Annotated in this window: 53 protein-coding genes and 1 rRNA gene; 46 read left to right on the top strand and 8 right to left on the bottom strand. The window is 34.9% G+C overall.

Annotation, left to right across the window (positions count from 1 at the left end; genetic code table 11):
* The first annotated feature begins 178 nt into the window (after positions 1-178).
* From recA to OEV98_RS00160, 23 genes are all read left to right on the top strand, one after another.
* Positions 179-1,213 carry a recombinase RecA gene (gene recA, locus OEV98_RS00270; protein ID WP_263071126.1) on the top strand — a complete coding sequence of 345 codons (1,035 nt, stop codon included), beginning with the start codon at positions 179-181 and terminating at the stop codon, positions 1,211-1,213.
* A 720-nt stretch (positions 1,214-1,933) separates the two neighbouring features.
* Positions 1,934-3,493, top strand: coding sequence for a ribonuclease Y (rny, locus tag OEV98_RS00265; protein ID WP_263071125.1), 1,560 nt, complete (start codon positions 1,934-1,936; stop codon positions 3,491-3,493).
* Positions 3,494-3,817: 324 nt separating this feature from the next.
* The gene (locus OEV98_RS00260; protein WP_263071124.1) at positions 3,818-4,615 is read left to right on the top strand and encodes a TIGR00282 family metallophosphoesterase; all 798 of its coding nucleotides are present in this window, start codon (positions 3,818-3,820) and stop codon (positions 4,613-4,615) included.
* Positions 4,616-4,907: 292 nt separating this feature from the next.
* Entirely contained in the window at positions 4,908-5,168 is a 261-nt protein-coding gene (spoVS, locus tag OEV98_RS00255) for a stage V sporulation protein SpoVS (protein WP_019391885.1), read from the top strand.
* A gap of 364 nt (positions 5,169-5,532) precedes the next feature.
* Positions 5,533-6,138, top strand: coding sequence for a kinase (locus OEV98_RS00250; RefSeq protein WP_263071123.1), 606 nt, complete (start codon positions 5,533-5,535; stop codon positions 6,136-6,138).
* A 41-nt stretch (positions 6,139-6,179) separates the two neighbouring features.
* A complete protein-coding gene (locus OEV98_RS00245; RefSeq protein WP_263071122.1) occupies positions 6,180-6,605 on the top strand; it encodes a DUF1801 domain-containing protein in 426 nt (141 codons plus the stop codon).
* A 270-nt stretch (positions 6,606-6,875) separates the two neighbouring features.
* Entirely contained in the window at positions 6,876-8,423 is a 1,548-nt protein-coding gene (gene miaB, locus OEV98_RS00240) for a tRNA (N6-isopentenyl adenosine(37)-C2)-methylthiotransferase MiaB (RefSeq protein WP_263071121.1), read from the top strand.
* Entirely contained in the window at positions 8,424-8,855 is a 432-nt protein-coding gene (locus OEV98_RS00235) for a RicAFT regulatory complex protein RicA family protein (RefSeq protein ID WP_263071120.1), read from the top strand.
* A gap of 250 nt (positions 8,856-9,105) precedes the next feature.
* Complete coding sequence (locus OEV98_RS00230; RefSeq protein ID WP_263071119.1) at positions 9,106-9,870, top strand: metallophosphoesterase; 765 nt, start codon at positions 9,106-9,108, stop codon at positions 9,868-9,870.
* 299 nt (positions 9,871-10,169) lie between these two features.
* A complete protein-coding gene (cotE, locus tag OEV98_RS00225) occupies positions 10,170-10,709 on the top strand; it encodes an outer spore coat protein CotE (RefSeq protein WP_263071118.1) in 540 nt (179 codons plus the stop codon).
* A 268-nt stretch (positions 10,710-10,977) separates the two neighbouring features.
* Entirely contained in the window at positions 10,978-12,537 is a 1,560-nt protein-coding gene (mbcS, locus tag OEV98_RS00220) for an acyl-CoA synthetase MbcS (protein WP_263071117.1), read from the top strand.
* Positions 12,538-12,695: 158 nt separating this feature from the next.
* Positions 12,696-15,377, top strand: coding sequence for a DNA mismatch repair protein MutS (gene mutS / locus OEV98_RS00215; RefSeq protein WP_263071116.1), 2,682 nt, complete (start codon positions 12,696-12,698; stop codon positions 15,375-15,377).
* Positions 15,378-15,464: 87 nt separating this feature from the next.
* Positions 15,465-17,456: a DNA mismatch repair endonuclease MutL gene (gene mutL / locus OEV98_RS00210; RefSeq protein WP_263071115.1), complete on the top strand. Its 1,992-nt coding sequence runs from the start codon at positions 15,465-15,467 to the stop codon at positions 17,454-17,456.
* 728 nt (positions 17,457-18,184) lie between these two features.
* Positions 18,185-18,499, top strand: a complete 315-nt coding sequence (locus OEV98_RS00205; RefSeq protein WP_263071114.1) for a sporulation protein Cse60 — start codon at positions 18,185-18,187, stop codon at positions 18,497-18,499.
* Between the two features lie 578 nt (positions 18,500-19,077).
* Positions 19,078-20,031, top strand: coding sequence for a tRNA (adenosine(37)-N6)-dimethylallyltransferase MiaA (gene miaA, locus OEV98_RS00200; protein ID WP_263071113.1), 954 nt, complete (start codon positions 19,078-19,080; stop codon positions 20,029-20,031).
* A gap of 30 nt (positions 20,032-20,061) precedes the next feature.
* Entirely contained in the window at positions 20,062-20,286 is a 225-nt protein-coding gene (hfq, locus tag OEV98_RS00195; protein ID WP_263071112.1) for an RNA chaperone Hfq, read from the top strand.
* Between the two features lie 474 nt (positions 20,287-20,760).
* Positions 20,761-21,708 carry a stage V sporulation protein K gene (gene spoVK, locus OEV98_RS00190; protein WP_263071111.1) on the top strand — a complete coding sequence of 316 codons (948 nt, stop codon included), beginning with the start codon at positions 20,761-20,763 and terminating at the stop codon, positions 21,706-21,708.
* A gap of 254 nt (positions 21,709-21,962) precedes the next feature.
* On the top strand, positions 21,963-23,255 hold the full coding sequence (hflX, locus tag OEV98_RS00185) for a GTPase HflX (RefSeq protein ID WP_407676475.1): 1,293 nt from the start codon (positions 21,963-21,965) through the stop codon (positions 23,253-23,255).
* Positions 23,233-24,507 carry a methionine gamma-lyase family protein gene (locus OEV98_RS00180; protein WP_263071110.1) on the top strand — a complete coding sequence of 425 codons (1,275 nt, stop codon included), beginning with the start codon at positions 23,233-23,235 and terminating at the stop codon, positions 24,505-24,507. Before hflX ends, OEV98_RS00180 begins: the two co-directional genes overlap by 23 nt.
* A gap of 44 nt (positions 24,508-24,551) precedes the next feature.
* Entirely contained in the window at positions 24,552-25,217 is a 666-nt protein-coding gene (locus tag OEV98_RS00175; protein WP_263071109.1) for a DNA alkylation repair protein, read from the top strand.
* Positions 25,218-25,351: 134 nt separating this feature from the next.
* On the top strand, positions 25,352-25,753 hold the full coding sequence (locus tag OEV98_RS00170; RefSeq protein WP_263071108.1) for a MerR family transcriptional regulator: 402 nt from the start codon (positions 25,352-25,354) through the stop codon (positions 25,751-25,753).
* A gap of 96 nt (positions 25,754-25,849) precedes the next feature.
* Entirely contained in the window at positions 25,850-27,184 is a 1,335-nt protein-coding gene (gene glnA / locus OEV98_RS00165; protein WP_263071107.1) for a type I glutamate--ammonia ligase, read from the top strand.
* A gap of 333 nt (positions 27,185-27,517) precedes the next feature.
* Positions 27,518-28,084, top strand: a complete 567-nt coding sequence (locus OEV98_RS00160; protein WP_263071106.1) for a DUF5067 domain-containing protein — start codon at positions 27,518-27,520, stop codon at positions 28,082-28,084.
* A gap of 307 nt (positions 28,085-28,391) precedes the next feature.
* Here the strand turns inward: OEV98_RS00160 and OEV98_RS00155 are convergent, their stop codons facing one another.
* Positions 28,392-29,636, bottom strand: a complete 1,245-nt coding sequence (locus OEV98_RS00155) for a helix-turn-helix transcriptional regulator (protein WP_263071105.1) — start codon at positions 29,634-29,636, stop codon at positions 28,392-28,394.
* Between the two features lie 330 nt (positions 29,637-29,966).
* A complete protein-coding gene (lexA, locus tag OEV98_RS00150; RefSeq protein WP_263071104.1) occupies positions 29,967-30,587 on the bottom strand; it encodes a transcriptional repressor LexA in 621 nt (206 codons plus the stop codon).
* Positions 30,588-30,732: 145 nt separating this feature from the next.
* Here lexA and OEV98_RS00145 point away from each other — a divergent pair, with 145 nt between their 5' ends.
* The 10 genes from OEV98_RS00145 to OEV98_RS00100 all read left to right on the top strand — a co-directional run bounded on the left by OEV98_RS00145 (position 30,733) and on the right by OEV98_RS00100 (position 40,667).
* A complete protein-coding gene (locus OEV98_RS00145) occupies positions 30,733-30,909 on the top strand; it encodes a hypothetical protein (RefSeq protein WP_263071103.1) in 177 nt (58 codons plus the stop codon).
* 54 nt (positions 30,910-30,963) lie between these two features.
* Complete coding sequence (locus OEV98_RS00140) at positions 30,964-31,629, top strand: YneB family resolvase-like protein (RefSeq protein WP_263071102.1); 666 nt, start codon at positions 30,964-30,966, stop codon at positions 31,627-31,629.
* 190 nt (positions 31,630-31,819) lie between these two features.
* Positions 31,820-32,053 carry a DUF896 domain-containing protein gene (locus OEV98_RS00135; protein ID WP_263071101.1) on the top strand — a complete coding sequence of 78 codons (234 nt, stop codon included), beginning with the start codon at positions 31,820-31,822 and terminating at the stop codon, positions 32,051-32,053.
* A 194-nt stretch (positions 32,054-32,247) separates the two neighbouring features.
* Positions 32,248-34,248: a transketolase gene (gene tkt, locus OEV98_RS00130; protein WP_263071100.1), complete on the top strand. Its 2,001-nt coding sequence runs from the start codon at positions 32,248-32,250 to the stop codon at positions 34,246-34,248.
* A 356-nt stretch (positions 34,249-34,604) separates the two neighbouring features.
* The gene (gene sirA / locus OEV98_RS00125; RefSeq protein WP_263071099.1) at positions 34,605-35,039 is read left to right on the top strand and encodes a sporulation inhibitor of replication protein SirA; all 435 of its coding nucleotides are present in this window, start codon (positions 34,605-34,607) and stop codon (positions 35,037-35,039) included.
* Between the two features lie 119 nt (positions 35,040-35,158).
* Positions 35,159-35,377: a YneF family protein gene (locus OEV98_RS00120; RefSeq protein ID WP_263071098.1), complete on the top strand. Its 219-nt coding sequence runs from the start codon at positions 35,159-35,161 to the stop codon at positions 35,375-35,377.
* A gap of 289 nt (positions 35,378-35,666) precedes the next feature.
* Positions 35,667-37,415 (top strand): ABC transporter transmembrane domain-containing protein, encoded by a 1,749-nt coding sequence (locus OEV98_RS00115; protein ID WP_263071097.1) that lies wholly within the window; start codon positions 35,667-35,669, stop codon positions 37,413-37,415.
* A 2-nt stretch (positions 37,416-37,417) separates the two neighbouring features.
* Positions 37,418-39,220, top strand: coding sequence for an ABC transporter ATP-binding protein (locus OEV98_RS00110; protein ID WP_263071096.1), 1,803 nt, complete (start codon positions 37,418-37,420; stop codon positions 39,218-39,220).
* A 194-nt stretch (positions 39,221-39,414) separates the two neighbouring features.
* Complete coding sequence (locus OEV98_RS00105; RefSeq protein ID WP_263071095.1) at positions 39,415-40,122, top strand: cytochrome c biogenesis CcdA family protein; 708 nt, start codon at positions 39,415-39,417, stop codon at positions 40,120-40,122.
* 86 nt (positions 40,123-40,208) lie between these two features.
* A complete protein-coding gene (locus tag OEV98_RS00100) occupies positions 40,209-40,667 on the top strand; it encodes a CcdC family protein (RefSeq protein WP_263071094.1) in 459 nt (152 codons plus the stop codon).
* Between the two features lie 90 nt (positions 40,668-40,757).
* Here OEV98_RS00100 and OEV98_RS00095 read toward each other — a convergent pair whose 3' ends face one another.
* Positions 40,758-41,186, bottom strand: coding sequence for a DUF2621 domain-containing protein (locus tag OEV98_RS00095; RefSeq protein ID WP_263071093.1), 429 nt, complete (start codon positions 41,184-41,186; stop codon positions 40,758-40,760).
* A 193-nt stretch (positions 41,187-41,379) separates the two neighbouring features.
* On the opposite strand from OEV98_RS00095, the gene OEV98_RS00090 reads away from it, so the two are divergent.
* The 3 genes from OEV98_RS00090 (at position 41,380) to OEV98_RS00080 (ending at position 42,084) form a co-directional block, all read left to right on the top strand.
* Positions 41,380-41,598: a DUF1659 domain-containing protein gene (locus tag OEV98_RS00090; RefSeq protein ID WP_263071092.1), complete on the top strand. Its 219-nt coding sequence runs from the start codon at positions 41,380-41,382 to the stop codon at positions 41,596-41,598.
* 32 nt (positions 41,599-41,630) lie between these two features.
* On the top strand, positions 41,631-41,846 hold the full coding sequence (locus OEV98_RS00085; protein ID WP_263071091.1) for a DUF2922 domain-containing protein: 216 nt from the start codon (positions 41,631-41,633) through the stop codon (positions 41,844-41,846).
* A gap of 97 nt (positions 41,847-41,943) precedes the next feature.
* The gene (locus OEV98_RS00080) at positions 41,944-42,084 is read left to right on the top strand and encodes a YvrJ family protein (RefSeq protein ID WP_263071090.1); all 141 of its coding nucleotides are present in this window, start codon (positions 41,944-41,946) and stop codon (positions 42,082-42,084) included.
* 87 nt (positions 42,085-42,171) lie between these two features.
* Here the strand turns inward: OEV98_RS00080 and OEV98_RS00075 are convergent, their stop codons facing one another.
* A complete protein-coding gene (locus tag OEV98_RS00075) occupies positions 42,172-43,038 on the bottom strand; it encodes a cation diffusion facilitator family transporter (RefSeq protein ID WP_263071089.1) in 867 nt (288 codons plus the stop codon).
* A gap of 376 nt (positions 43,039-43,414) precedes the next feature.
* Between OEV98_RS00075 and OEV98_RS00070 the strand changes: the two genes are divergently transcribed.
* The 4 genes from OEV98_RS00070 (at position 43,415) to OEV98_RS00055 (ending at position 49,473) form a co-directional block, all read left to right on the top strand.
* Positions 43,415-44,560, top strand: coding sequence for an exonuclease SbcCD subunit D (locus tag OEV98_RS00070; RefSeq protein ID WP_263071088.1), 1,146 nt, complete (start codon positions 43,415-43,417; stop codon positions 44,558-44,560).
* Positions 44,557-47,688: an AAA family ATPase gene (locus tag OEV98_RS00065; protein WP_263071087.1), complete on the top strand. Its 3,132-nt coding sequence runs from the start codon at positions 44,557-44,559 to the stop codon at positions 47,686-47,688. Before OEV98_RS00070 ends, OEV98_RS00065 begins: the two co-directional genes overlap by 4 nt.
* A gap of 47 nt (positions 47,689-47,735) precedes the next feature.
* Positions 47,736-48,539, top strand: a complete 804-nt coding sequence (gene coaW, locus OEV98_RS00060; protein ID WP_263071086.1) for a type II pantothenate kinase — start codon at positions 47,736-47,738, stop codon at positions 48,537-48,539.
* A gap of 67 nt (positions 48,540-48,606) precedes the next feature.
* The gene (locus OEV98_RS00055) at positions 48,607-49,473 is read left to right on the top strand and encodes an NmrA family NAD(P)-binding protein (protein WP_263071085.1); all 867 of its coding nucleotides are present in this window, start codon (positions 48,607-48,609) and stop codon (positions 49,471-49,473) included.
* A 151-nt stretch (positions 49,474-49,624) separates the two neighbouring features.
* Here the strand turns inward: OEV98_RS00055 and OEV98_RS00050 are convergent, their stop codons facing one another.
* Entirely contained in the window at positions 49,625-50,713 is a 1,089-nt protein-coding gene (locus OEV98_RS00050) for a mechanosensitive ion channel family protein (RefSeq protein WP_263071084.1), read from the bottom strand.
* Positions 50,714-51,088: 375 nt separating this feature from the next.
* Here OEV98_RS00050 and OEV98_RS00045 point away from each other — a divergent pair, with 375 nt between their 5' ends.
* The 3 genes from OEV98_RS00045 to OEV98_RS00035 all read left to right on the top strand — a co-directional run bounded on the left by OEV98_RS00045 (position 51,089) and on the right by OEV98_RS00035 (position 52,545).
* On the top strand, positions 51,089-51,226 hold the full coding sequence (locus OEV98_RS00045; RefSeq protein WP_407676474.1) for a YjcZ family sporulation protein: 138 nt from the start codon (positions 51,089-51,091) through the stop codon (positions 51,224-51,226).
* Between the two features lie 116 nt (positions 51,227-51,342).
* On the top strand, positions 51,343-51,867 hold the full coding sequence (locus OEV98_RS00040; RefSeq protein WP_263071081.1) for an acyl-CoA thioesterase: 525 nt from the start codon (positions 51,343-51,345) through the stop codon (positions 51,865-51,867).
* A gap of 84 nt (positions 51,868-51,951) precedes the next feature.
* The gene (locus OEV98_RS00035) at positions 51,952-52,545 is read left to right on the top strand and encodes a DNA-3-methyladenine glycosylase I (protein WP_263071079.1); all 594 of its coding nucleotides are present in this window, start codon (positions 51,952-51,954) and stop codon (positions 52,543-52,545) included.
* Positions 52,546-52,670: 125 nt separating this feature from the next.
* Here the strand turns inward: OEV98_RS00035 and OEV98_RS00030 are convergent, their stop codons facing one another.
* Positions 52,671-52,961 carry a hypothetical protein gene (locus OEV98_RS00030; protein WP_263071078.1) on the bottom strand — a complete coding sequence of 97 codons (291 nt, stop codon included), beginning with the start codon at positions 52,959-52,961 and terminating at the stop codon, positions 52,671-52,673.
* A 227-nt stretch (positions 52,962-53,188) separates the two neighbouring features.
* On the opposite strand from OEV98_RS00030, the gene OEV98_RS00025 reads away from it, so the two are divergent.
* Positions 53,189-53,500: a hypothetical protein gene (locus OEV98_RS00025; RefSeq protein WP_263071077.1), complete on the top strand. Its 312-nt coding sequence runs from the start codon at positions 53,189-53,191 to the stop codon at positions 53,498-53,500.
* A 79-nt stretch (positions 53,501-53,579) separates the two neighbouring features.
* Here OEV98_RS00025 and OEV98_RS00020 read toward each other — a convergent pair whose 3' ends face one another.
* Both OEV98_RS00020 and OEV98_RS00015 read right to left on the bottom strand, forming a co-directional pair.
* Positions 53,580-54,035 carry a regulatory YrvL family protein gene (locus tag OEV98_RS00020; protein ID WP_263071076.1) on the bottom strand — a complete coding sequence of 152 codons (456 nt, stop codon included), beginning with the start codon at positions 54,033-54,035 and terminating at the stop codon, positions 53,580-53,582.
* 122 nt (positions 54,036-54,157) lie between these two features.
* A complete protein-coding gene (locus OEV98_RS00015) occupies positions 54,158-55,021 on the bottom strand; it encodes an SDR family oxidoreductase (protein ID WP_263071074.1) in 864 nt (287 codons plus the stop codon).
* Between the two features lie 224 nt (positions 55,022-55,245).
* On the opposite strand from OEV98_RS00015, the gene recQ reads away from it, so the two are divergent.
* Positions 55,246-57,036 carry a DNA helicase RecQ gene (gene recQ, locus OEV98_RS00010; RefSeq protein ID WP_263071072.1) on the top strand — a complete coding sequence of 597 codons (1,791 nt, stop codon included), beginning with the start codon at positions 55,246-55,248 and terminating at the stop codon, positions 57,034-57,036.
* Between the two features lie 421 nt (positions 57,037-57,457).
* Positions 57,458-57,671 (top strand): 16S ribosomal RNA (locus OEV98_RS00005); the annotation flags it as partial.

Genomic DNA, 57,671 nt, shown 5'->3' with positions numbered 1-57,671 from the left:
ATGCTAAAATGCTTTTTTACACGAATCATTTATTATTTTTGAAGGATATTGATGATAGAAAAATTATCGAATGAATGTTCGTTAAAATACTTGGCAAGACCATTAAAAAAGTATATAGTATAGATAGGAGAAAAATCCTTTAAAACTATTAATTTGTAAATTTTGAGGAGGAAATTGAGTGAGTGAGCGCCAAGTAGCCTTAGAACAGGCTTTAAAACAAATTGAAAAACAATTTGGTAAAGGTTCTATTATGAAATTAGGTGAGCAAACGGATCGTCAAGTATCAACGATTTCTAGTGGCTCATTAGCATTAGATGTTGCATTAGGAGTAGGTGGATATCCGCGAGGTAGAATTATTGAAATATACGGACCAGAAAGTTCTGGTAAAACAACGGTAGCTCTACATGCCATTGCAGAAGTACAAAGAAATGGTGGCCAAGCAGCATTTATTGATGCTGAGCATGCCATGGATCCTAAATATGCAAAAAATTTAGGTGTTAATATTGATGAACTTCTTCTTTCTCAGCCAGATACTGGAGAACAAGGGCTTGAAATTGCTGAGGCTTTAGTACGGAGTGGTGCGGTTGATATTATAGTTATTGACTCTGTAGCAGCACTTGTTCCAAAAGCAGAGATTGAAGGAGAAATGGGTGACTCACACGTCGGTTTACAAGCTCGTCTTATGTCTCAAGCATTACGTAAACTTTCTGGTGCGATTAATAAATCAAAAACGATTGCTATTTTTATTAACCAAATCCGTGAAAAAGTTGGGATTATGTTTGGAAATCCAGAAACAACTCCTGGGGGTCGTGCCTTGAAATTTTACAGTACGGTTCGACTAGAAGTACGACGTGCCGAGCAATTAAAACAAGGAAATGACGTAGTTGGTAACAAAACGAAGATTAAAGTCGTAAAAAATAAAGTAGCTCCACCATTTAAAACTGCAGAAGTAGATATTATGTATGGAGAAGGTATTTCCTTGGATGGGGAAATTATCGATATGGGTTCAGAACTGGATGTTGTACAAAAGAGCGGTTCTTGGTATTCCTATGCAGGAGAAAGACTTGGACAAGGTCGTGAAAATGCCAAATTGTTCTTAAAAGAAAATCCTGAAGTAAAACATGAGATAATGATGAAAATTCGTGAACATTATCAACTAGATTCATTAGAACCAGTTGTATCGAATGATGATCAAGAAGAATTTGAACTTTAATACTTCATTTAAATTATCGTACAAGATCACTTTATAGTGGTCTTTTTTTTAGGTTCTTTCTAAAGAATGGTTGTAAATTCACCAAGATAAGTAATATGAAATGATGGTTTAATCTATTTTATACTGGTGATTAAGAAGTTTGCCGAAAATAGAAGGGAATTCTCATTATTTATCGAATTATTCAATGAGAAAGGAGGGGAACTTATAGGTCCTTTTGTCCAATTATCCGAAATAATAAAAGAAGGGCTATCCGTACTCATTGGCAAAAAGCATTTGCAAAATAATAACTATATGTGATCATTTGTATATACAAAAAATCTATAAAAAATTTTTTAAAAGAAATCAATTGGGAATGGAAAAGAGAGGAAATAAAAAATATACATAATTAATTATAATAAAAAGAATTTCCTATATTTACTTAAAATTATTGTAAAACATAGAATAGACGCGCACGTTGTAATAGGTTACAATGTTTGATAAAGAATTTAGACGCTATATAATAATTGGAAGCCCTTGACAAGAAAATTACGCACCTTTACAATTAATATGTATATTTTACAATTTTTTTTGTAAGTTTTGGTCAATAATTGATTGACTGAATGTGCAATTAATAAAGGTATGACATATATTACAGTACCTTTTGATTAACAAGATGATTTTAAAAATGTACATGCCGACATGTATGGAAGAGAAAAGTTCATAGCAAGAGGAGGTGAAATGATGGAACCATTGGAAATCATCATCTCCATTTTGCTTGGCCTCGTCGGTGTTGTTGCTGGCTATTTCATTCGAAAATCCGTTGCAGAAGCAAAAATTGCAGGTGCGAAGGATGCTGCTGAACAAATTGTAGAAGATGCAAAGCGTGAAGCGGAGTCTTTGAAGAAAGAAGCCCTGTTAGAAGCAAAGGATGAAATTCACAAACTTCGTACAGAAACTGAGCGTGAACTTCGTGAACGAAGAAGCGAATTGCAAAAACAAGAGAATAGGTTATTGCAAAAGGAAGAGAATCTTGACCGAAAAGATGAAACATTAGATAAGCGAGAGCTTATTTTAGAAAAGAAGGAAGATTCTCTAACTCAAAGACAACAGCATATTGAAGAGATGGAAAGCAAAGTGGAAGAGATGGTACGTGAACAAAAGGCTGAACTAGAACGGATTTCTAGTTTAACTAAGGACCAAGCGAAGGCCATCATAATTGAACGCGTTGAACAAGAACTTTCCCATGATATTGCTCTTATGGTTAAAGAGTCAGAAAACCGTGCGAAAGAAGAAGCGGACAAAAAAGCAAGGAATATCCTCTCACTAGCTATCCAACGATGTGCAGCAGATCATGTTGCCGAAACGACTGTCTCTGTTGTCAATTTACCTAATGATGAAATGAAAGGTAGGATAATTGGTCGGGAAGGTCGAAATATCCGTACTTTAGAAACTCTTACAGGGATTGATTTAATTATTGATGATACACCTGAAGCAGTCATTTTATCGGGATTTGACCCAATTCGCCGGGAAACCGCAAGACTTGCATTAGAAAAACTAGTTCAAGATGGAAGGATCCATCCGGCTCGAATTGAAGAAATGGTTGATAAATCTAGACGTGAAGTGGACGAATATATTCGTGAAATTGGTGAACAAACCACTTTTGAGGTTGGTGTTCATGGATTACATCCGGATTTAATCAAGATTTTAGGTCGTTTAAAATTCCGGACAAGTTATGGACAAAACGTTCTGAAGCATTCTATTGAGGTGTCGCAATTATCAGGTCTTCTCGCTGCTGAACTTGGTGAAGATGAAGTACTTGCGCGAAGAGCGGGATTACTTCATGATATCGGGAAAGCAGTTGATCATGAAATTGAAGGAAGCCACGTGGAAATTGGTGTCGAGTTGGCTACCAAGTATAAAGAACATCCGGTAGTTATCAATAGTATTGCATCCCACCATGGTGATTCGGAACCAACATCGATTATTGCAGTTCTTGTTGCTGCAGCGGATGCATTATCTGCCGCAAGACCAGGAGCTCGTAGTGAAACGTTAGAAAACTATATTCGTCGTTTGGAAAAATTAGAAGAAATATCTGAATCCTATGATGGTGTAGAGAAATCATTTGCTATACAAGCAGGACGTGAAATTCGTATCATTGTCAAACCGGATTTAATTGATGATTTAGAAGCACATCGTTTAGCAAGAGATATTCGCAAACGCATTGAAGGCGAACTTGACTACCCAGGTCATATTAAAGTGACGGTGATCCGGGAAACTCGAGCTGTTGAATATGCAAAATAAAATCCGTTAAATGAAAATGAAAAAGAGGCTGATGCTTAAAAGCATCAGCCTTTCCTATTTTTACTGGTTTTTAGATGTTTAGAGTAAAATGAACGGTAATGTGCTAAAATTAAACTATAAAGTTCGTTTAAATAGTAGTCTATGTATATGTTACTCTCGAGTGTAGCTAAATATACGAATACTATGTGTTGGATGGTTCAGCTTAATATATTTAGGTAGTCTTTCGTTATCAATAAACTATTCGAAAACAGCTTTTATACAATTTATTTACTATTTATCAAATTCATGGCTTCGTGAAAGTCTTTAAATAAGAAAGGAATTAATATGATTATTTTATTTATAGGTGATGTAGTAGGATCTCCCGGTAGGGATATGATTAAACAACATTTACCAGAGCTTAAAGAAAAATATCGGCCAATGCTTACTATTGTAAATGGGGAAAATGCCGCAAGTGGAAAAGGAATAACCAATAAAATTTATCGTGCCTTTATGGAACAAGGGGTTCAAGCAATTACGATGGGAAACCATACTTGGGATAATCGGGAAATTTTTGAGTTCATTGAGGATGCGAAGAATATGGTTCGCCCAGCCAATTATCCGGAAGGAACACCAGGAAAAGGAATCATGTATGTAAAATTAAATGCAATGGAAGTTGCGATTATAAATCTTCAAGGCAGGACGTTTTTACCAGCAATTGATTGTCCTTTTCGTAAGGCAGATGAACTAATCGCAGAAGCAAAAAAACGAACACCGTTTATTTTCGTTGATTTTCATGCGGAGGCTACTAGTGAGAAACAAGCAATGGGCTGGTATTTAGACGGTAGAGTAAGTGCGGTTGTAGGTACACATACCCATGTACAAACAGCAGATAACCGAATCTTGCCAAATGGCACAGCTTATATTACTGATGTTGGGATGACAGGGCCATATGATGGAATTTTAGGTACAGATCGTGAGACCGTTATCCGTAGATTTTTAACGAATTTACCTGCAAGATTTGAAGTGTCTACAAGTGGAAGAGCACAATTGAGCGGAGTTTTAATTGATTTAGATGAAAAAACAGGACATGCTAGAAAAATTGATCGGATATTAATAAATGACGATCAGCCGATGTTTTATTAAGGCCGTTATTTTGACTGCTGTCATTTGTAATTATACCTCGGACTGAATAATTCCGCGGTAACTAATCGAATCTTTTAAAATATGTCTTGAATTAAATTTTATGCTGATATTTATTTTATAGGCTCCTCCTTCTGAAAAATCAAGGCAATTGATTCTAGAAAATATTGAAAAATAAAGTCAAGTCTGGAATATGGGTACTTTCTGTTGAATATAGTAGCAATGGAAGGTGATTTCGACTTGCAGGTCAGTCCATGAAAAATCCAAACTAGTGAAATTCAAGGAGGAGCAAGAAATGGAAATATTAAAAGTTTCAGCAAAATCGAACCCCAACTCAGTAGCTGGTGCACTTGCAGGAGTCCTAAGAGAAAGAGGGGGCGCAGAGATTCAAGCGATTGGAGCAGGTGCACTTAATCAAGCGGTAAAAGCGGTAGCAATTGCCAGAGGTTTTGTAGCCCCAAGTGGTGTAGATTTAATTTGTATCCCTGCTTTTACGGATATTCAAATTGATGGCGAAGAAAGAACAGCCATTAAATTAATCGTTGAACCGCGTTAACGGGAAAATATTCGATTAATAGGAACGAATAGGATAGTAGGATTATGGGAAATAATCATTCCCAAAATACAAAAATTATGGATTTATACCATTTTACTATGTTACCAGTTTTGGGAACTGAGTATTCATTTCCTCAGCTTTGGTGGCCTGACTTGCTAAGCAAGCAGGCTTTATTTTTTTGTTAAAATAAAGCTGACATTATGGAAAATTAACATACCTGATAAAAAAACAATAGAGCCGGATGCAAATGTTTTGTATAATAATGACTGATAAATAAAAATAAATGAATAATTTTTCTGTCGCCCAATTAATTTTTCGCCAATAAAAAGATTAAAAACAATCAGGAAAGGTAAGAGGAACTCGTGTGAACAATAAAGAAAATGCCTATCAAATATTTACAAGAATAAAAGAAAATGTACATAACAATCGGATGATTATTGGTATTGATGGTTTAAGTAGATCAGGGAAAACTACACTCGTTCACGAGCTAAAAACGATGCTGACAAAGGCAAATATCCCTCATCTAGTAATTCACATGGATGACCATATTGTGACTCGATTATCTCGATACAATACTGGCTACGAACAGTGGTATGAATATTATAGTCTACAGTGGGATATTAATTGGTTAAGAGAAAATCTCTTTAAGAAGCTTCGAGTTGCAGATTATATAAACTTACCTTTTTATGATGAGCATACGGATTGCCAAATCGATCGTGAGGTAATCGTAAAAAATACAAAATTTATTATTATCGAAGGAGTATTTTTGCAACGAAGCGAATGGCGAGCTTTTTTTGATTTGATTGTATACTTGGATTGTGCCCGTATGAAACGATTTGCTAGAGAAAGCGTAGAAACACAAAGTAATAGGGAGAAGTTTACAAATCGGTATTGGAAAGCAGAGGATTACTACTTGAATACTATCCACCCTATACAAAACGCAGACATCGTTTTAAATAGAGAAGAGTAGATGGTGGGCCAATCGTTAAAAAAGTGTAAAGGAGAATGTGCATGGGATACAAGCTTAAGACGAGCGAAACGGATAATAGTGTTATAGAATTTATTGATCGTGTAGATAGTCCGAAAAAGAGGGAGGATGCCTATCGCTTATTGGATATTTTTCAGGAGGTAACAGGGTATTCTGCAAAAATGTGGGGGCCGAGTATCATTGGCTTTGGTTCTTATCATTATACATATGATTCTGGTCACGAGGGCGATGCTCCGTTAGTAGGATTTTCACCAAGAAAAGCAAAAATTAGTTTATATATGGCAACAGGTGACCCAGAGCGTGAAGTATTTCTTGAGCGGCTCGGCAAGCACACTACAGGAAAAGCATGTGTGTATATTAACAAGCTGGCTGATATAGATGTTGAAGTTTTAAAAGAGTTCATCCAGCATTCTGTAAGGTTTTTACAAGAAACCTATCCTGAAAAGTAATTATATAATCAATAATGATTATTTGTAATGTTCGCTAGTAGGGAATATATTTTGTTATGATGCGTAAGTGAGCATAGTATGGAAATAAAGTCGTTATCAAATAATTTTGATTTATATCCAGTTTCATGAATCTTCCATATAGTGTTGTTTGTGGTATATATTCAGTATATAATGTTATGGTATACATATTAAATAGTTGAAAGCGTTCCCTTGAAAATGTTGATAGAAGGGACTAGGCTACTCTGAGAAGGTTTGAAAGGAGTTTTTTCCATGAATGAACAACAAAGATTACAATCTCAACAAGTAGAAGCTGTAACTCCAACGGACAAAAAATCCGCAGCTGGAGAAAAAGATTATAGCAAATATTTTGAACGAGTTTATATGCCACCGTCCTTAAAAGATGCAAAAAGAAGAGGAAAAGAAGCGGTCAATTACCACAGTGATTTTGAAATAGGTGAAGAATTTAAAGGAATGGGTAACGGCAGAAAATTTTATATTCGTACATATGGCTGTCAAATGAATGAGCATGATACAGAAGTGATGGCAGGTATTTTTACGGAGCTCGGTTATGAGCCAACGAATACGGTAGAAGATGCGGATGTTATCCTTCTTAATACTTGCGCGATTCGTGAAAATGCGGAAAACAAAGTGTATGGAGAATTAGGCCATTTAAAACCATTGAAGCAAGAAAAGCCTGATTTACTTCTAGGTGTATGTGGTTGTATGGCACAGGAAGAGGCAGTAGTTAACCAAATTTTAAAAGTACATCAGCATGTTGACGTTATTTTCGGAACACATAATATTCATCGCCTACCACAAATTTTGAAAGAAGCATATATGTCAAAAGAAATGGTAGTCGAAGTTTGGTCAAAAGAAGGCGACATCATTGAAAACCTTCCAAAAGTACGGAAAGGGAAAATTAAAGGCTGGGTTAACATTATGTATGGCTGTGACAAGTTCTGCACGTACTGTATTGTTCCGTATACACGTGGGAAGGAAAGAAGCCGCCGACCAGAGGATATTATTCAAGAGGTTCGCCATCTAGCTTCTCAAGGCTATAAAGAAATTACTTTACTAGGGCAAAATGTAAATGCGTATGGAAAAGACTTTGACGATATCGACTATCGTTTAGGTGATTTAATGGATGATTTGCGGAAAATTGATATTCCACGAATTCGCTTTACTACAAGTCATCCACGGGATTTTGATGACCATTTAATCGAAGTGTTAGCAAAAGGTGGAAATCTTGTCGACCATATTCATTTACCGGTACAATCAGGATCTAGTAGTATGTTAAAGATTATGGCAAGGAAATATACTCGGGAATCCTATTTGGAGTTAGTGGGCAAAATTAAAACAGCGATTCCGAATGTATCCCTTACAACCGATATTATTGTTGGTTTTCCAAATGAAACAGAGGAACAATTTGAAGAAACATTATCCTTGTATCGTGAGGTTGGATTTGATGCTGCATTTACCTTTATTTATTCACCGCGAGAAGGTACGCCGGCTGCAAAGATGAAAGATAATGTTCCAATGGAAGTTAAGAAAGAACGATTACAACGGTTAAACGCATTAGTTAATGAAATATCAGCACAAAAAATGAAAGCAATGGAAGGACAAATAGTAGAAGTACTTGTAGAAGGTCCATCTAAAAATAATCCAGATGTATTAGCTGGATACACAAGAAAAAATAAATTAGTTAATTTTGTTGCACCACATTCGGTTATTGGAAACCTTGTTAACGTAAAAATTACGGAAGCAAGAACTTGGTCATTGAATGGAGAAATGGTGGAAGAAACTATTGAGGTGGTTTAAATGGGGAAATATACAAAGGATGACATTATTACAAAGGCGAGAGAATTAGCAAAAATGATCGCTGATACTGAAGAAGTAGAATATTTCAAAAAAGCGGAAGCAAAGATTAATGAAAACCAAAAGGTTCGAGAAAAAATTGCAAGCTTAAAGAGCTTACAAAAACAAGCTGTAAATTTCCAAAACTATGGAAAAACAAATGCACTGAAACAAGTAGAAGCGAAATTAGAAGCAATTGAAAAAGAAATCGATGAACTTCCAATTGTTCAAGATTTTAAAGAGTCCCAGTACGAGGTAAATGAACTTTTACAAATTGTCTCTAATACCATTGCGAATAAAGTTACCGATGAAATCATCAAATCAACAGATGGTGACTTACTCCAAGGGAAAACTGGTTCTCAAGTAAAAAATGAACCGAACGGGATGATTCATTAATTCCAAGTAGTATCCAATAGGAAAGGTCTATTTTTTAGAAAGGAAACTCTTATACGGAGAGTTTCTTTTTCTTTTTAAAGTGAAAATGATGAGATAGTACTTGTAGAAACATTTTTTCGCATTAGAAAAATTGTAATAAATGGCCAATACTAATATAGCTATTTATAAAGTTGACCATTAATTTTCGTGTTTTTTTGTACCGCTTTAAATGCTGTCATCAGATAGTAATGGCTGAAGGGAGGGAAGGCGCATGTATTTCATAGGCTTAAGTATCATTGCGGTCTTATTACTATTATTTATGTGGAAAGAAGCATTTCGGAATCATGTAAGCAACCAGGTAATTCACCTTGAGAATTTGCCAGAATCCTTTTCTGATCTACATATATTTTTTATTTCAGACATACACCGTCGACTTATTCATCAGGATATAATCGAGCAAGTAAAAGGGAAGGTAGATATCGTTATTATTGGAGGTGATTTAACGGAAAGGGGTGTCCCATTTTCTAGAACGAAAGAAAATATTCAGCGGCTAAACGTACTAGGGCCAGTTTATTTTGTTTGGGGTAATAATGACTTCGAAGTAAATAATGCGAATTTACGAAGAGAGCTGATTAGCTCAAATGTTAAAATATTGGAAAATTCACATGCGACCCTCCGTTCCCAAACGGGAGAAAAAATATATTTAATCGGTGTTGGTGAAATCAGTTTTGAATTGGATCGATTAGATATTGCACTGGAAAACATCGATGATCCGAATGGCTTTAAAATCGTTATTTGCCATAACCCGGAAATAGTGGATCAAATTACTCCCGCTGACAATATACCACTTGTTTTAAGTGGGCATACACATGGTGGACAAATAAATTTCTTTGGTTTAGGTCTCTACCCTATTGGTAAGCTCCATCATTTATCGTTTACCAATATACTGATTAGTAATGGTTATGGGACGACAAAGCTACCATTACGATTATGTGCAAGAGCTGAATGCCACCTAATCAAAATATCAAAAAATTAGCGGGATAGCGATAAGTAAAGTGTTATCGGAAAGAGGCTAGCGGCTATTTCGAGCATCTGACAATTGCGAAGTAAATAAACTACGTGAAATGAGCTTTTTAAAAGAAGATAAAGATAATATAGGCACAATTTTTTACTTCAAACATAAGGTGGTGATATACCTTCATCCTTATGTTTTTTTATTTTCAAAAAGAAAAATAAAAGGGTCATCACATACAGAAATAATGAAATATTTATTCGCACACTAGTCTAATGTCCCGCATAGGATGAAGTGATAAAACTTGAGGAGGTTACGCTCGCATGGCAAATCATAGAGAGATTATTACAAAAGCGGTCGTTGCGAAAGGGCTAAAATTTACACAGTCCACCCATACGATTCGTCCATCCCATGCTCCGTCAAGTATCCTTGGCGCCTGGATCATAAACCATGCTTATGAAGCGAAAAAGGTCGGAAAAACAGTAGAAATCCATGGGTCTTATGATATAAACTGCTGGTATTCCTGCAATGACAATACGAAAACAGATGTAGCAACTGAGAAAGTACACTATCATGATGTCGTTAAGCTAAAATACAAAGACGATCACACAATCGAAGACAAAGAAGTCATTGCAAAAGTGCTTCAACAGCCAAATTGTGCAGAAGCTGTCATTTCCCCGAATGGTAATAAAATTATTGTGACAGCGGAGCGGGAGTTCCTTGTAGAAGTAATCGGCGAAACAAAAATCGTTGTTTGCTTATGCCAAGATGACTATGACGATGATGAGTGGGATTTAGATGTAGATGATGAAGAATTTGAAGAATTAAATCCAGACTTTTTAGTAAGTGGTGAAGAAGAATAATAATCGAATAAGATGCTAACACACCAGGCTATCCGGCTTATTAAACGAGATAGCCTTTTTTCTTTTGGATATATTCTCTTATATTTTCATAGATTGCCTGTTTCAATCGGGTAATGTAAAGCATTGAATTAGTACCAAGTAATATAAATAACTTTTAATATTAGGTAATATATGATACAGTTAATTAATAATCACTTGTCACTACATAATCGATGAGTGTTACCAGTTTAGAATGCATAAGGATTCTATAAAAGTGAGGGATACAAATATGAATATTCAAGAGTTAATTGCTCCAGATGATTACAATCTTACAGAGGAAATAGAAAAGCATTATTCAGAAAAGCTAGCATTGAAATTTGTCGATAAAGATGAAAATAGAGTAGAAGTTTCATATAAACAATTAATTGATAAGGCTAACCAGTTTGCCAATGGATTAAAACAATTAGGTCTTGTAAAAGGAGATCGAATAATGGTTGTTGTCCCGAGGTCAATTGAAGCGTATATGATTTACCTTGCTTGCTTAAAAGCAGGATATGTCGTTATACCTGGTTCTGAAATGCTTCGCGCACATGATATTTTATATCGAATGAATGATGGGGAAGTAAAAGCGGTAGTTGCATATGCTTCGTTTTGTTCAGAAATCAATAAAATTGTTGAACAATCGCTATTTCTAAAGCATATGATTGCTTTTGGAGAAAAGATTTCAGGATGGCTAGATTTTGATCAATTAATAGAAGGGCAATCAACGTCATTTCCAAAGGCCGATACAAAAAAAGAGGATATGGCATTTATTTCCTATACTTCTGGTACGACTGGACAACCAAAAGGAGTTGTTCATGTGCACGGCTGGGCATATGCACATATACGGACGGCTGCAAGTAGATGGTTAAATATTAATAGCAGTGACACTGTTTGGGCAACTGCTGCACCAGGATGGCAAAAATGGGTATGGAGTCCGTTCTTATCGATACTCGGAATGGGTGCAACAGCATTTGTTTATCAAGGAAAGTTTGTGCCAAAAAAATATTTAACATTATTACAGAACGAAAGAATAAATGTATTATGCTGTACACCGACAGAATATCGCTTAATGGCAAAGGAAAGTGATTTAGAAAACTATGATCTTTCTAAATTACATAGTGCAGTTTCTGCTGGTGAGGCATTAAATCGAGAGGTTATAGATACATTCCGAAACTATTTTAACCTGAATGTACGTGATGGTTATGGACAAACAGAGAGCACATTACTTGTTGGTACTGTGAAGGATATGGAAATAAGACCAGGCTCAATGGGGAAACCAATTATGCCAGAGTTTATGGAAATTGTCGATGAAGAGGGAAACCCAGTTTCTGCTGGAGTTATCGGAAACATCGCGATTCGTAAAGATTTCCCAGCATTGTTTTCCCATTATTATAAAGATCCGGAACGTACGAAGAATGCTTTTTGCGGAAATTACTTTGTAACAGGTGATCGAGCATATAAGGATGAGGATCAATATTTTTGGTTCCAAGGTAGAAGTGATGATATGATCATTAGTTCGGGTTATACGATTGGACCATTTGAAGTAGAAGATGCACTAATGAAACATGAGGCGGTAAAAGAATGCGCAGTAGTTGCGAGTCCTGATCCAATCCGTGGTAATGTAGTAAAAGCATTTGTTGTGCTGAAGGATGGAGTTAATGGGGCAGCAGATCTTGTGAAAGAATTGCAAAAACATGTTAAAACATTGACAGCACCTTATAAATACCCAAGAATTATCGAATTTGTTTCATTGTTACCAAAAACAGATTCTGGAAAAATTCGTCGTGTGGAGCTACGGAAAATATAATATAAATTAGGATTAGCAAGCGACCATATTTGATTTCACTTTCAAATATGGTCTTCTTTATTTCTATATCATTCGTGGTATTTTGACTAAATTCGATGTCAAATTAGCCAAGCTATGGTATAATTAGCATTTGAAGTATATACGGGAGTGGTATTGGAATGGAACAATATACGCCGATGATGCAACAATATTTAAAAATAAAGGCAGAATATATGGATGCCTTTTTATTTTTTCGTTTAGGCGATTTTTATGAAATGTTTTTCGACGATGCAATTAAAGCATCGCAAGAATTAGAAATTACGTTAACCGCAAAAAATGCAGGGGTGGAAGAAAAAGTACCAATGTGTGGTGTACCTTACCATTCTGCCCAAGGATATATAGAAACATTAGTAGAACGAGGGTATAAAGTAGCTATTTGTGAGCAGGTAGAGGATCCAAAGACATCGAAAGGTGTAGTAAAAAGGGAAGTTATTCAATTAATTACACCAGGAACGATGATGGAAGGTCGAAGCTTACACGATAAAGAAAATAACTATATAGCCACGATAACTGACTTTTTAGATGATACATTTGGATTGGCCTATACAGATTTATCCACAGGGGAAAGTAAAGTTACGCTTTTAACGGATGGTTGGCGAGAGGTGGTAAATGAACTCGCAACAATCCATACAAAGGAAATTGTCGTATCTTCTCAATTCCCAATCGATAAGCAGTCAGAGATGAAAGAGCGGATCAATGCGACCATTTCCTATGAGGAGGAAACAGATGTTGCTCCGCAATTTGCGCATATTCTATCCTCTACAAAGCAGGAAAAATTACAAAAGACTGCGGCGAGACTGCTTCATTATTTATATCGTAGCCAAAAGCGTTCGTTGGACCACATTCAACCACTAGTTATGTACCAAGTCCATCAATATATGAAAATCGATTATTTTTCAAAGCGGAATTTAGAGTTAACCGAAACAATCCGTTCGAAAGGGAAAAAAGGATCGTTATTATGGCTATTGGATGAAACAATGACGGCTATGGGTGGACGCTTATTAAAGCAATGGATTGATCGCCCGCTGCTTTCTAAACATGCGATTGAAGAACGTCTTCACCAAGTGGAAGTATTGAAAGAACATTATTTCGAAAGACAAGAATTACGTGAACGACTAAAGCAAGTTTATGATATTGAACGATTGGCTGGTAAAGTAGCGTTTGGTAATGTAAATGCCCGCGACTTAGTCAATTTAAAAAGTACATTAAAACAAATACCGGAATTAATTCAAATATTACAAAATATCCCGGATGAAACATTACAGAACCGGTTAAAAGACTTAGATCCAGTTGAAGAAGTTAGCAGTCTTATCGAAACGGCAATATTAGATAATCCACCACTGTCTGTTAAAGAAGGAAACATGATTCGTGATGGCTATAACTCACAGCTTGATAATTACCGTTATGCAACGAGAAACGGAAAAACATGGATTGCAGAATTAGAAAAATCCGAACGGGAAATAACCGGCATAAAATCACTTAAAGTCGGCTACAATCGTGTGTTTGGTTATTATATAGAGGTTACAAAAGCGAATCTGCATTTGCTTCCAGAAGGGAAATATGAACGTAAACAAACGTTAACAAATGCTGAACGCTTTATTACACCGGAATTAAAAGAAAAAGAATCCTTGATTTTAGAAGCTGAGGAAAAAAGTATTGATCTAGAATATGATTTGTTTTTACAAATCCGAGAACACGTAAAAAAATATATTCCTAGATTACAAAACTTAGCAAAAAAAGTAAGTGAATTAGACTGTTTACAATGTTTTGCGACAATCAGTGAGGAACGACGTTATGTAAAACCAACTTTTAGTGATGATCGTAAGCTAGCCATTGTAGAGGGACGCCATCCAGTAGTTGAAAAAGTGATGGCAATACAAGCATATGTACCAAATGATTGTTTCATGAATGCAGATCGAGAGCTATTACTAATTACGGGACCAAATATGTCTGGGAAAAGTACATTTATGCGCCAAGTTGCCCTCACTGCAATTCTTGCCCAAATCGGTTGCTTTGTTCCAGCAGATCAAGCAATCCTTCCGATTTTTGATCAAATTTTCACAAGAATTGGTGCTGCAGATGATCTAATAAGCGGGCAAAGTACGTTTATGGTAGAAATGCTAGAAGCGCAAAATGCGATTAGTCATGCGACTGAAAATAGTTTAATATTATTTGATGAAATTGGACGAGGTACCTCAACCTATGATGGTATGGCATTAGCACAAGCAATGATTGAATATATTCATGAAAAAATTGGTGCCAAAACATTATTCTCCACTCATTATCATGAATTAACAATTTTACAGGATAGTCTCGAAAAATTAGTAAATGTCCATGTAAGTGCAGTGGAACGAAATGGACATGTTGTCTTTCTGCATAAAATTAAAGAAGGGGCAGCAGACAAAAGTTATGGTATACATGTCGCAAAACTTGCCGATTTACCGCAGGAGCTAATTCATCGAGCAGAGGAAATATTATCTCAATTAGAAAATGAAAAAAACTATGAGCGTGCAGATGGCAGTGAGTTAGAGTCAATCCGATTAGCAGAACAAAGTGCAACGGTTAATCATGAAAAAGGCAATGCACAGGAGAAGGTAGCTGCTCAACAGGAAAGTGTGAAGTCGGAAAAAAGTGAAGCACAATTATCCTTCTTTGATGATGCGATAACTTTAGCGGATACTGAATTTGCTAGCAAAGAGAAGAAAGTGCTACAAGAATTAAAATCGATTAATTTACTTGAGATGACACCACTTCAAGCAATAAATGCTATATATGATTTACAAAAGAAATTAAAAAAATGAGGATAAGTATTGATGAAATCCCAGTTTCCCTAAAGGCAAGCGGAAAAAAGGTAATGTCGGAAACAATACGCACGAGGAAGTGGTCAAATGGGAAAGATTGTATTATTGGATGATAGCCTTTCAAATAAAATTAACGCGGGTGAAGTGGTAGAACGTCCTGCCTCTGTTGTTAAAGAGCTTGTGGAAAATGCAATTGATGCCAACAGCACGAATATCGAAGTAGAGATTGAGGAAGCTGGCTTATCGAAAATTCGCATCATTGATAATGGAGATGGGATTGAAGAAGACGATGTTTTACGTGCGTTTGCTAGACATGCAACGAGTAAAATCAAGGATGAAAATGATTTGTTTCGAATTAAAACACTTGGATTTCGCGGAGAAGCATTACCGAGTATTGCCTCTGTCTCGAAAGTGGAACTAATAACAAGCACTGGCGCAGGTGCCGGAACAAGATTAGTACTTGAAGGTGGAAAACAAATTACGTTTGAACCAGCACCAAGCAGAAAGGGTACCGATTTTACTGTCTCTAATTTATTCTTTAATACGCCTGCTCGCCTAAAATATTTGAAAACCATTCATACCGAGCTTGGAAATATTACGGATGTTATGAATCGTCTTGCCTTGGCGCATCCAGAAATAGCAATGAAATTAATTCATAATGGAAGAACATTACTTCATACAACAGGTAATGGGGATGCACGTCAAGTACTTTCCGCAATCTATGGATTTAATATCGTAAAGAAAATGATACCTATTCATGCAACTTCCTTAGACTTTCAGCTAGATGGCTATCTCGCCCTACCGGAACTTACGCGTGCATCTAGAAACTATATTTCTACAATGGTCAATGGACGGTTTATTAAAAATTATGGTATTGCAAATGCGGTTATAGCAGGATACCATACGTTACTACCGATTGGACGATTTCCGCTCGTATTTTTAAATATTACGATGGATCCAATATTAATCGATGTAAATGTACATCCTACCAAAATGGAAGTGCGATTAAGTAAAGAGCAAGACTTATTTATCCTCATAACAGAAACAATTAAAAATGCGTTTCGAAAACAAACATTAATACCAGTAGGAAATACACCAAAAATTGAGAAGGAAAAATCAGAGCAAATTAAATTAAATTTAGACCATTTACCTGGGAATGCAAGTCAACGGGTGGAACGTTCGCCTTTATCGAAAATAGAAAGGGAAGTAGTAAGAGACTTCCTTCCTTCTATTCAAACAGATTGGGAAAATTATCGAAGTGAAGCAAAGGATAATCTATCCAATAACGTACCGGTGGTAGATGAAGCTATAAAAGATACAGTGGATCCGAACATACCATCCTCGATTCCAAAGAAGCAGGATACAGTAGCTATTATTCATGAAGAGCGAAGCGATTTGTTGGATTCGTCTAATCCTCTGGATGAAGCAATTACTTACTTCGAACAACTGGAAGAGAATTCGGATTGGGAAGCAAATACAAACGCTTCTGAATCGGATCGTATTCCGCCATTATACCCAATTGGGCAAATGCATGGCACATATATTCTTGCCCAAAATGAAAATGGATTGTATATTATAGATCAGCATGCTGCACAAGAAAGAATCAAATACGAATTCTTTCGAGACAAAATTGGAGAAGTATCTAATGAGCTTCAAGAGCTGCTTCTTCCGATGACATTGCAATTTTCAAATGATGAATATATTAAATTAGAGCAGCATTTGGAGGAATTAGAAAAGGTTGGCGTGTTTTTAGAGCCGTTCGGCGGTAATTCCTTCATTGTTCGAAGTCATCCACACTGGTTCCCACGTGGAGAAGAGCAAGAGACGATACAGGAAATCATTGAGCAAGTATTATCGATGAAAAACGTCGATTTAAAAAAACTGCGGGAAGCTACTGCAATTATGATGAGCTGTAAAGGATCGATTAAAGCGAATCATCATTTACGTAATGATGAAATTCAACAATTATTAGATACATTAAGATTAACAACAGATCCATTCACATGTCCACATGGCAGACCAATTATTATTCATTTTTCCACTTATGAGATGGAGAAGATGTTTAAACGAGTGATGTAATTTAAAACAAGGCGAAATACCTTTAAACAAGGATTTCGCCTTGTTTTTTTCTATTATCAACATAAAATGACCACATTTATTGCTGTGATGGTGCTTTTTTTGAGTGCATTAGCAAAATGGCGGCGTACTTTTTTGTAAGTTAGGAGTAACATGACAGGAAGGAAAGATTAAATGAGGAAATCAAGGAGTTAAGTAAAAGTAAAAACAAAAATGTAGCAGCATTAGAAAAAAACTGGCTGAATGAAGTAGGAAAAAACTTATTAACAGTAGGAGCAGTAATATGTCATTTTCCCTCGATAGGATGAAGAAAGGGAGAAAACCAGGTAATCGTAGAGGAGTAGATAAACGAAATATTTATCAGTAAATTGCTCTAATTAATATTGAGTTATTTCCAGATTGAAGCGCGTTAGAAATAAGAGCAAAGAAATCAGAGAGGATACGAAGCGAAAAGTCGTCGATGTTTTGGCCGAGTAATCCGCACGAGAAAAAGAATGCTCTCTTTTATACATGTCCAAAAGTATGAGTTTTGCAGAAATATCGGAAACATTACGTATTTCGATAAGTTCTGCTCAAGTTTATATTAAAAGAGCGGATGAAAAATAAAATATATTGTTTAGTTTTGTCATGTAATTGTCATGCAATCACACATATATGAAAATTATTTTAATATTTTCCTTGAAAAAACCTTCTCAGTTGTCGAAATATAAATTGGAGAGGGGGGAATATTTATGGAAAGTATAGTAACTTGTACAACGTGTGGAACAAAAAATAGAACTACAACAATAAAAGGTGCTAAATGTGGAAATTGTGGTCAACACATAATTTCTAATACAACTAGTTACGGTATTTCAAATACTATTAGGACTAAGTTATTAAGCACATCTCATGACTTTATTATAGAAAGAAAGATAAATGAATTTTTATCAAAAAACAAAGTAGAAATTTTAGATATTAAGTTCTCGACCTTTTATGCAGAAGGAAACGAAGAATATCAAAGAAATACATATAATGCTTTGATAATTTATCGTGAGCTTGAATTATAAAGTAAGATCTACTCATATATTTTATTCTAAAGAGGATTTTGTCTCCTTTGTCGAAATGATTAGACGAAAGGAGATGGATAAAATAAAAGGAATATGGAAATAGTTAGGTGTGTTTAATAGTTGTCCATCAAAATTTGATTGACTACCAAAATGACCATATATTATACGTTTTGATTAAAAAATTAAACGAAATAATATAGTTTCGGATATATCCTTAAAAGTTAATAAATACAGAAGATGAAAATAGATGAATTTAATCGATATTAGTAAAATAAAAAAGTGATGTAATCGAAGCGAGGACAAACCCTATGGGGAAAAGTATGTTCCTTGCTTTTGATTCTTTATGGCTATTTAAATACCTATAACACAACTAGTCAATGATTGCCCAATGCTAGCCTCATGTTAAAGCTAATTTTTTTTCGACAAAAATCGCCTGTGTTACGTATAAAAAAAACGCCGTTGGTAATAATGTTTTGGTGTTTAACTTTTTTAGAAAATTGTGGTAAAATAGTGGTGCAAGTGTTTCATTTGAAATGTTTTACATAAGAAAGAGTTGAGTTGAAAGCAGTGAGTGAATATTGAGCAACAAAGAGAAATTACTTGTACTAATTGGACCTACATCCGTCGGAAAAACGAAAATGAGTATTGATTTAGCTAAAAAATTTAACGGTGAAATCATTAGTGGCGATTCAATGCAAATTTATCGCGGGATGGATATAGGCACTGCGAAAATTACAGAGGAAGAAATGGGTGGTATTCCCCATCATTTAATTGATATTAAGAATCCAGATGAATCTTTTTCTGTGGCAGAGTTCCAACAGCTAGTACGAAAGAAAATAACGGAAATTACCAATCGTAAGCGGCTGCCAATGATTGTTGGTGGTACAGGACTGTATATACAGTCTGTCATTTATGATTATCAATTCTCAGAAGTACCTGGTGATGAAAAAATCCGCCAACAATTAACAGAATCGGCGGAAAAAGAGGGAATCGAAAAGCTTTATGGACAATTACAAGTAATCGACCCAAAAGCAGCAGCAAAAATTCATCCCAATAATGAAAGAAGAGTTATCCGAGCGCTTGAAGTATATGTAACAACAGGTAAAACAATGACAGAATACGAAGAAAGTCAGAAAAAAGAGCTACTCTATGATGTCGTTCTCATTGGTTTAACAATGGATCGAGAATTACTCTACCAACGGATTAATGACCGAGTGGACATTATGATGCAGCGTGGATTGCTAAATGAAGTAAGAACATTACATGCATCGGGACTACAAAATGTTCAATCATTACAAGCGATTGGATATAAGGAATTACTGGAATACCTAGATGGTCATGTATCGCTGGAGGAAGCCATAGCAAATCTTAAACAAAATACAAGAAGGTTTGCGAAAAGACAGTTTACTTGGTTTAAAAATAAAATGGATATCATGTGGTTTGATCTGACAGATGAAAGACAGTATGAAAAAATTTTTGAAGAAATTTCCTATGTTATAGCAGGAAAGCTAGAAATAAAGGCGAATACATAAACATAGTAGAATCATGAGGAGGACAAAATAATGAAACAGCCAATCAATATTCAGGATCAATTTTTAAATCAATTACGAAAAGAAAATATTGGGGTTACAGTTTTCTTATTGAATGGATTCCAAATTCGTGGATTTGTAAAAGGGTTCGATAACTTCACTGTTCTATTCGAGTCCGATGGAAAACAACAATTAGTATTTAAACATGCAATCTCCACATTTTCTCCTGTAAGAAATGTCCAAATTGAATTAGAATAGTAGTGTTCACAAGAAAAAGCGGATATGGCCATTGTGCCAAATTCGCTTTTTTTTTGATATGTTTTTGTTTCTATTCCTTTAAGGAAAATGTTATTCTGATAAGTATGGATAAAAAGATTCATTTTGAAGGCATGACTTATTTTTTTCATGAATACATATAAATAGACATGGTGTTTCATAATCGAAGATAATCGTTATTTCTCCGATCGACGGTTACGATTGATTGAAAATTCATTTGATTTGTACAACCATGAGATTATCGTCCATTATACCCAAACCTTTGGAAATACTGCTTTATTTCTCGGGAAAGCGCAGGATTTGACAAGAGGTTGTAATTAATTTGTCGGAGTATTATAAAATTTGTCAAAAAAGAACGAAATACAAGTATGAAGCTTATTTTTTTCGACAAATGGGCGAATGTCACCATTTTTGTATCTGGGCGTATACTGTTGATAGGATTGAGAGGTGAACGCTTTGGAACAACCATTTCGAATGAAAAATAATGGGCAAATTAGCATTACATTAAACCCAAAAGTCAAAACGGAAGCGGTTGGTGAAACAAAAGCAATCGTTCCAGTAGAGGGATCTGTGGAACATGATATTTTAAAAGAAATTGAAGAAGACCTTAGTTCATTAGTTGGTCTTGAGGATATTAAAAAGGTTGTCAAGGAAATTTATGCTTGGATAATCGTTAATAAAAAAAGAGAAGAGCTAGGATTAAAGGCAGGAAAACAAGTTCTTCATATGATGTTTAAAGGAAATCCAGGTACTGGGAAAACAACTGTTGCAAGATTAATAGGAAAATTATTTCATAAGGTAAATGTTTTATCGAAAGGGCATTTAATTGAATGCGAGCGTGCAGATTTAGTCGGGGAATATATTGGCCACACTGCCCAAAAAACAAGAGATTTAATAAAAAAATCAATTGGTGGAATCTTGTTTATTGATGAAGCGTATTCACTTGGCAGAGGTGGAGAAAAGGATTTTGGTAAAGAGGCTATCGATACATTGGTAAAACATATGGAAGATCGCCAACATGAATTCGTGTTAATTCTGGCTGGATACTCACGGGAAATGGAAGGGTTTTTAGCACTGAACCCGGGATTGCAATCTAGGTTTCCGATTATTATTGAATTTCCTGATTACACCGTAGATCAATTAATGGAAATCGGGAAACAGATGATAAAGGAAAAAGAATATATTTTAAGTGAAGAAGCAGAACGGAAGCTTCGCGATCATTTATTACAAATAAAAAATACTTACCAGTCCACTCGCTTTTCCAATGGACGTTATATCCGTAATATTATTGAGAAATCAATTCGTGCACAGGCAATGCGGTTATTGATAAAAAATCAATACGATAAAAAGGAACTAATGACCATTAGAAGCAGTGATATATATTTTCCTGATGAAAAAGCTTGAGAGGCTCAGTTGAATGCAACTGGGCTTTTGTTATGCCTAGTCTAATGGGAAGCAATATGTAATACAAAATTCTTCATTTACTAATCTATCACGCCTACTTTGCAGTTATTTCTATTTTGTGTAATATGGAAGAGGACAGAAATGGATTATTTTCCAGTCAACTGTGAAAAATAAATAGCGAAATATTCCTTGTCTCATGATGGATGTGGAATGGTTTAATGGTATGATAATCGTACAGAAAGTAAGGTGAGATAGTGGAAGAAAGAGAAAGAGAAAGAGTAATACTCGTTGGTTGCCAATTACCAGATGTGGATGATTTTCGGTTTGAAAATTCGATGGAGGAGCTTACATCCTTAACTGATACAGCTAATGGTGAGGTACTATTAAAGGTAAGTCAAAAACGAAATCGTCCAGATGCTTCTACTTATATTGGGAAAGGTAAGGTAGAAGAACTGATTGCATTAATAGAGGAACTGGAAGTAGATGTAATCATATTTAATAGTGAATTAACACCAAGTCAACTACGTAATTTATCCAATCAATTAAATGCCCGTGTCATTGACCGGACACAGCTAATTTTAGATATTTTTGCACAAAGGGCAAGGTCACGTGAAGGTAAGCTACAGGTAGAATTGGCCCAGCTCGAATATCTTTTACCGAGACTGATTGGACAAGGCACAGAGTTATCTAGACTTGGAGCAGGTATCGGTACCCGTGGACCTGGGGAAACAAAATTAGAAACTGACCGTCGTCATATTCGAAGGAGAATTGATGATATTAAAGACCAACTCGAGGTAATTGTAGGTCATCGGAAACGATATCGGGAAAGAAGAAAACGTAATAAAAACTATCAAATTGCATTAATTGGCTATACAAATGCTGGAAAGTCAACATTATTCAATCGATTGACTGCTGCGGAGTCCTATGAGGAAAATAAATTATTTGCTACGCTTGATCCGTTAACAAGAAAAATGGTATTACCAAGTGGTTTTTCGGTTCTTTTAAGTGATACAGTAGGTTTTATTGAAGACTTGCCAACAACACTTGTTGCTGCATTTCGTTCAACCCTCGAGGAAGTAGCGGAGGCGGATTTATTATTACATGTAGTCGATAGCGGAAATCCAGATCATTTTCAGCATGAAAAAACAGTCAATAAGATACTACAGGAGTTAGACGCCGGAAACATTCCGCAGCTGACCATTTATAATAAATCGGATATCAAACATGATGATTTTGTACCAACCGCTCAAACAGAGGTTTTACAAATTAGTGCATTTGATGAGGAAGATCAAATTTCTGTTAAACGAAAAATTGAACAAATGATGCTAAAAGAAATGGTAAGCTACGAGGTACAATTACCTTCAACAGAGGGGAAATTACTAGCAAGGCTAAAAGAGGAAACAATTTTACGAGAATTACTATTCGAGGAAGAAAACGAATTATACACCTGTCGAGGATTTATCTTCCAAGATCATCCACTTAATGGCCAACTGATGAATTATACATTTGGAGATGGAGAAAAAAATGATGAAGGATTTACACAATAAAGAAATTTTACAACCTATAATAGAAAGCGTCGAGAAAAAAATTGGACCAATACATAAAAACATTGATCAAACAGTAGAAAATAACCAATATCGGGTGTTAAAAAGCTTCCAAAAAAATCAAGTAAGTGACTCCCATTTTATACCGACAACTGGTTATGGCTACGATGATATTGGAAGAGATACATTAGAGAAGGTGTATGCTGATTGCTTTGGCGGGGAAGCGGCACTCGTAAGACCTCAAATCATTTCTGGTACACATGCAATTTCGACATCCTTGTTTGGTATTTTACGACCAGGGGATGAGCTATTATATATTACTGGAAATCCATATGACACACTTGAAGAAATCGTCGGCATCCGTGGTAGTGGGAACGGATCATTAAAGGAATTTGGTATTACTTATCAAACAGTACCATTAACGAATACCGGCTATCCAGACTATCAAGCAATCGAAAAAGCTATTGGTAAACAAACAAAAATGATAGGAATCCAGCGTTCAAAAGGGTATGCCAATAGACCATCTTTTACTATTGCTGAAATTAAAGAAATGATTGCATTTGTGAAAAAGGTTAAAAAAGATATCATCGTATTTGTAGACAACTGCTACGGAGAATTTGTGGAGGAATTAGAGCCCTGTCATGTCGGAGCAGATTTAATGGCTGGTTCATTAATCAAAAATCCTGGTGGTGGATTGGCTAAAACGGGTGGATATATTGTTGGTAAAAAACAATATGTGGAAAGCTGCTCTTTTCGGTTAACTTCTCCGGGAATAGGTTCAGAGGCTGGAGCATCACTATATAGCTTACAAGAAATGTACCAAGGCTTTTTCCTTGCCCCGCATGTCGTCGGACAAGCATTAAAAGGAGCAGTATTTACAGCTGCAATGCTAGAAGCGGTCGGATTAAATACGAATCCATCTTGGGATGCCGTGCGAACAGATTTAATTCAATCAGTTCAATTTGATGATAAGGAGCGGATGATTGCATTTTGTCAAGCAATTCAATTTGCATCACCTATCAATTCTCATTTTACGCCATATCCAAATTATATGCCTGGATATGAGGACGATGTAATAATGGCAGCTGGGACATTTATTCAAGGGGCAAGTATTGAACTGACTGCTGATGGCCCGATTCGTCCGCCATATCTTGCATTTGTTCAAGGCGGACTCACTTATGAGCATGTAAAAATTGCAATATGTACAGCTCTAGATTCGTTGATTGAAAAAGGCTTATTCCGAATCAATATTTAAATTATTAGTAGAGAAACAGTTGTAAATGCCAAAAGGAGTACATAATGGAGTATCTTGATATGGTAGTGGGTATATTAGAAGCCAATCGGAATCCTGAAAATGCGGTGCCGATGGAGAAATATTTAAGAAATAATTTTTCGTTTCTCGGAATTAAAACCCCATTACGCAGAGAATTAGTGAAAAAGTTTTTTAAAGAGACGGATATTTTGACACAACCGCTTAACCATTCGTTCATCCTTGCATTGTGGGAAAAAGAGGAACGAGAATACCAATATGCCGCATTAGATTATATAGGGAAATCAGTAAAGAAATTGACGAAAGAGGACCTTCCGTTAATTGAACATTTGCTTATAACGAAATCTTGGTGGGATACAGTGGATATGTTAGCAGCGAATGTAGTAGGGGCAATCGCAAAACGAAATCAAAAAATTATCGAGGAGTCGATTGAAAATTGGGCAAGTAGTACACACTTATGGCTCCGCAGAACCGCTATTCTTTTTCAATTAAAATATAAAGAAGAAACGAATGAAGCATTACTTTATGAATATATTAAACGCAATAAAGACAGCAAAGAATTTTTTATTCAAAAAGCTATCGGTTGGGCACTTCGCGAATATTCGAAAACAAATCCTTATGCAGTCAAGCGATTTATTGAAGCCACTGAGCTACCGAAGCTCAGTGTACGAGAAGGCAGTAAGTATTTAAAATAACAAAAGAAAAACGGCATATTTTTAGCCGTTTTTCTTTTTGAAAACCAATGTTATATTTTCTAACATAATGTTGACATATTTCTTAACATTGGCGTATAATTATATTAGTTAATTACGACAGGAGGGTGGAGAGAATGACGGGAAAAGAGATTCGCAGATCACTTCCTTTGTTTCCGATAGGACCTGTGATGGAGCTTACGGATTTGACTGCCCGACAGATTCGCTATTACGAAGAACATCAGCTTGTCGTCCCAGCGAGAACAAAAGGGAATCAGCGAATGTTTTCCTTGAATGACATCGATCTTTTGCTGGAAATAAAAGATTTGCTTGATCAAGGGGTCAATATTGCAGGGATAAAACAAATATTCGCAATGAAGGAAGAAGAAAAAAACCGTGAGATTGCTTCCAAGCAACCCACGAAAAAACAGCTTACAGATCAAGAATTGCGCAAAATTCTACGATCTGAACTTTTAGGAGAAAATCGTTTAAAACAAACAAATCTTCGCCAAGGAGATATGTCCCGATTTTTTCACTAAAAGGAATAAACCATCCGATAAGGAGTAGGTTTGTAAATTAGTTTATGCATTTTTAAAAAAAATATTAATAATTTTTTATTTTTGGAGGGAATTCTAGTGGCAAAGTATACAAGAGAAGATATTGAACGTTTAGCAAAAGAGCAACAGGTTAAATTTATCCGTTTGCAATTTACTGATATTTTAGGAACAATTAAAAACGTTGAAATTCCTGTTAGCCAATTAGAAAAAGCTTTAGATAACAAAATTATGTTTGATGGCTCTTCTATTGAAGGATTTGTTCGCATCGAGGAATCTGATATGTACTTATATCCTGATTTAGATACATGGGTAGTTTTCCCTTGGACTGCAGGTAATGGAAAAGTTGCTCGTCTAATCTGTGATATTTATAGCCCAGATGGAACTCCTTTCTTAGGTGATCCGCGTATGAATTTAAAACGTGTATTGGAAGAGATGAAAGAGCTTGGCTTCACCTCCTTTAATTTAGGACCAGAACCAGAATTCTTCCTATTTAAGCTTGATGAAAAAGGTGAACCAACATTAGAATTAAATGATGATGGTGGCTATTTTGACCTTGCTCCTACTGATTTAGGTGAAAATTGCCGTAAAGATATCGTTGTAGAGCTTGAAGAAATGGGCTTCGAAATTGAAGCATCTCACCATGAAGTAGCGCCTGGACAACATGAAATTGATTTTAAATATGCTGATATTGTAACTGCTTGTGATAATATTCAAACATTCAAATTGGCAGTAAAAACAATTGCTAGAAAACATGGATTACATGCAACATTTATGCCAAAACCATTGTTTGGTGTGAACGGTTCTGGAATGCATTCTAACGTTTCTTTATTCAAAGGAAAAGACAATGCATTTTATGATCCAAGCGATGAATTAGAATTAAGCGAAACTGCATACCAATTTTTAGCAGGGGTATTAAAACATGCACCGAACTTTACAGCTGTTACAAACCCAACAGTTAACTCCTTTAAACGACTAGTTCCCGGTTACGAGGCACCAGTGTATGTCGCTTGGTCTGCACGCAACAGAAGTCCATTAATTCGTATTCCAGCATCTCGTGGTTTAAGTACACGAATCGAATTACGAAGTGTCGATCCATCTGCTAACCCATACTTAGCAATGGCAGTAATATTAAAAGCTGGTTTAGACGGAATTAAAAATAAATTAACTCCACCAGCACCAGTTGATCGTAATATTTATGTTATGTCGAAGGAAGAACGTATTGCTGAAGGTATTACAGACTTACCATCCACATTATCTGAAGCACTTGTTAAACTTCAAGAAGATGAAGTGATTGTATCTGCATTAGGAGAACATATTGTTTCTAACTTTGTTGAAGCAAAAGAAATTGAATGGGATATGTTCCGTACGCAAGTACATCCATGGGAAAGAGAACAATACATGAAAATGTATTAAGTTTTAAAACTTGATATACTAATAAAATCGGACAATTTTTTATAAATTTGTCCGATTTTATTTTGTCCAAATATTGAATGGTGATGAAATGAATTTTGATTTTTTTATTAAAAATGTCCTCCATGATATACCTCTATCATAATATCTGTAACCATTTTCTTATTATTACTTGCAACATACACTATTTTCCTAATTAAAATAACGATGAAACTTGGATAACCTTTCCGGTGGAATAACATGACAAGTTTAATTTCGTACAAAATAGATAAAATAAATTACACAATTGAATAACATTACAAACGACAAATCAAACATAAAGGAGATTATTTCAACATGAAAAAATTATTATTTTTCATTACGGTAGTAATGCTACTAGTTTTAGTCGGGTGTAATAATGATAAAAATGGCTCTACGAATACGGATTCAAATGCAAATGTTGAATCTGGTTCAAAAGAAGCAAATGACAAAGAAAAAGAATCCGAAAGTGAATATTATTTTAAAGACAATGAGTTAGTAACAGAAGACGCAAAAATAAAAATAACGGATACGAAAGTTATTCAACCAGGAGAAAAGGGAAATGAATACAGTGACAAACCTGTATTTGCGATTTGGTATGAAATAACAAATTTAAGTGAAGATGAAATGGACCCTTCTACAGAATGGATATTTACATTTGAAGCGATTCAAGATAATAATCCTAATGCAGTGAATGAGCTCGATATGGCTGGACTACCAGATGAGCGTTTTCTAGAAAGCCAAAACGAATCGATTAAACCAAATGGAACGGTAGAAAATGCAGTAGCCTATGAATTAGACGATCTAGAAACACCAGTAACACTTGTTGCGAACGATTTTATTACAGATGAAAAATTAGGAGAACAAACTTTTGAGATAAAATAAAGTGGCATATTTCTCCAAAAAAGAACGAAAAGGCTAGTCTGCGAACTAGCCTTTTTAAAAAATTGTTTTCATTTGGACAAAAATATTAGTGAAAAGTTTTTAGGAAAAAGGGGATTGCATACAAGAAAAAATGGCTACCTATAGGTAGCCATTTTAAACTAAATATTAAAAAATTAATTTTCGGAAAAGAAAATATAAATTGGAGGTAAGTCAGGGTCATCCATTTTTATAAGACCATTAGCTGACGTTACAGTAAACGTAAAATTTAAAGTCAATGTCAATGTTGTGAGAAATTTTAAAAACTTTTTCATACATAAACACTTCCTTTCGTTTTCCGTATTATATCAAAAACCTTTTGATGGTAATTGATGCTTAATTTATACTTTCTTGCAGAATAATAGTGGTTGCCAAGAAGGTAATACACTTGGCATGCTTGTTCATATTTTTTCTGTTTTTCAAATTTTTCTGCCCAATCATTTAAATATGGTAAATATTCATTAATTAATGAGGGAGTAAGTTTTATTCTTAAAAATTCAATCTCTTCACTTTTAACTCCAATCTCGTTATACCATCGATAAAATGATTCTTCGTCTTGTAATTGGGCATAAATATCTAATATGGACCAATATGAGCTATTCGTAGAAAGATTAAGCTGTTTTTTTAACTCGATGGATTTTTCTAAATAAACGATAGCTTCTTCAAATAGGTTTAGCCCTTTATATGTGATGCCGAAATTATGATAAATTTTGGATTTGATTGTTTCATTTTTGTCTAGCAGATTCGCTACTTCAAGTGATTGCTTGGTGTAATATAATGCCATTTCATAATCTGTCTGTTTAAAATATATTGCAAAGAGTAACATGTAGGATTCTACAACAATATCCCATAAATGATTTACATAGAAATCCTTTAAAACTTTTTCTGCGAGTTTTATTGCTTGGATTGGTTTATTTAAATAATATAATAGCAGTAATAAGTTGAATTCCATTGTTGCATTGACTGTTTCTGGATGATTATATTTTAGGAATGTTTGAATACTATTATAGCAATTTTCATAATCCCGCTGATGAAAATAAACTTGACTCATGGAATAAACATAGCATTGGTGAACAAAATCAGGATAGGTAAGTTCGTCTTCGTTTATCATATTGTTTATAAAAGCAAACTCTTCATCAAACGGTTTATTAATTTTAATGAGAAACGCTATTTTTAATATATAAAAGGAAATTTCTTGAATAACATTTGGAATAGGATTTTCTTTCTCAAGTGCTTCGATTATTTCTTTCGATCTCTCCATATTATTTGAAATTAATAGATACAATAATTCATGGAGAGGTTCATCAAGCGTCGTATCTTTTCGATCAAACGATACGAGATAATTCTCCGAAACTTTATATTTCTTCGCTAACAGCTTAAGTATATCCCCATTTGGATAATATCGTCCATTTTCAATATTACTTAAATGGGTTGGAGAGACGATTCCGACTGCAGCTTGTTCTAATGATAATCCATTCTTTTTGCGTAAAAATAATAATCTTTTGCCGATATGCAATAGAAACACCTCCTTTTAATAAAAAAATAGTAATATTTTTAGAATATATTGTTTTACCAGGAATTTATTTTTAATTATAAATAATAAGTTATAATTAAAGAGAAATGTTCATTGAAATTATCTTGAAATAAGAACGAATCAACCTCCTAGTTCTTGCAATGATATTTCAAATCATTACCCTCTTTGGACTCACTGTATAGTTTACAGTGAGCTTTTTTATAATTTACTAGAATAATTTTACAATAAAAAAGTAGATAGCGTATAAAGAAACCCCCTAAAGATTATTCTAGGGGGTTTGTAATACGTCGCATGTGTTTATTTATATATGTATTAATAGATTTGACGATACAACCCTATCACTTTACCAAGGATGGAAACATTGGAAACAATAATTGGTTCCATTGTTGCATTTTCTGGCTGTAAACGTATGTGATTTTTTTCCTTATAAAAGCGTTTAACTGTTGCTTCATCTTCTTCTGTCATTGCAACAACAATATCTCCGTTATCCGCAGTACTCTGCTGTTTAACAATAACATAATCTCCGTCCAATATTCCAGCTTCAATCATACTTTCACCCATGATTTCTAGCATAAATACCGTATCCGAGCTAGGTGCAAGTCTTTCTGGTAGTGGAAAATACTCATCGATATTTTCCACAGCAGTAATTGGTAGACCAGCAGTTACTTTTCCTACGATCGGTACGTTTCTATAGGAAACCGTAATATTTTCTTCTCTCTCACTATCTAGTACTTCAATTGCTCTAGGTTTAGTAGGATCTCTTCTAATTAATCCTTTGCTTTCTAATCTAGCTAAATGGCCGTGAACGGTGGAGCTAGAAGATAAACCAACAGCTTCCCCGATTTCTCTTACGGAAGGTGGATAACCTTTTTCTCTTACTTCTTTTTTAATAAAATTTAAAATTTCCTGTTGTCGGGTAGATAATTTAGTCATAATTTGCACCTCACGACATATTTTTTACTAGTATAGCATGTTCGTAAAACATTTACAAACATAAGTTCGAAAAAACCGTTGACACAAATGCATGTTCGGTTTATTATATGATTAGCGAACAAATATTCGATATGAGGTGGATAAAATGGTTATTCAAAAAATTTGGGAAAAATATTCTTATGTAATTTTATTACTAGTAATTACTTTAGTATGTGGACTCATTTATATTAATGCACTTACGCAAAATGCAAATAGTGTTGAAGAATCTGGTACAATAGATGATGCTCAATATGTATATGAGTATTCAAATATAGAGGAATAACAATTTTACTAGGGATATAAAGAACAAATTTAACTAGATTTGAAGGTGTATTATTTGAAAGCTTTTATTTATTGTCGGGTTAGTACTACGAAAGAAACACAGGAAACATCTCTTGAGAGACAAGAAGAAGAATTGCTAAAACTTGCAGCATTACACCATTTTGAAGTTGTGGAAGTGATTTGTGAAAAAGCTAGTGGATATGATCTAGATCGACCAGGTATGTTGAACATGTTAGAAATGATAAAAAATAAACAGGCAAATATACTCCTTATACAAGATGAAACAAGATTGGGTCGAGGGAATGCGAAACTCGTCTTATTACATGTACTATTTAAACAGGGGATTAAAATATACACCATTTCCCAACAAGGGGAGTTGCAATTATCAGAAGCAGATTCGATGGTCTTAAAGATTGTAGGATTAGTAGAGGAATACCAGAGGAAGTTACATAATATTAAAATAAAACGTGGGATGGATCGGGCAATTGAAAAGGGATATCAGCCTGAGAAAAACATCATAAATCGAGGAGATAATGCAGGGAGAGAGCGAAAAGAAGTACCTTTGGAAGAAATTTTACGTCTGCGGCAAAAAGGTTTAACCTTCGCTGATATTGCTGCAACTTTAAGAGGTTTTGGATATCACGTATCAAAAGCAACGGTTCATCGACGTTACCAAGAATATATGAAAGAAGATACGGTGAAAGAAGAAAAAAATAGATAGTAAAAAAATTAGTATAAAAAGTTATATCCCCTATATTTCCTCTTCCTTTTATACCTTGAAAGAATGCGAAATGGTTGCCCTCCAAATCATTTTCTAGTACGATAAATTCCAGTCAATGTTTTTCAGCGTTAGGGTAATACTATAATTGACATGACTTTATTGTCATTACTATATGAAGGAGCAATATTACATGTTATCTAGTGAAAAACTAGCAAGAATTAATGAACTTGCAGCAAAAAAGAAACGAGAAGGATTAACAATTGAAGAATCAAAGGAACAATCAAAATTGCGAAGTGAGTATTTACAAGCGTTTCGAAAAACGATGAAAAATACAATTGAAAATGTTACAATTGTTGATCCAAATGGAAATGATGTTACACCGGATAAACTAAAACAGGTGAAGGCTAGAAAGAAATTACATTAAAAGCTATCGTGATGGCAATGCTCGATACGGAGCTACTGTTGAAAAAAATCATTCGTTAGTCTTATATGTAAATCAAAAATTACGAAGTCGGTATCATCTGACTAGTTCTAACGGCCAATGTTTTTTGTTGTGTTTCCATACAAATAAATATAAACTATACTTGGGTAATAAATTTCTGGAAAGGAATGGATTTTATGACTGAACAATTAGATCAATTATCAATTACATCCATTCGTACATTATCGATTGATGCAATTGAAAAAGCAAACTCTGGACATCCGGGTATGCCAATGGGTAGTGCTCCTATGGCTTATACACTTTGGACAAAATATATGAATCATAACCCAAAAAATCCTACATGGTTTAACCGTGATCGTTTTGTATTATCAGCGGGACATGGTTCTATGTTATTGTATAGCTTACTTCATTTATCAGGCTATGATGTTTCAATTGATGATATTAAAAGCTTTCGTCAATGGGGAAGCAAAACACCTGGTCATCCAGAATTTGGGCACACTCCTGGTGTAGATGCAACAACTGGTCCACTTGGACAAGGGATTGCAATGGGTGTTGGTATGGCAATGGCTGAACGACATTTAGCTGCTGTATACAATAAAGCAAATTATGAACTTGTAAACCACTATACATATTCTATATGCGGTGATGGAGATTTAATGGAAGGTGTTTCTGCAGAGGCAGCATCACTTGCAGCACATTTGAAATTAGGTCGTTTAATTGTTATGTATGATTCTAATGATATTTCATTGGATGGTGACTTAGATCAAGCATTTACGGAAAGTGTGGAAGGGCGCTTTAAAGCATATGGCTGGCAATATCTTCGTGTAGAAGATGGAAATAATCTACAAGAAATTGCAAAAGCACTCGAAGAAGCAAGATTAGATTTAGATAGACCAACATTAATTGAAGTTCGTACAGTTATTGGATACGGTTCTCCAAATAAATCAGGAAAATCTGATGTTCACGGTGCACCACTAGGAGCAGAAGAACTAAAACTAACGAAAGAATTTTATAACTGGACATTTGAAGAAGACTTTTATGTTCCAGAAGAAGTATATAATCATTTCCGAACACAAGTTGCAGAACGTGGAGCAAAAGTGGAAGAAGAATGGAATCAATTATTCGAATCCTATCGTGAGGCATACCCTGAATTAGGGAAGCAATTACAGTTAGCGATTAAAGGTGAACTACCTGAAAATTGGGATAAAGATATTCCTGTTTATCAAACAGGCAGCAGTTTAGCAAGTCGTGCTTCATCAGGGGAAGTTTTAAATGCAATTGCTAAAAATGTTCCATCATTCTTTGGTGGATCTGCAGATTTAGCTGGATCAAACAAAACCACTATTAAAGGAACAAGTGACTTCTTACCAAGTTCCTATGATGGACGTAACATTTGGTTTGGTGTTCGTGAATTTGCAATGGGTGCTGCATTGAATGGTATGGCATTACATGGTGGACTTAAAGTATTTGGTGGAACATTCTTTGTATTCTCTGATTACTTACGACCTGCGATTCGCTTAGCTGCACTTATGGGACTACCTGTAACATATGTATTCACACATGATAGTATTGCTGTTGGTGAGGATGGGCCAACCCATGAGCCAGTGGAGCAATTAGCATCATTACGAGCAATGCCAAATCTATCGATTATCCGCCCTGCGGACGGTAATGAAACTGCTGCAGCTTGGAAGCTTGCGTTAGAATCTAAAAATACTCCAACTGCATTAGTATTAACAAGACAAAATTTACCTACGCTTGAAGATACAGATAAAAATGCGTATGAAGGTGTATCAAAAGGTGCTTACACTGTATCACCTGCAAAATCATCGACACCTGCTGCATTACTACTAGCGTCTGGCTCAGAAGTTCATCTTGCAGTAGATGCGCAAAAACAATTAGCAGCTGAAGGAATTGATGTAGCAGTTGTTAGCATGCCATCTTGGGATCGTTTTGAAAAACAATCAAAAGAATATAAGGAATCTGTAATTCCTAAATCCGTTAAGAAGCGTCTTGCTATTGAAATGGGTGCTTCCCTTGGCTGGGAAAGATATACTGGTGACGAAGGTGACATTATCGCAATCGATCGTTTCGGTGCATCTGCTCCTGGTGAATTGATTATGAAGGAATTTGGTTTCTCTGTAGAAAATGTAGTAGCTCGTTTAAAAAAATTACTATAAACTTAGCAATTGATTAATAAAAGGCAAACACCATAACTATATGGTGTTTGCCTTTTGCTTTATTAAAAAATAAACTCCAGCTTTGTATAAATAAAATTCTCTGTTTAGTATAAAATCACTGTCGTATGTATTTAACAAACCCTATCATAATCTACACATCACCTAATCCTATATCGATAGTTAAAGGAAAAAGGAATAATTTTTAATAGAAAGACAATAATATGACAAAAACAGACAAATAATTCGCTAAAATATGACATATTTTATATTATCTTTCATATACAATAGTAGTAGTGATATTTTTGTGGAACGAGAATATGAGAAAAGGATACGATAGGATAAAGGGGAGAAAAAATGTGCGGCAATGTGAGATGTATATAATCGATGATTTGTTTGCAAACTATTATTATGGAAGAGAGCGGATGTTTTTCAATTTGTTTAAAGAATGTGTGGAATCGAGAGCACAGCAACAAGAAATTTTGCTGAAACAAATAAACTATATAACGAAACCAATCCCGACATTACGCATTCACACCCACATTATGCAGCATTTACAAACAAGAAATGATTTTTTTATAAAGAAAGGTGTCTATTCCATTGAAAATAAAAGGGGAACTGCCAGATTAAAGATAAATGAAAGACATCTAACTATTGAATCAACAGGAAGTATTGACTCCGAAATGTATTTTATGGAAGTTTTACGTAGCACAGAGTATAATATTTTGGCTCTTGATTTAAAAAATGAACGGTATGGTTGGGTCAAGCCATTAAGAGAAAGAAAATTTGTTTAATGAGCGGAAAAAAGAATGTAATATTAGAAATAAAATTGATAAATTATTGATGAATATATTGTAAAAATAGCGTTCGTTTAGTACACTGTTAAATAGACAACAAGAAGGAGGATTTATCAATGCCTTGGTGGGGATATTTACTAATTGTCGTAGCGTTAATCGCTGGAGTTGCCCTAGGATTTTTCCTAGCACGCAAATATATGATGGATTACTTGAAGAAAAATCCACCTATTAATGAACAAATGATTCGTGTCATGATGATGCAAATGGGTATGAAACCATCTCAAAAGAAAATCAATCAAATGATGAATGCGATGAACAAACAGTACGACAAATAATAAGGTTGAAGCATATGGAGATTTTCCTTATTAATCGAATATAGATGACCATCACAATTAATGGAATAAGGAAGTATCTAAAAGCAAAAAAACTATCCTATCTTGAATAACTCAAGGAATGGATAGTTTTTTTTTTAGTTTATTAAATTCACAAAATGCAAATTAAATAAATCTTTCCTATAATATAAAAGTTTGGTAAACTAAAAAGGATGTTTTTTCAAACGATTGTAGATAAAACAATAAATAGAGAAGGAAAAGTCAAGAAAAATAGGACATACGGGGGATAGAGATGAAGGTATTTCGAGATTTAGCTTGGTTTTTTAAACAGGAGAGAAAGTCTTATTTATTAGGTATTTTACTTTTATTATTAGTGGCTGCTCTCCAATTAGTACCGCCTAAAGTAATTGGTATTGTTGCAGATGAAATTGGCAACCAGACATTAACATGGTCTAAATTAGGAATATGGACGGCGGTCATTATCGGATCTGGATTTTTTATGTACATTTTCCGTTATTATTGGAGAATATGTATCTTTGGTTCTTCCGTGAAATTGTCTCGATTATTAAGAACGAAATTATATGATCATTTTACTAAAATGTCTTCTTCGTTTTATCAAAGAAAACGAATTGGGGATCTAATGGCTCATGCCACAAATGATATACAAGCAATTCAACAAACAGCAGGTTCTGGTGTTTTAACATTAGTAGATTCATTAGCGACCGGAGGCTCCGTAATTTTAGCAATGGCTTTTACGATCAGCTGGAAATTAACAATAATTGCATTATTGCCAATGCCTATTATTGCTATATTAACAAACTGGTATGGAACAAAGCTTCATCACCGTTTTCGTTTAGCACAGGAAGCTTTTTCTTCCTTAAATGATAAAACACAAGAAAGTATATCAGGTATAAAAGTTATTAAAACCTTTGGACAGGAAAAAGAAGACATCGAAGAGTTTCGGAAGCAATCGGATGATGTTGTTCAAAAAAATATTGCAGTAGCAAAAATCGATGCATTATATGATCCAACTATATCAGCTGTTGTAGGGCTTTCCTTTTTCTTATCCATCGGCTTTGGGGCATATTTTGTCGTAAATGGGAGTATGACGATTGGTCAATTAATTTCCTTTAATACTTATCTTGGGTTACTAATTTGGCCAATGCTAGCATTTGGTTGGTTATTTAACATTGTTGAACGTGGCAGGGCATCCTATGGTAGGGTTTCTACATTATTGAATGAAAAAGTTGATATTGAAGATACTTCCACTGGTGTGGACCAAGTGCCAAGTGGGGAAATTGACTATAAAATTCAAATATTCACATATCCTAACGAAAATACAGCTGTTTTACAAAATATTAATTTTGCGCTTGCTCAAGGAAAAACGTTAGGAATTGTAGGAAAAACAGGGGCAGGAAAAACAACATTATTAAAACTGCTCATTCGTGAATTCGAAGGATATAAAGGGGAAATTCGGATTGGTGGAATTCCGATTCATGAGTATAAGCTAGATGCGTTTCGAAGAGCGTTTGGCTATGTTCCGCAAGATCATTTTTTATTTTCTACTTCTATTAAAGAAAATATTGCATTTGCAAAAGCAGATGCTAGTTTATCTGAAATTGAAACAGCTGCAGAAATTGCCAATATTCATGAGGACATACTTAATTTTACCGAGGGCTACCAAACCATTGTCGGCGAGCGAGGAGTTAGTTTATCCGGTGGACAAAAACAACGTATCTCCATTGCGCGAGCCGTTCTGTTGAACCCAGAAATATTAATTTTAGATGATTCCTTATCAGCTGTTGACGCAAAAACAGAAGAGATGATTTTATCTGCTTTACGTAATAATCGGGAAGGGAAAACAACCATTATTACTTCTCACCGATTGAGCGCAATCCAGCATGCCGATATAATCCTTGTGTTAGATGAAGGGAAAATCGTTCAAAAAGGTATGCACGAGGAACTTATGAATGAAGAAGGTTGGTATAAGGATATGTATCTTCATCAACAACTTGAATCGCTTGTGGAACATGGAGGGTAAATATGGATAAAGAATCAAAAGTGATGAGCTCTAAAGAACAACGACTTGTTCTATTCCGGCTGCTAAACTATGCGAAGCCATATATTCGACCGATGTTTTTCGCATTTTTCCTATTAGCATTGGCAACTGTAGGAGAAGTAGTTGGTCCCATTTTAGTAAAGATTTTCATCGATGATCATGTAACACCAAGAAATTTTGAGATGACACCGATTATCATTTTAGCCGTTACCTATTTGTTTATACAAATTGCGAATACTTTTATCATGTATTTTCAATCCGTGAAGTTTCAAACGATAGCATTAAAAATCATTCAGCAAATGCGGATTGATGTTTTTAGTAAGGTTCAAGCTCTTGGAATGAAATATTTTGACAAAACGCCAAATGGTGGAATTGTTTCCCGCGTGACGAATGATACGGAAGCAATTAAAGATATGTTCGTTAGTGTTTTAGCGGTATTTATCCAAAGTGCCTTTATGTTCGTTGGTATTTTCATCGCAATGTTTACATTAAATGTGAAGCTTGCCGCATTTTGCTTGCTGTTTTTACCAATTTTATATTTTATTATTCGTTTGTATCGGAAAATTAGCTCGAAATTTTATCAGGATATGCGTGAACGTTTGAGTGGATTAAATGCGAAGCTAAATGAATCATTACAAGGTATGGGAATTATTCAAGTTTTCCGTCAAGAAGAACGCATGAGACGGGAATTTGGTGAAATCAATGAAGGGCATTATCAGGCAGGAATGCGTAATATTAAAGTAGATGGGTTACTTTTACGACCTGCGGTTGATTTAGTGTATATACTAGCTGTCATTATTGTGTTAGGATTTTTTGGAATTACTTCTATGCAAACAGCAGTAGAGCTAGGTGTACTTTTTGCTTTTGTAAATTATTTAAATCGATTTTTTGAACCGGTAAATAATGTGATGCAGCAATTAAGCTTTTTTCAACAAGCGATTGTCTCGGCATCCCGTGTATTTATATTATTAGATGAAACGGAAATAGCACCAAGTCAAGAAAACCATAAGGATGCGAAAATAATTGATGGGAAAATAGAGTTTAAAAATCTATCGTTTTCATATGATGGAAAACAAGATGTTTTAAAAAATATTTCCTTTACCGCATATCCGGGAGAAACTGTTGCATTAGTTGGGCATACTGGAAGTGGAAAAAGTTCCATTATCAATTTATTAATGCGTTTTTATGAGTATAATCGTGGTGATATTTTAATGGATGGGAAGTCAATTAAACAGTATACGATGGATGAATTACGAAAAAAAATGGGACTCGTTTTACAGGATCCATTCTTATTTTACGGAACGATAAAAGACAATATTCGATTGCACAATGATGAAATAACCGATGAAACGATAATAGAGGCTGCAAAATTTGTGCAGGCCCATCCATTTATCGAAAAACTACCAGATGGCTATGAGCAACAGGTTACGGAACGTGGATCCACGTTTTCGAGTGGTCAACGGCAATTAATTGCATTCGCAAGAACAATGGCGATGAATCCGAAAATATTGATTTTGGATGAAGCAACAGCAAATATCGATACCGAAACAGAAGAATTAATTCAAACCGCATTAGCAAAAATGCGGAAGGGAAGAACTACGATTGCGATTGCCCATCGTTTATCTACCATTCAGGATGCCAACTTAATTTTGGTTCTTCATAAAGGAGAAATTGTCGAACGTGGTACACATCAGGAATTGCTAGCGAAAAAAGGCTTGTATTATAAGATGTATTTATTGCAAAATGGTTTACGGGAAACAATTGAAGATGTTGTTATTCATCAATAAATGATAAAAAGGTTTTCGTTTGCACCTATTTCAAGACTAGAAATAGGTGCGTTTTTAAACATTTTGTTTACATAACCGTATTATAGTAACCTAATGACACAAAAACTTCACAAATGGTTTCAATAGTACAATGAACAATCATTTGGTACAATTAAAAATAGCGAAAAATCTTAAGGGGTTTGGGAGGGATGAAAGTGGCAGATGTAAATATCTTTTTGGCTTTTGGTGCAGGGTTTTTGAGTTTTATCTCACCTTGCTGTTTGCCCCTATATCCTGCATTTTTATCGTATATAACTGGTATGAGTGTTGGAGAAATAAAAGAAGAGAACATTTTACTGAAAAAGAGAAGCTTACTACATACTTTGTTCTTTTTGTTAGGTTTTTCTATCGTGTTCATCGTACTTGGCTTTGGTACATCTTTTATTGGTCAATTATTTTATCGAAATATGGATCTCATTCGGCAAATCGGGGCAATATTTATCATTTTTTTTGGTTTAATTACAGTTGGTATAATAAAATCAGAGTTTTTCATGAAAGAACGGCGGTTCGAGTTTAAAAATCGTCCAAGTGGTTACCTTGGTTCGGTATTGATTGGTTTAGCGTTTGCTGCTGGATGGACACCATGTATGGGTCCTATTTTGGCCGCGGTTATTACACTTGCTGCAACAAATCCTGGAGCGGGCATGCTTTATATGATTGCGTATGTATTAGGCTTTGCTATACCGTTTCTCATTTTATCCTTCTTTATTGGGAATATGCAGTGGATTCGTAAGCACAGTTTGAAAATCATGAGAATCGGTGGTATATTCATGATTGGAATTGGTATTTTATTATTTTTTGATTGGATGTCGTTAATTATCCAATGGCTCAGTCCGCTTTTCGGAGGGTTTAATGGTTTTTAAAATTATTTTTACATAGCTTTGTCCAATTAACATATGTAGTTTACTCTATTTTTTACATACGATTTATGGAGAAAGGATTATTCATCATGGAAATTGTAGCATTTATTTTCGCTTTATTTATGAGTGTTGCACTAATCTTTATACGTTCCAAAGCTTCGGACAAACCTGCTTCAGTGAAGAAAATATTAATACCACCAGTTATGATGAGCACTGGTGCACTTATGTATATTTTTCCGATGTTTCGCTTAAATTTAATGGAGATGTTGGAGGCAGTGGTTTTAGGTTTATTCTTTTCGATATTCTTAATTAAAACCTCAGGTTTTGAAGTAGTTGATTCAGATATTTATTTAAAGAAATCAAAGGCATTTATCTTTATCCTTATCGGTTTACTGGTTATCCGCACCGTATTGAAATATTATTTAAGTGACACGATAGATTATGGAGAATTAGCAGGTATGTTTTGGCTGTTAGCATTCGCTATGATAGTCCCTTGGCGTGTTGCGATGTTTATGCAATACCGGAAAATTGCAGCGACGCTACATTAAATTAGTTTTTCATCATATGCAGTAAAACCCCCCTGATCCAATGATCTAGGGGGGTAAATTTTTTCGAGTAATCGAAGGTAAACGATATTTTTAATTGAATAATTGTTCGTATTGATCTGTGCTTATATTTAATTCTGCCAGTTTTTTTCGTAAAAACTTATGATCGCGTTTTGGTGTTGCAATAATATACCCTCTAATAATTATGTCGATTGTAATTTTTTTCGCTCTTTCTTTTAAAGCAATTTCTCCGATTTTCCCTGCAATTTTTTGTCTTGCTACATCCCGAAATAGTTCTGGTACTGGGCTAACTAGCTCATTTAATAAAGATAGCTGGTCTTTTCCCCATAAATTTTTCGTTTTTTCTACGTAATAAATTTCCCAATCCATATCTGATTTTCCGTCTTCTTTTGGCAATTTTTTCAAGAATTTGCGAAACATGAAAAAGCCACCAATGCCGAACAAGACTGGAAGGAAGAATACCCAAAGTAAAATGAACCATAAAAATGGACCTTCTAACATTAACTTCACCCCTATATCCGCACATGAATCACATTATGTATTATCACTACCCATTATACCGAGTTTGCTTGTACATCTGCAAGATTTGAATATCCATTCTTTCGAAGAATGGGAAGTTTATATTTCTTCACATTCCATTGTCCATTTTTATAAAAATTCACTATAACATAAGTGAAGGGAGGAGGTGGTCACAATGGCATTAGCAAATTTAGTAGATTCAACTGTTCGCTTAGTTTATGATGCAGGACTTGATGAAAATGGAGATGTGGTGTTAAAAGCGAAAAGCTACAACAATATCAATTTAAATGCTACAGCAGACCAAATCTTTGCCGCAGCACAAGCAATTGCTTCTTTAACCAGTCTGCCATTATTGGCAATCGAAAGAAGCGACAAAACAGAAATCTATGAATAATAACGTAACAAAAAGAGGAGGAGGTGATTCCTTTGGAACAAACATTGGAGCTTCATTTTCTAACGGAACTAGGAAAAACGATCCGCATCATTATTAATGATCCGAAGGAAGATTTACTAGCTTCAGAGATTCAGGCAGCGATGGAGCAATTAATTCAGTCTAATATTTTTCTCACAGAAAGCGGACCGATTGTATCCGTGAAAGAAGCACGTTTAATAGAGCGTAATATAAATGTATTTGAATATTAATCGTAACGTCTAGAAGTATGCTGGTACATAAACAGTACCAGCTTTTCTCCAGTGCAAGTTGTTGATAAATGAGGAAGTGGTGGAAGGGGGAACTAGTGTGAATGAAATTTTACCTTTTGTAAGTGAAGTAGGTTTTCCGATTGTAGTCACTTTAATCCTTTTATATCGTATCGAGGTTAAACTGGATCAAGTGGTTCATTCGATTGAACAACTTGCTGAGCATATTGCAAAGGTATAGTCTATAAAGAAAAACCAACCGTAATAAAAAATGGTTGGTTTTTTCTTTGTTTTAAATAAGAAGGATTCATATAGTAGTTATCTGAAGTTAATCTACTGGCTCTGTATGGACTAATACATTCGGGATACCATATTTACTTTCTAATACCTTTTCAATATCCTCGGTAATTTTATGACTTTCTGCAACCGTTAATTTTGGATCCACACCAATAGTTGCATCTAAAAAAGTACGATTTCCAAGCATTCGGGCACGGACCTCTTTAACGGTCAGTACACCTTCAGTCTTTGTAATTGTTTCAACTACTTGTGTAATTCTCTCTTCATCATATCCGTCCGTTAAGAAATAAATCGTATTTCGTAATATATCCCAAGCCGTTTTAATAATAACAACGCCAACGACAACCGCTGCTAATGGGTCTAGCCAAAATAGCTGAAATTGTCCCCCAATAATCCCCGCAATTGCACCTACACTGACAAGTGCATCGGACCGATTATCGTAAGCGGCTGCCAAAAGACCTTGACTGTTAATTTTTTTTGCCAGCTTTAGATTGTATCGATAGACGAAAAACATAAATAGTGCACTAAATCCAGCAATCCAAGCGGTTAACAAATCTGGGGAAACGTGATTTCCGTCTAACACTCTGGAAATAGAACCGATTAGTACTTCCATACCAACGATAAACATAATAATGGAAGCAATTAAGGAAGCAATGGTTTCTGCACGATAATGACCGTAATGGTGATTATCGTCTGGTGGCTTACTTGCTATTTTTAACCCGATTAAAATAGCAATGGAACCAATAACATCTGTTGCATTATTTAAACCATCGGCGCGTAAAGCTTCCGAATTTCCTATATAGGCAACACTTATTTTCACTATAGAAAGGGTAAGGTAGGCAATAATACTTAGCCAAACACCTTTCTCACCCGATTTTAAGTCCTCAAAATCATTCAATGTTCATTCCCCCATCTAGTACAAACCAATCATTAGTTTATATTGAATAAACGAGTGTTATGTATAAAATAGTAATAGAAAAATCTGCTCAAATTTAATTGCGTTTTATAGCATATCAAAAAAAATGAAGTGGGTCTATAGAAACAAAGTTACCAATTGTCATTATAAATGGAAAAAGAGAATAATGTTTGACAGAGGCAAATTATTATAATAGGATACGACTTTCTATACGTGATACTACAGTATTTTATCATTGTAGGTGAACGAAATGAAATTACGAGTGTAAACTATGCTTTGTTCTAGAAAAAATGCTGAAAGTCTGTTAAAATAGAAGGAACAAATGTTCGAATTTTGATTAGGAGGTATTCATTGAAAAATGAAATTCATTCATACTGCCGATTGGCATTTAGGTAAGCTCGTCCATGGAATTTATATGACCGAAGAACAAGAATATATTTTACAAGCGCTCATGAAAATAATTGATAGAGAAAATCCAGATGCAGTAGTTATTGCAGGGGATTTATATGATCGCTCCGTTCCGCCTACGGATGCAGTAGAATTATTAAATAAATATTTCTATGAAATAAATGTGGTTAGAAATATACCAATACTTGCTATATCTGGAAATCATGATAGTGGTGAGCGATTGGCTTTTGGATCTACTTGGTATCGGAAAAACCATTTATATATTGAAGGAAAACTTGGTGAACATTTATTTCAGCCAATTTCTATTAAAGGAGTTAATTTTTATTTAATGCCATATATGGAGCCTGGAATTGTCCGCAATTTATATGATGATGATACAATTCATTCTCATGAGGATGCTATGAAGCGATTGGTCGGAAAAATGGAAGAAACAATCCAATTAGACGTCCCAAATATTTTTATTGGACATGCCTTTGTAGCAGGTGGTAAAACGACAGAATCGGAACGAACATTATCTGTAGGTGGTAGCGGAATGGTATCGGTCGATAGCTTTTCCCCATTTGCATATACTGCATTAGGTCATCTTCATAGTCCGGATGCAATAAAACATCCAACGATTAAATATTCTGGGTCACTATTAAAGTACTCCTTTTCAGAGAGTACGCAAAGAAAAATTGTCCGTATTGTAGAAATCGACGAAAATAGTAACTTATCGGAAAGAGAGGAAAAATTAATTCCGAAGCGAGATATGCGAGAAATTTCTGGGTACATGGATGAATTATTAGACCCGCAATATTTTCAATCACAAAATGTAGAAGATTATATAAAAGTAATATTAAAGGATGAGGGATCGATAATCGACCCGATGAATAAATTGCGACAAATCTACCCGAATATTCTTCATTTAGAAAGAAAAATAGACTTAGTTGATGCAAAGGAAAAGCAAACAATTCAGCAAATTACCGAACGGAAAAACGAGTTAGAGCTGTTTAAACAATTTTATGAAGATATTACAACAGCAAAATTTACAGATGAAAAAGAAAAAATAATGATTAAAACTATCGATAAAGTGAAAAAGGAGGAGGGAATCCTTTGAAACCAATCGTACTCATGATGCAAGCATTTGGTCCGTATGCCAATCAAGAAATTATCGATTTTAGACAACTAGGAAATCATACGATGTTTGTTATTTCCGGAAAGACTGGTGCTGGAAAAACGACCATTTTTGACGGAATAAGTTATGCCATTTATGGAAGAGCTAGTGGAGAGGATCGTGTTGGTCCAGATTTACGAAGTCAATTTTCGGATGAAGATATACAAACAGAGGTTTCCTTACAATTTGAACTACGCGGGAAACAATATTATATTTGGCGTGCACCTCAACAAGAGAAGAAGAAAACGAGAGGTGAAGGATATACGACCGTCAATGCAAAGGCGGAATTGTATCTTGTCGAAAATGGAGAGAAACAGATTATTGGCTCTAACGTCAAGGAAGTCGATGAAAAAATAAAAGAAATTATGCAAATTGATGTCAATCAATTTCGGCAAATATTAATGATCCCACAAGGCGAATTTCGGAAGCTATTAGTTTCGGAGAGTAAAGAAAAGGAGATAATTTTACAACGATTATTTCATACCTTTGCCTATAAAAAAGTAGAAGAGGCATTAAAAGATCAAGCTTCTTTATTAAGAGAGCAGGTAGGTCAATTTTCTAGACAAAAATTAGACCTTATGCGAATGATTGATGCAAATAATAATGAAGAATTACGGAATCAATTACTTAGTGAAGAGATTAATGAAGTGATCATTATATCCTTACTTGAAGAGGAAATAGATCGAAAGGTTTCCCAAATAAAATCAGATACTAAGCTAGTGCAAGATAAGGAAAAAGAGCGGGATACACTTCATACGCAATGGATTCAAGCTACCCAAATATTAGAAACCATTAAGCGTAAGGAGCAATTGGAAGTATGGAAAATCCAATTAGATGAAAAGGAGCCAATCATTCAAGAAAAACAACAAACGATTGAAAAGGCTCAGAAAGCAGAAAAATTATTACAACAAGAGCTAAAATGTCATAGTCTTAAGCGTGATTTAGATGAAAAGGCAAAACAAATCAATCAATTAAATGAAAAAATCAACGACCAGAAGCAACAATTAGCTCAGAAAGAGAAAATACTTCAGGAAGAAAAGGGAAAAGAACAAGAGAGAAAAGAAGCAAGTGAATACGTTCAAAAACTTAAAAGCATGCAAGAGGATGTTTTTGCTTATTCAGGTTGGGTTGAGGAATTTACGGAATTAAAGCGTCAACTGGAAAAAATTCATCAATCAGCATATCAAGTTGATGAAGCAATTGCGAAAAATAAAGCAAAATTAGAAGTTTTACAGGAGCAAAAGGAAAGCTTAGAACAGTTGAAATACAAAAGGCTCGAAGCTAAAATGCAATTGGATCAATTAAAAAATGTGCTTGAACAAAGTAAATCATTATTAACATTAGATAATAATTTCAAACAACTGCAGATTTCAAAGACAAAAACCGATGCAGAAGGAGAATTATTAAAAAGACGCTTAGAAGATCAAAAAATACTCGCTGAAATAGTCGATAAAAAATGGGTTCAAGGACAAGCAGCATTATTGGCGAAAGTGTTAACCGAAGGTGAGGAATGTCCAGTATGTGGCTCTATTCATCATCCGAAAAAAGCAATCCAGCATGAGGAACTTCCAACCGAGGAAGAAGTAAAAGAGGTACGTAATACATTAAATGATTTAGAAAAGGAAGTCACTGATTTTACCTTCAGACAGCAAAAATTAGTTTATGAAATGGATAGTATAATAGAAAAGAAAAAGGAAATTTATACTAAATTAAGTCATGAAGTAGAGGCTGTAGAAATAGAAAATAATGAAGAGTTTTATCTCCGAAAGAAAAACGAATTGCAAGCCAAACATAACCAATTAGCTGAATGGGAAAAGTTACTTCAGAGATTAGATGGAACCATTGCGCTCGTTCGAGAGACAGAGGGAAATATAGAAAGTTTACTTAAGAAGAAAGATCAAATTAATGAAGAGGAAAGAAAATTAGAAAAAGCAATTACAGAAAAACAAGTTATGATTCAACGAATAAAGGATAGTATTCCGAAAAACATCCAGTCTAAGGAATTATTCATGAAAGAACTGAATCAGTCTATCCAAAAGGAAGAAGCATTATGGAAAAGATTAGAAAAAGCACAAGAAGAATATGCAGAAGCAAAGGAACAAGCCTCCGCAATAACAGGTAAAATGGAAACACTTGAAGTGGTGTATACGGAAATTTCTAATCATTTAGCTTTAGAAAAGCAACAATTCGTCGATATGATGAATGAAGAAGGCTTTGCAAACTATACCGATTACGAAAATGGGAAACGGACGATTGAACAAATGAAACAATTAGAAAACGAAATTATTTCCTATCGTGAAGAATATCGTTCCGTTTCTGATCAGCTTGAACAACTGGAATTAGTCTTAAAAGATAGTGAAAAGCCAAATATTGAGGAGCTTGAACAAAGATTAAAAATATCCGAAACAGAATTAGACAGACTGCGAGCTAAATTAAGTGATTTACAATCAACCTGGAAGAAAAATCAAGAAATCTATTCCACTATTTTATCGATAAATAGTAAAGTAAAAGATTTAGAAGAGGAATTTAAGCTTGTCGGACATTTAGCAGATATTGCTCGAGGACAAAATGCACAAAGAATTACATTTGAAAGGTATGTTCTTGCTTCATTTTTAGATGATATTTTAAAACTTGCAAATGCAAGACTATTAAAAATGACAAGTGGTAGATACACCTTGTTACGAAAAAAAGACCGTTCGAAAGGGAATGTGCAAAGTGGCTTAGAATTGCTCATATATGACCAATATACTGGTCAAGAGCGTCATGTTAAAACATTATCTGGTGGAGAAAGCTTTAAAGCTGCCTTATCACTTGCACTTGGTCTTGCTGATGTAGTGCAGGAATATGCTGGTGGAGTTTCTCTTGAAACGATGTTTATTGATGAAGGATTTGGTACATTAGATCCAGAATCATTAGATCATGCGATTGAAGCATTAATGGAAATTCAAAGTAGTGGTAGACTAGTAGGTATTATCTCCCATGTACCGGAACTAAAAGAACGAATGGACGTACGTTTGGAGGTAATCGCTACACAAGAGGGTAGTAGAACCGAGTTTAAATTTTATCATTAAACAAAGATTACAATTCGTTATCTATTGTACGAACGGAGGAAGAACTTATGAGAAGAAGCATAGGGGTAGATGCAGGAGGGTCTTTAGTAAAAATAGCGTTTGAGGAAAAGGGAAGCATTCATTATAAAACATATCCAGTAGAGGACATCGATACTCTAGTTAACTGGTTAAAACTGTCAGCCTCAGATGCGATTTTTAAATTAACCGGGGGAAAGGCAAACTATTTAAAGGAAAGATTAGGAAATGAGTCGATAATGATTGATGAATTTCAGACAATAGTCGATGGAGTACGTCTATTGTTGATGGAACAGAATGAAGTAATCAATGATTTTATACTTGTTAGTATTGGGACAGGTACATCTATTTATCATGTCCAAAAGGATCACAATGAACGAATGTTTGGCACTGGGATAGGTGGGGGAACTTTGATAGGTTTAGGAGCAAAGCTAGCTTCCACAAGTGATTTTCATCAGATTATCAAACTTGCGGCTAAAGGAGATCACAAGCGTTCTGATTTATTAGTAAAAGATATTTACGATCGGCATTCTCCCCCGATTTTAGCAGATTTAACTGCGGCTAACTTTGGGAAGGCACATAAACAAAATGCATTAAAAGAAGATTTGTTGGCAAGTCTAGTACAGTTAATTGGAGAAACGATCATTTTGTTAGCTTCTAGTGCAGCACAGATGAAAAATAGTAAAACGATTGTTTTTTCAGGTGGTACATTAGCTGGAAATACTGTGCTAAAAGAAGTGCTGCTTAGTTTTCAAGAAATGCTAGGCTATCAAATGATCATTTTAGAAAATGGGGAATTTGCTGGTGCTAGAGGTGCGCTATCGACTGAAGTCTAATTCGGTGTCATCGTTAGAAAACTGATGTAAACTATACGTAATGCTTATGTTAAAAGGGGGATTATCAATGAAATTGTTAGTAACAGGTGCTACAGGGAAGCTAGGCAGTAAAGTTATAGAAGCATTATTAAAAACGGTACCGGCCAGTCAGCTATCAGTAAGTGTTCGAAATCCTGATAAGGCAGAAGGATTGCGCCTGCGTGGTGTCGATGTTCGCCATGGTGATTTTGACCAGCCAGAATTATTAACAACTGCATTTGCTAATATTGATCGCTTGTTGCTTATTTCTGCTGACGGAGACAATGAAACGAGAATTAAGCAACACGGAAATGCGGTTGTTGCTGCTGCGCGGGCAGGGGTAAAGTTTATAGCATATACAAGTATAGTAAATGCCCAAATGAGCACAAACTTTCTTGCACCTACCCATAAAGCTACAGAGGAAGCAATTTTGAAGACAGGAATTCCTTATTCCTTCTTGCGAAACAATTGGTATTTAGAAAATGAAATTCCTAGCATGCAAGGTGTTATGGCAGGATCTCCTTGGATAACGTCTGCTGGAAATGGAAAGGTAGGTTGGGCACTTCAACAAGAATATGCAGAAGCGGCAGCAGCAGTGTTAGCTGGTGAAGGACATGAAAATACAATTTATGAGCTTTCCGGAAAATTATTAACACAAGATGAATTAGCTAGAGCGTTTGGCATTGTAATAGGAAAGGATGTTACCATTCAAAAAGTAGATGACGTAGCATATGCGAATATCATGAAGGATACGGGATTACCAGATTTTCTTGTTCCAATGCTAGTAAATATTCAGAAGGATATACGTGAAGGTACTTTAGAAGTTCCAAGTAATGATTTCGAAAAACTACTTGGCCGTCCAGTTACTCCAATAAATGAGGCGTTGAAACAAATAGTAGAGGGATTTGCTAAATAAAATCAATCCTATTGTATTAAATAGATGTTTTCTTAATGTTGGCCATTCGTTTATTTTAGATTGGAATCGGTTCTTTACTCATAAATTACAGCATCTTTAACGAAAATGGCTTAAAAAAAGAGTTGCAGCATTATGTCTGCAACTCTTTCATTTATTTGCCTTGTGCAACACTATAATTATTTCCTGTCTGTTCCTCCACGTACAATGTTTGGCTTGGAAAAGCAATTTCCACTCCTTCTTCCTCTAAAATACGGAGAATGTTAAAGTTTATATCTTGTTTAATTTGTAAAAACTCTCCCCAAACCGTTGTATTTGTAAAGAAATACAAAAATAAATCTAAACTACTGTCAGAGAAACGATCAAAAGTAACAAATATAGTTTCTTTATGAATATCTGGATTGTTTTCTAACATATCTTTTATTCGATTAATTACTTTTTCCAAACGGCTTGTAGGAGTACCATACTTAACACCGAGGGTAAATTCAATTCTTCTTTTCCCCATCTTACTCCAGTTTGTAATATTTTCGTTTGCTAAAGTGGAATTAGGAACCGTAACAAGTGCTTGCGCAAATGTTCGGACTTTCGTACTCCGGAATGTAATATCTTCTACGGTACCTTCCACACTAGGTGTCAGTATCCATTCGCCGATTGAAAATGGTTTTTCGAAAATAATTACAATCCCAGCAATTAAATTTTTTAAAGCGTCTTGGGCTGCTAAAGCAAATGCCAATCCTCCTAGACCTAATCCTGCTATGAAACCATTAATATCGTAATCAAACTCTTGCGCTATAATTGTGATGCTTATCAATATTATTACTACTCTAATAGCCTTTGATAAAAATGGAATAAGGATTTGATCTATTTCAAAATTTAACCGTTTATTCATACTGTGAAAGAGAAATGAGGAAGCGGATGACAAATTATAAAGTCCCCAAGTTATTAATAGTATGATGGATGAACGGTAGAATTTAATAAACAATGAATTTGTCGGATCAATATAAGGAAAATATTGAGCAGCAATATATACACCAATTACGACAAATAGCCAGCGGATGGGATGTTCGAACGATAGCCAAACATTTGTAAGAAAGTCTGTTGGTGTTTTCTTGGCAATATTTAGTATGAATTTAAATAAATATTTACTAAATAGTTTACGTACAAGTAGAAATCCTAATAAAATTGCAATGGCTATAACTGAATTTAATAACGTTTCATTATCGAGAAAGTATTTCCAATTCATGGTAACACTCCTTATCTTTCATTCTATTAAAAGGTAGTTATCTAAACGAATGTTTTTATTTAAGTAAATAAGTATTATGAAATAAACTGCTGAACAAATGGAATTCAAGGAGACCTCCTTTAAGGAAGCTTCGTTTTGATCTGCGGAATCTGGTACAAATAATAACAACAGATAAGAAACCTATTGATCATGATGGTTTGTGTTTTTTGTTGTATTTTTTATGGACGGTAGGAAGATTGGTTATTACTTCAAAATATACGGAATACGGAGTAAGAGAAGGACAGCTTCGAAAGTTATGTTTAGTTTAACATGAATAATAGGTGAGTATCTATTTTTTTTACTTATGGATACTTGTTCTGTCGAGATTGCCATTCTGTGCATAGCTTACTATGTAGGAGGGAGGTGCAGTTTATGGGTTACTCTGTTGGTGGAGGAAGCGGTAGTGGATTTGCCTTAATTGTTGTGTTATTTATTTTATTGGTTATCGTTGGCGCAGCATATTTAGGCTATTAATTTTCCTAAAGTTTGAAAGAAAAAGGTTACCAATTTATCGTTTGGTAGCCTTTTATTTATAGAAGTAGCAATTATTTCCTAATGTTTGATATAATCTTTTCTGAGGTGAGATGTTAATGGAACAAAAGATTGTTCAGATGAAAGATACAATTGCAATAAAGACATCCCGAGTATTTCCGCAGGATACAAATATGCATGGTACATTATTTGGTGGAAAATTAATGGCGTATATTGATGACATCGCTTCTATATCTGCTGCTAAATTATGTAGAGCACCGGTTGTAACGGCTTCCATTGATTCAGTGGATTTCATTAAACCAATTGTAGAAGGTGATGCAGTGACCCTGGAGGCAATGGTTACTTGGACTGGTAGAAGTTCGATGGAAGTTGTCGTAAAGGTAACATCTGAACACTTACTAACTGGTGAAAAATCGATGGCTGCCTTATCATTTTTAACTTTCGTAGCTTTAGACGATAATGGACGTCCAAAACAAGTTCCAAAAGTTGTTCCACAGACGAAAAAGGAAAAATGGTTAAATGATACTGGAGAAAAGCGCGCACAATATCGAAAATCCAGAAAAATACAAAGTAAAGAATTGATTGATTTTTTTACAAAAGCTTCAAATGAGGATCAGTTCTAAAACTTTTAGTTATTTCCATTAGAAATGGACGATAAATATGTACAAGGCGAATTTCGTTAATAGTAGGATTTCTGAGGTGATAGGATGAAAAGATGTCAGTGGGTTACTGAAAATCCATTATATATCGAGTATCATGATCGTGAATGGGGCATTCCTGTATTAGAGGACGGGAAACTTTTTGAGATGCTACTATTAGAAGGTGCTCAAGCTGGTTTAAGCTGGATTACTATATTAAAAAGAAGAGATAATTATCGGTTTGCATTTGATAATTTTGATTATGAAAAAATAGCCACTTATTCAGAAGAGAAAATTTTGCAGTTAAAACAAAATGAGGGAATAATTCGCAATGAGAGGAAAATTCGTTCGGCTGTAGAGAATGCAAAGCAATTTATACAAATACAAAAGGAATTCGGCTCTTTTTCAAAATATCTTTGGTCTTTTACTAATGGAGAACCAATTATTAATTCATGGAATGAGGCTGACAAAATCCCTGCACAAACCGAATTAAGTCAAAAAATTAGTAAAGATTTAAAAAAACGTGGGTTTTCGTTTGTTGGACCTGTTATTATTTATTCGTTTTTACAAGCGACAGGAGTGGTAAATGATCATTTATTGTCATGCTTCTGCCATCCTACCCAAAAATTACATAAACAATCTAAAGGAAAGTCCGTGAATTAGTGGACTTTTTTTATTTGGATTATTTTAATAAGGTGGCACGATATTAATAAAGACTCCTACACTTTTAAGAATGAGCAATTGGAACTATTAAAGCAATGATAAAAGGGGTTTCTAAATCATTTCTTTTATGGCATTGAATGGGTGATAAACTCAATAATTAGTGCAAAAAATCCTAATATTATGGTCATTAAAGTTGTAGCGAAAACAATTCTTTTGCTTATTAAGGTACCTATTTCTGTGATGACTAATTTTCGATACACGAGATAAATGATTATACCGAAAAGAATTGAACCAATCCAACTAATCAGTCCGACTTCAGTAACTAATTTTTGCCAATCAAAAATCCAAAAGTACAGAATTAATAAATGAACAACAACCAAAAGTATTGAAGTAATTGTTAACAGTCTTTTTGCCATATAAATCCCTCCATGCACAATTATACTATTAAACTTGGAGATTCCACCAATATATTTCTAATTCAATAGCAACAGTCTTTTAGAAAAGAGCCTTTAATAAATATGAATGAAGAAGAAATCCATGAGAAGGATTTGTTGATTAGGACCCATTTTCAGAAGGGCAAGCACCTAGGACTTGGATAATACATACCAATATGTTGAATATAATTTGAGGAGGGGAAAAAGGTATGTATCCATTTCATCCTTATTATCCAGTTCAAGAAGAAGAGATGAGACAACAACAATTTGGTGGCTTCGGCGGATGGCAGGGGCAATATACACAAGGTGGTTGGCCAGGTCATCATCACGGACACGACCACGGACATCACCATGGTCATCATCACCATGGTCATCATCACCATCATCATGGATATCCGTATTATCCAATAAACCCTTGGGGACCATTTTTTGGACCATATGGTGGTTTTGGTGGATATGGTGGTTTCGGAGGCGGTGGATTTGGATCAGGATTCCCTGGTGGTACTTGGGGTAACTGGTGACCAAAAGAAAAATGACGAGTATAAATATGAACAAGAAGGAAGCACAACATCTGCTTCCTTTTTCCGTTATATATAGTAATTAATCTATCATTTTCTCCTTATTAAAATCGATAATATAATCAATAGCTGCTAACAAGATGGCTCCAATAATTTCTATCCATGTGTCAATCGCAATGTTTATCATCCAGTAGTCTACGAAATGGACAACAAGCCATGATAAGTATGTATTCGTAAGAAACAATAGAAGTTGGATTTGGTATGCTTGTAATGGAAAAAGCATAAACAACACTTTAAAAGTCAACAGTACTATATCTGTAATAAGACCAAATAAAAAGCAGTATATTAAAAATTTTACGATTGTAAAAATAGAATGATAGCTTACGCCTGTTAGCGTAAAAAGTCCTTTAACACCAAAAAAATATACCGCTAATATTGCAGCAAAAGTAATTATCCCAATAAATCCGAGCGATATGAAAATAAATATTTTTAATGGTAATGATTGACTTTTCAGAGAGCCTTCTTTTTTATTAGCCATTTTTCCCCCTACATTATTCCTTGCCTTTATATCTTATTTTATTTCCAACATCATAACACAAGAACACTATTTTTGTTTTTTTGGATATCGATTATAGTAGGGGGATTTTATATTTTGGTAAACTAGCCGTTTACAATATCTCCACCATTAACATGTAAAATTTGGCCAGTCATATAAGAAGAATCCTCACATGCTAAATAAACATAAGCAGGTGCAAGCTCCGCTGGCTGTCCTGCGCGCTTCATAGGTGAATCAGAGCCAAAGGTTGCTACTTGTTCGCTAGGAAAAGTAGATGGAATCAATGGAGTCCAAATTGGACCAGGTGCAACCCCATTTACTCGAATTCCCTTGCCAACTAACGAAGCGGAGAGAGACCTTGTAAAAGAAACGATTGCTCCTTTAGTAGCGGAGTAATCTAATAATTGTGCATTTCCTTTATAGGCGGTAATGGAAGCAGTATTAATAATGGAACTTCCTTGTTTTAAATGTGGTAGTGCAGCTTTAACCATGTAAAAGAAGGAGAAAATATTAGTTCGAAACGTTTTTTCCAGCTGTTGAGATGTAATATCTGTAATACTTTTTTGTGGATGTTGCTCCGCTGCATTGTTCACCAATATATCGAGTTTTCCATATTTCTCTATTGTTTGACTGATGATGTCCTTGCAAATATTTTCATCACCAATATCACCAGAAACAAGTAGACATTGACGTCCTTCGTTTTCCACGAGTTTTTTCGTTTCCTTTGCATCATTTTGCTCATTTAAATAAGAAATAACGATGTCGGCACCTTCTTTAGCAAAATGAACTGCAACAGCTCTGCCGATACCGGAATCCCCACCTGATATAAGTGCAACTTTTCCAGAAAGCTTCCCACTTGCCTTGTACGTTGGTTGAATCGTTTCAGGAGCAGGATCCATTTTCGATTGAATTCCAGGCTGTGTGTTTTGGTGTTGTGCAGGAAATGTATTTTTGTTTTGTTGACTCATCCATATCACCTCAAGGTCATTTTTTAGCATTTTTTAGCATTGCCATTATTAAACGAAAACATGTATTCTGATTAGAAGAGTAGCAAAAAAAGTATAGTAAAATTTCAAATAGTAAGATAGTTTATTTGCAACAATCTCGATCATTTAATATACTTATGAAGAACGAAGTTTACCATGAAATTAGTATTTACAGATTTGATTTTGTAAAAAGGAGTTAAGATGTGTTGAATCAAGCAATAAATCAAGCAAAAGAAATATTAAAAAACTATTTTGGTTATGACCAGTTTAGAATTGGTCAAGAACAGATTATTGAAAATGTATTACAAAAGAAAGATGTAGTTGGCATTATGCCAACTGGAGGAGGAAAATCATTAACCTATCAAATTCCTGCACTTATATTCCCCGGTGTATCTATTGTTATTTCTCCATTAATTTCCCTGATGAAAGATCAAGTGGATACTTTACAAAGTATTGGTATTCCCGCAACGTTTATTAACAGTTCGTTATCCCAATCGGAAATAGCAGAGCGTATAGAAAAATCCAAAAAAGGTGAATTTAAATTAATCTACTTGGCGCCAGAACGTCTTAGTTCCTCAGATTTCCTTTCTTTAATTCGTGACCAAACAATCTCTTTAATTGCGATCGATGAGGCGCATTGTTTATCCCAATGGGGACATGATTTCCGCCCGAGTTATTTACAAATTTATCCCTTTATTGAGGAATTATCAAATAAACCAGTTGTTCTAGCATTAACTGCAACAGCAACACCTCTAGTGAAAAAGGATATTTGTACGAATTTACACATTTCAGATACGCAAATAGTCCAAACTGGATATGCTAGGGAGAACTTACGTTTTCATGTGGTGAAAGGGCAAAACCGGGATGATTATACAATAAATTATATTCAAAAGAATCAAGGAGAAGCAGGAATCATATATGCTGCAACAAGAAAAGAGGTAGAACGAATCTATTCCTTTCTACAAAAGAAAGGGATCAAAGCAGGGAAATACCATGCAGGAATGCGTGAAGTGGACCGAACGGATTTTCAAGATAAATTTTTATATGATGAGATTTCCGTTATGGTAGCAACAAGTGCTTTTGGTATGGGAATCGACAAATCGAATGTTCGATTTGTTATACACTATCATATACCAAAGAATATGGAATCCTATTATCAAGAAGCGGGGAGGGCTGGACGTGATGGATTAATAAGTGACTGCATTTTACTATTTGCAGCACAGGATATCCATCTTCAAAAATTTTTGATAAACCAATCCGAAATGGATGGGGAGCATAAAGAACAAGAATACGCAAAACTTAGAAAGATGATAGGCTATTGTCATACGGAGATATGCTATCAAAATTATATTTTGCAGTATTTTGGGGACAAAGAGCTAGAACCATGTGGAAGATGCGGTAATTGCACGGACGAAAGAGTTCAACAGAATGTCACACGAGAGGCACAAATGGTCCTATCATGTATTAAACGAATGAATCAAAGATTTGGTAAAACGATGATTACGAAAGTTTTAACCGGTTCACAAGATAAAAAAATTAAAAGCTTTAAGTTTGAACAACTTACAACTTATGGCATTATGAAAGACCGTTCACAAAAGGAAGTGAATGATTTTATTGATTTCTTAACGGCAGAAGGGTATGTACAACCAACTGATGATGCGTTTCCAGTATTAATACTCACTAACAGAGGCTTGGATGTGTTAATAGGTGAAGTTCAAGTATTTAAAAAAGAATATATACAACCTAAAATTATTAATACTGAAAATGAATTATTTCAGCTCCTACGTGAGTTAAGAAAAGAAATTGCTACTAAAGAAAAGCTCCCTGCATATATCGTTTTCTCGGACGAAACTTTAAAAGAAATGAGTGTGAGACAACCGGAAGATTTAAATGAAATGCTTCAAATTAAAGGAGTTGGCCAAAAGAAATTAGAAACCTATGGAGCAGTCTTTTTAAATGTTATATTGAGTTATCAAAAGCAAAAAGAACTTATATAATAATTGTCGGTTTATAAGAAAGATTGGGGAATAAAAACACATTAATTACTAATTATTACCATTGTACTTATATTAATAGATTGATATAATAGCAGAACCAACTAATACAGTCACTAGTTGGTTCCTATACGTTTATCATTTATTGACATATAGGTATTAGAATGATAAAATTCTTGAGTTGCTATTTTGGATATTATGTTTTAAGAAAAGATATAAAAGAAACTTGTTGACATAACATTATTATTTTGATATAATAAATATGTTGCTTGAGAAAAGCAATTGAATATTGAACCTTGAAAACTGAACAAGACGAAGCGTTTAATTAAACTATTTTAAAAGCAATTTATGAGCTAATCAAACACTTTTTGGCCGATTAAGAGCCGCGACGTCCTGTCGCGAACATCGGCACAAAAACATCCTATTTTTGGAGAGTTTGATCCTGGCTCAGGACGAACGCTGGCGGCGTGCCTAATACATGCAAGTCGAGCGAATAAATTAGAAGCTTGCTTCTGATTTATTAGCGGCGGACGGGTGAGTAACACGTGGGTAACCTGCCTGTAAGTCTGGGATAACTCCGGGAAACCGGTGCTAATACCGGATAGTTTTTCTTCTCGCATGAGAGGGAAAGGAAAGAT

Origin of the sequence: Perspicuibacillus lycopersici (assembly GCF_025660475.1) — a bacterium.
GTDB classification, from domain to species: domain Bacteria; phylum Bacillota; class Bacilli; order Bacillales; family Caldibacillaceae; genus Perspicuibacillus; species Perspicuibacillus lycopersici.
The sequence above is the reverse complement of the archived record's forward strand: the minus strand, read 5'-3'. Positions and strand labels throughout refer to the sequence as shown.

Coding starts and splice junctions, on each gene's coding strand:
- rny (WP_263071125.1), top strand. CDS start 1,934: ATGGAACCATTGGAAATCATCATCTCCATTTTGCTTGGCCTCGTCGGT.
- OEV98_RS00260 (WP_263071124.1), top strand. CDS start 3,818: ATGATTATTTTATTTATAGGTGATGTAGTAGGATCTCCCGGTAGGGAT.
- spoVS (WP_019391885.1), top strand. CDS start 4,908: ATGGAAATATTAAAAGTTTCAGCAAAATCGAACCCCAACTCAGTAGCT.
- OEV98_RS00245 (WP_263071122.1), top strand. CDS start 6,180: ATGGGATACAAGCTTAAGACGAGCGAAACGGATAATAGTGTTATAGAA.
- miaB (WP_263071121.1), top strand. CDS start 6,876: ATGAATGAACAACAAAGATTACAATCTCAACAAGTAGAAGCTGTAACT.
- OEV98_RS00235 (WP_263071120.1), top strand. CDS start 8,424: ATGGGGAAATATACAAAGGATGACATTATTACAAAGGCGAGAGAATTA.
- OEV98_RS00230 (WP_263071119.1), top strand. CDS start 9,106: ATGTATTTCATAGGCTTAAGTATCATTGCGGTCTTATTACTATTATTT.
- cotE (WP_263071118.1), top strand. CDS start 10,170: ATGGCAAATCATAGAGAGATTATTACAAAAGCGGTCGTTGCGAAAGGG.
- mbcS (WP_263071117.1), top strand. CDS start 10,978: ATGAATATTCAAGAGTTAATTGCTCCAGATGATTACAATCTTACAGAG.
- mutS (WP_263071116.1), top strand. CDS start 12,696: ATGGAACAATATACGCCGATGATGCAACAATATTTAAAAATAAAGGCA.
- mutL (WP_263071115.1), top strand. CDS start 15,465: ATGGGAAAGATTGTATTATTGGATGATAGCCTTTCAAATAAAATTAAC.
- OEV98_RS00205 (WP_263071114.1), top strand. CDS start 18,185: ATGGAAAGTATAGTAACTTGTACAACGTGTGGAACAAAAAATAGAACT.
- hfq (WP_263071112.1), top strand. CDS start 20,062: ATGAAACAGCCAATCAATATTCAGGATCAATTTTTAAATCAATTACGA.
- OEV98_RS00180 (WP_263071110.1), top strand. CDS start 23,233: ATGATGAAGGATTTACACAATAAAGAAATTTTACAACCTATAATAGAA.
- OEV98_RS00175 (WP_263071109.1), top strand. CDS start 24,552: ATGGAGTATCTTGATATGGTAGTGGGTATATTAGAAGCCAATCGGAAT.
- OEV98_RS00170 (WP_263071108.1), top strand. CDS start 25,352: ATGACGGGAAAAGAGATTCGCAGATCACTTCCTTTGTTTCCGATAGGA.
- OEV98_RS00160 (WP_263071106.1), top strand. CDS start 27,518: ATGAAAAAATTATTATTTTTCATTACGGTAGTAATGCTACTAGTTTTA.
- lexA (WP_263071104.1), bottom strand. CDS start 30,587: ATGACTAAATTATCTACCCGACAACAGGAAATTTTAAATTTTATTAAA.
- OEV98_RS00145 (WP_263071103.1), top strand. CDS start 30,733: ATGGTTATTCAAAAAATTTGGGAAAAATATTCTTATGTAATTTTATTA.
- OEV98_RS00135 (WP_263071101.1), top strand. CDS start 31,820: ATGTTATCTAGTGAAAAACTAGCAAGAATTAATGAACTTGCAGCAAAA.
- tkt (WP_263071100.1), top strand. CDS start 32,248: ATGACTGAACAATTAGATCAATTATCAATTACATCCATTCGTACATTA.
- OEV98_RS00120 (WP_263071098.1), top strand. CDS start 35,159: ATGCCTTGGTGGGGATATTTACTAATTGTCGTAGCGTTAATCGCTGGA.
- OEV98_RS00115 (WP_263071097.1), top strand. CDS start 35,667: ATGAAGGTATTTCGAGATTTAGCTTGGTTTTTTAAACAGGAGAGAAAG.
- OEV98_RS00110 (WP_263071096.1), top strand. CDS start 37,418: ATGGATAAAGAATCAAAAGTGATGAGCTCTAAAGAACAACGACTTGTT.
- OEV98_RS00100 (WP_263071094.1), top strand. CDS start 40,209: ATGGAAATTGTAGCATTTATTTTCGCTTTATTTATGAGTGTTGCACTA.
- OEV98_RS00095 (WP_263071093.1), bottom strand. CDS start 41,186: ATGTTAGAAGGTCCATTTTTATGGTTCATTTTACTTTGGGTATTCTTC.
- OEV98_RS00090 (WP_263071092.1), top strand. CDS start 41,380: ATGGCATTAGCAAATTTAGTAGATTCAACTGTTCGCTTAGTTTATGAT.
- OEV98_RS00070 (WP_263071088.1), top strand. CDS start 43,415: ATGAAATTCATTCATACTGCCGATTGGCATTTAGGTAAGCTCGTCCAT.
- coaW (WP_263071086.1), top strand. CDS start 47,736: ATGAGAAGAAGCATAGGGGTAGATGCAGGAGGGTCTTTAGTAAAAATA.
- OEV98_RS00055 (WP_263071085.1), top strand. CDS start 48,607: ATGAAATTGTTAGTAACAGGTGCTACAGGGAAGCTAGGCAGTAAAGTT.
- OEV98_RS00050 (WP_263071084.1), bottom strand. CDS start 50,713: ATGAATTGGAAATACTTTCTCGATAATGAAACGTTATTAAATTCAGTT.
- OEV98_RS00040 (WP_263071081.1), top strand. CDS start 51,343: ATGGAACAAAAGATTGTTCAGATGAAAGATACAATTGCAATAAAGACA.
- OEV98_RS00035 (WP_263071079.1), top strand. CDS start 51,952: ATGAAAAGATGTCAGTGGGTTACTGAAAATCCATTATATATCGAGTAT.
- OEV98_RS00030 (WP_263071078.1), bottom strand. CDS start 52,961: ATGGCAAAAAGACTGTTAACAATTACTTCAATACTTTTGGTTGTTGTT.
- OEV98_RS00025 (WP_263071077.1), top strand. CDS start 53,189: ATGTATCCATTTCATCCTTATTATCCAGTTCAAGAAGAAGAGATGAGA.
- OEV98_RS00020 (WP_263071076.1), bottom strand. CDS start 54,035: ATGGCTAATAAAAAAGAAGGCTCTCTGAAAAGTCAATCATTACCATTA.
- OEV98_RS00015 (WP_263071074.1), bottom strand. CDS start 55,021: ATGAGTCAACAAAACAAAAATACATTTCCTGCACAACACCAAAACACA.